Source organism: Streptomyces sp. NPDC096046, assembly GCF_040303285.1.
Taxonomy (GTDB): Bacteria; Actinomycetota; Actinomycetes; order Streptomycetales; family Streptomycetaceae; genus Streptomyces.
On the sequence record NZ_JBEOSZ010000003.1, the window covers coordinates 113,877 to 170,708 of the forward strand.

Annotated in this window: 51 protein-coding genes, 5 tRNA genes and 1 pseudogene (1 of these 57 cut by a window edge); 20 read left to right on the top strand and 37 right to left on the bottom strand. The window is 71.2% G+C overall.

Features of this window, described 5'->3' with window-relative positions; genetic code table 11:
• From smc to ABTX62_RS04325, 3 genes are all read right to left on the bottom strand, one after another.
• On the bottom strand, positions 1–2,570 hold the 5' portion of the coding sequence (gene smc / locus ABTX62_RS04315; RefSeq protein ID WP_352114755.1) for a chromosome segregation protein SMC. The gene continues 997 nt to the left of window position 1, outside the view; 2,570 of the gene's 3,567 nt are visible here — the first part of the coding sequence; the start codon lies at positions 2,568–2,570; the stop codon falls past the left edge of the window.
• A gap of 212 nt (positions 2,571–2,782) precedes the next feature.
• Positions 2,783–2,986 carry a hypothetical protein gene (locus tag ABTX62_RS04320; RefSeq protein ID WP_030852030.1) on the bottom strand — a complete coding sequence of 68 codons (204 nt, stop codon included), beginning with the start codon at positions 2,984–2,986 and terminating at the stop codon, positions 2,783–2,785.
• Positions 2,987–3,363: 377 nt separating this feature from the next.
• A complete protein-coding gene (locus tag ABTX62_RS04325; protein ID WP_283970225.1) occupies positions 3,364–3,645 on the bottom strand; it encodes an acylphosphatase in 282 nt (93 codons plus the stop codon).
• Positions 3,646–3,806: 161 nt separating this feature from the next.
• On the opposite strand from ABTX62_RS04325, the gene ABTX62_RS04330 reads away from it, so the two are divergent.
• Positions 3,807–4,934 carry a CAP domain-containing protein gene (locus ABTX62_RS04330; protein WP_352114756.1) on the top strand — a complete coding sequence of 376 codons (1,128 nt, stop codon included), beginning with the start codon at positions 3,807–3,809 and terminating at the stop codon, positions 4,932–4,934.
• Positions 4,935–4,949: 15 nt separating this feature from the next.
• Here the strand turns inward: ABTX62_RS04330 and ABTX62_RS04335 are convergent, their stop codons facing one another.
• Positions 4,950–5,534, bottom strand: coding sequence for a flavodoxin family protein (locus tag ABTX62_RS04335; RefSeq protein WP_352114757.1), 585 nt, complete (start codon positions 5,532–5,534; stop codon positions 4,950–4,952).
• 107 nt (positions 5,535–5,641) lie between these two features.
• Here ABTX62_RS04335 and ABTX62_RS04340 point away from each other — a divergent pair, with 107 nt between their 5' ends.
• On the top strand, positions 5,642–6,040 hold the full coding sequence (locus tag ABTX62_RS04340) for a winged helix-turn-helix transcriptional regulator (protein WP_283970222.1): 399 nt from the start codon (positions 5,642–5,644) through the stop codon (positions 6,038–6,040).
• Here ABTX62_RS04340 and mutM read toward each other — a convergent pair.
• From mutM to ABTX62_RS04380, 8 genes are all read right to left on the bottom strand, one after another.
• Positions 6,030–6,890, bottom strand: a complete 861-nt coding sequence (gene mutM / locus ABTX62_RS04345; protein ID WP_352114758.1) for a bifunctional DNA-formamidopyrimidine glycosylase/DNA-(apurinic or apyrimidinic site) lyase — start codon at positions 6,888–6,890, stop codon at positions 6,030–6,032. The two genes, ABTX62_RS04340 and mutM, sit on opposite strands and share 11 nt — an antisense overlap.
• 102 nt (positions 6,891–6,992) lie before the next feature.
• Entirely contained in the window at positions 6,993–7,844 is an 852-nt protein-coding gene (gene rnc / locus ABTX62_RS04350; protein WP_502997900.1) for a ribonuclease III, read from the bottom strand.
• A gap of 7 nt (positions 7,845–7,851) precedes the next feature.
• Complete coding sequence (gene rpmF, locus ABTX62_RS04355) at positions 7,852–8,025, bottom strand: 50S ribosomal protein L32 (RefSeq protein WP_007493396.1); 174 nt, start codon at positions 8,023–8,025, stop codon at positions 7,852–7,854.
• 2 nt (positions 8,026–8,027) lie between these two features.
• On the bottom strand, positions 8,028–8,672 hold the full coding sequence (locus ABTX62_RS04360; protein ID WP_352114760.1) for a YceD family protein: 645 nt from the start codon (positions 8,670–8,672) through the stop codon (positions 8,028–8,030).
• 128 nt (positions 8,673–8,800) lie between these two features.
• The gene (locus ABTX62_RS04365) at positions 8,801–9,874 is read right to left on the bottom strand and encodes a F0F1 ATP synthase subunit B (protein ID WP_352114761.1); all 1,074 of its coding nucleotides are present in this window, start codon (positions 9,872–9,874) and stop codon (positions 8,801–8,803) included.
• A gap of 121 nt (positions 9,875–9,995) precedes the next feature.
• Complete coding sequence (gene coaD, locus ABTX62_RS04370) at positions 9,996–10,475, bottom strand: pantetheine-phosphate adenylyltransferase (protein ID WP_283970217.1); 480 nt, start codon at positions 10,473–10,475, stop codon at positions 9,996–9,998.
• 26 nt (positions 10,476–10,501) lie between these two features.
• Positions 10,502–11,089 carry a 16S rRNA (guanine(966)-N(2))-methyltransferase RsmD gene (gene rsmD, locus ABTX62_RS04375; RefSeq protein WP_283970216.1) on the bottom strand — a complete coding sequence of 196 codons (588 nt, stop codon included), beginning with the start codon at positions 11,087–11,089 and terminating at the stop codon, positions 10,502–10,504.
• An 85-nt stretch (positions 11,090–11,174) separates the two neighbouring features.
• Positions 11,175–14,417 carry a helicase-related protein gene (locus tag ABTX62_RS04380; RefSeq protein ID WP_352114762.1) on the bottom strand — a complete coding sequence of 1,081 codons (3,243 nt, stop codon included), beginning with the start codon at positions 14,415–14,417 and terminating at the stop codon, positions 11,175–11,177.
• Positions 14,418–14,604: 187 nt separating this feature from the next.
• On the opposite strand from ABTX62_RS04380, the gene ABTX62_RS04385 reads away from it, so the two are divergent.
• Positions 14,605–16,443 carry an HSP90 family protein gene (locus ABTX62_RS04385; RefSeq protein WP_352114858.1) on the top strand — a complete coding sequence of 613 codons (1,839 nt, stop codon included), beginning with the start codon at positions 14,605–14,607 and terminating at the stop codon, positions 16,441–16,443.
• Complete coding sequence (locus ABTX62_RS04390; protein ID WP_352114763.1) at positions 16,440–19,358, top strand: tetratricopeptide repeat protein; 2,919 nt, start codon at positions 16,440–16,442, stop codon at positions 19,356–19,358. Before ABTX62_RS04385 ends, ABTX62_RS04390 begins: the two co-directional genes overlap by 4 nt.
• 39 nt (positions 19,359–19,397) lie before the next feature.
• Here the strand turns inward: ABTX62_RS04390 and ABTX62_RS04395 are convergent, their stop codons facing one another.
• Positions 19,398–21,119, bottom strand: coding sequence for a DAK2 domain-containing protein (locus ABTX62_RS04395; protein ID WP_352114764.1), 1,722 nt, complete (start codon positions 21,117–21,119; stop codon positions 19,398–19,400).
• Between the two features lie 266 nt (positions 21,120–21,385).
• On the opposite strand from ABTX62_RS04395, the gene rpmB reads away from it, so the two are divergent.
• The gene (gene rpmB / locus ABTX62_RS04400; protein ID WP_003993230.1) at positions 21,386–21,571 is read left to right on the top strand and encodes a 50S ribosomal protein L28; all 186 of its coding nucleotides are present in this window, start codon (positions 21,386–21,388) and stop codon (positions 21,569–21,571) included.
• A 254-nt stretch (positions 21,572–21,825) separates the two neighbouring features.
• Here rpmB and thiD read toward each other — a convergent pair whose 3' ends face one another.
• Both thiD and ABTX62_RS04410 read right to left on the bottom strand, forming a co-directional pair.
• Entirely contained in the window at positions 21,826–22,617 is a 792-nt protein-coding gene (gene thiD, locus ABTX62_RS04405; protein ID WP_352114765.1) for a bifunctional hydroxymethylpyrimidine kinase/phosphomethylpyrimidine kinase, read from the bottom strand.
• Entirely contained in the window at positions 22,614–23,579 is a 966-nt protein-coding gene (locus ABTX62_RS04410; protein WP_031106940.1) for a thiamine-phosphate kinase, read from the bottom strand. The genes thiD and ABTX62_RS04410 overlap by 4 nt, the downstream gene beginning before the upstream one ends.
• A 206-nt stretch (positions 23,580–23,785) precedes the next feature.
• On the opposite strand from ABTX62_RS04410, the gene ABTX62_RS04415 reads away from it, so the two are divergent.
• Both ABTX62_RS04415 and ABTX62_RS04420 read left to right on the top strand, forming a co-directional pair.
• Entirely contained in the window at positions 23,786–24,019 is a 234-nt protein-coding gene (locus ABTX62_RS04415) for an Lrp/AsnC family transcriptional regulator (RefSeq protein WP_003997603.1), read from the top strand.
• Between the two features lie 20 nt (positions 24,020–24,039).
• Complete coding sequence (locus tag ABTX62_RS04420; RefSeq protein ID WP_352114766.1) at positions 24,040–24,558, top strand: DUF3515 domain-containing protein; 519 nt, start codon at positions 24,040–24,042, stop codon at positions 24,556–24,558.
• Positions 24,559–24,640: 82 nt separating this feature from the next.
• On the opposite strand, the gene ABTX62_RS04425 is transcribed toward ABTX62_RS04420, so the two are convergent.
• Genes ABTX62_RS04425 through ABTX62_RS04435 form a run of 3 tightly spaced genes read right to left on the bottom strand, consistent with a single transcriptional unit; the run spans position 24,641 to position 27,656 of the window.
• The gene (locus ABTX62_RS04425; protein ID WP_352114767.1) at positions 24,641–25,798 is read right to left on the bottom strand and encodes a D-alanine--D-alanine ligase family protein; all 1,158 of its coding nucleotides are present in this window, start codon (positions 25,796–25,798) and stop codon (positions 24,641–24,643) included.
• A gap of 59 nt (positions 25,799–25,857) precedes the next feature.
• The gene (locus tag ABTX62_RS04430) at positions 25,858–26,868 is read right to left on the bottom strand and encodes an NAD(P)H-dependent glycerol-3-phosphate dehydrogenase (protein ID WP_352114768.1); all 1,011 of its coding nucleotides are present in this window, start codon (positions 26,866–26,868) and stop codon (positions 25,858–25,860) included.
• Positions 26,865–27,656, bottom strand: a complete 792-nt coding sequence (locus ABTX62_RS04435) for a lysophospholipid acyltransferase family protein (RefSeq protein ID WP_352114769.1) — start codon at positions 27,654–27,656, stop codon at positions 26,865–26,867. The genes ABTX62_RS04430 and ABTX62_RS04435 overlap by 4 nt, the downstream gene beginning before the upstream one ends.
• A gap of 157 nt (positions 27,657–27,813) precedes the next feature.
• On the opposite strand from ABTX62_RS04435, the gene cofC reads away from it, so the two are divergent.
• Complete coding sequence (gene cofC, locus ABTX62_RS04440) at positions 27,814–28,452, top strand: 2-phospho-L-lactate guanylyltransferase (protein WP_352114770.1); 639 nt, start codon at positions 27,814–27,816, stop codon at positions 28,450–28,452.
• Positions 28,453–28,461: 9 nt separating this feature from the next.
• Positions 28,462–28,665, top strand: coding sequence for a hypothetical protein (locus ABTX62_RS04445; RefSeq protein WP_352114771.1), 204 nt, complete (start codon positions 28,462–28,464; stop codon positions 28,663–28,665).
• 71 nt (positions 28,666–28,736) lie between these two features.
• On the opposite strand, the gene ABTX62_RS04450 is transcribed toward ABTX62_RS04445, so the two are convergent.
• From ABTX62_RS04450 to leuC, 4 genes are all read right to left on the bottom strand, one after another.
• Positions 28,737–29,378 carry an HU family DNA-binding protein gene (locus ABTX62_RS04450; protein ID WP_352114772.1) on the bottom strand — a complete coding sequence of 214 codons (642 nt, stop codon included), beginning with the start codon at positions 29,376–29,378 and terminating at the stop codon, positions 28,737–28,739.
• 136 nt (positions 29,379–29,514) lie between these two features.
• Positions 29,515–29,745 carry an SCO5555 family protein gene (locus tag ABTX62_RS04455; RefSeq protein ID WP_030851947.1) on the bottom strand — a complete coding sequence of 77 codons (231 nt, stop codon included), beginning with the start codon at positions 29,743–29,745 and terminating at the stop codon, positions 29,515–29,517.
• Between the two features lie 276 nt (positions 29,746–30,021).
• Positions 30,022–30,615: a 3-isopropylmalate dehydratase small subunit gene (gene leuD / locus ABTX62_RS04460; RefSeq protein ID WP_352114773.1), complete on the bottom strand. Its 594-nt coding sequence runs from the start codon at positions 30,613–30,615 to the stop codon at positions 30,022–30,024.
• A 6-nt stretch (positions 30,616–30,621) separates the two neighbouring features.
• The gene (gene leuC, locus ABTX62_RS04465) at positions 30,622–32,052 is read right to left on the bottom strand and encodes a 3-isopropylmalate dehydratase large subunit (protein ID WP_352114774.1); all 1,431 of its coding nucleotides are present in this window, start codon (positions 32,050–32,052) and stop codon (positions 30,622–30,624) included.
• A gap of 195 nt (positions 32,053–32,247) precedes the next feature.
• On the opposite strand from leuC, the gene ndgR reads away from it, so the two are divergent.
• The gene (gene ndgR / locus ABTX62_RS04470) at positions 32,248–32,964 is read left to right on the top strand and encodes an IclR family transcriptional regulator NdgR (protein ID WP_184988622.1); all 717 of its coding nucleotides are present in this window, start codon (positions 32,248–32,250) and stop codon (positions 32,962–32,964) included.
• A gap of 192 nt (positions 32,965–33,156) precedes the next feature.
• Here ndgR and ABTX62_RS04475 read toward each other — a convergent pair.
• From ABTX62_RS04475 to ABTX62_RS04520, 10 genes are all read right to left on the bottom strand, one after another.
• Positions 33,157–33,229: transfer RNA gene (locus ABTX62_RS04475), tRNA-Glu, on the bottom strand.
• Positions 33,230–33,257: 28 nt separating this feature from the next.
• Positions 33,258–33,329: transfer RNA gene (locus ABTX62_RS04480), tRNA-Gln, on the bottom strand.
• A 20-nt stretch (positions 33,330–33,349) separates the two neighbouring features.
• Positions 33,350–33,422, bottom strand: a tRNA-Glu gene (locus ABTX62_RS04485).
• Positions 33,423–33,462: 40 nt separating this feature from the next.
• Positions 33,463–33,535: transfer RNA gene (locus ABTX62_RS04490), tRNA-Glu, on the bottom strand.
• 21 nt (positions 33,536–33,556) lie between these two features.
• Positions 33,557–33,628 (bottom strand) — tRNA-Gln (locus ABTX62_RS04495).
• Between the two features lie 88 nt (positions 33,629–33,716).
• Positions 33,717–34,448, bottom strand: a complete 732-nt coding sequence (locus tag ABTX62_RS04500) for an HAD family hydrolase (protein ID WP_352114775.1) — start codon at positions 34,446–34,448, stop codon at positions 33,717–33,719.
• A 29-nt stretch (positions 34,449–34,477) separates the two neighbouring features.
• Complete coding sequence (locus ABTX62_RS04505) at positions 34,478–34,714, bottom strand: hypothetical protein (RefSeq protein ID WP_352114776.1); 237 nt, start codon at positions 34,712–34,714, stop codon at positions 34,478–34,480.
• 474 nt (positions 34,715–35,188) lie between these two features.
• Entirely contained in the window at positions 35,189–36,712 is a 1,524-nt protein-coding gene (gene gltX, locus ABTX62_RS04510) for a glutamate--tRNA ligase (protein WP_352114777.1), read from the bottom strand.
• Positions 36,705–37,481 carry a fumarylacetoacetate hydrolase family protein gene (locus tag ABTX62_RS04515; protein WP_283970200.1) on the bottom strand — a complete coding sequence of 259 codons (777 nt, stop codon included), beginning with the start codon at positions 37,479–37,481 and terminating at the stop codon, positions 36,705–36,707. Before ABTX62_RS04515 ends, gltX begins: the two co-directional genes overlap by 8 nt.
• A gap of 171 nt (positions 37,482–37,652) precedes the next feature.
• Positions 37,653–37,844: a hypothetical protein gene (locus tag ABTX62_RS04520; RefSeq protein WP_283970199.1), complete on the bottom strand. Its 192-nt coding sequence runs from the start codon at positions 37,842–37,844 to the stop codon at positions 37,653–37,655.
• A gap of 601 nt (positions 37,845–38,445) precedes the next feature.
• On the opposite strand from ABTX62_RS04520, the gene ABTX62_RS04525 reads away from it, so the two are divergent.
• The 8 genes from ABTX62_RS04525 to ABTX62_RS04560 all read left to right on the top strand — a co-directional run bounded on the left by ABTX62_RS04525 (position 38,446) and on the right by ABTX62_RS04560 (position 49,185).
• Complete coding sequence (locus ABTX62_RS04525; protein WP_352114778.1) at positions 38,446–42,321, top strand: sensor histidine kinase; 3,876 nt, start codon at positions 38,446–38,448, stop codon at positions 42,319–42,321.
• Between the two features lie 9 nt (positions 42,322–42,330).
• Positions 42,331–42,744 carry a roadblock/LC7 domain-containing protein gene (locus ABTX62_RS04530; RefSeq protein WP_030851929.1) on the top strand — a complete coding sequence of 138 codons (414 nt, stop codon included), beginning with the start codon at positions 42,331–42,333 and terminating at the stop codon, positions 42,742–42,744.
• 110 nt (positions 42,745–42,854) lie between these two features.
• Positions 42,855–43,250 (top strand): DUF742 domain-containing protein, encoded by a 396-nt coding sequence (locus tag ABTX62_RS04535; protein WP_030851927.1) that lies wholly within the window; start codon positions 42,855–42,857, stop codon positions 43,248–43,250.
• Positions 43,231–43,806 carry a GTP-binding protein gene (locus ABTX62_RS04540; RefSeq protein WP_097220936.1) on the top strand — a complete coding sequence of 192 codons (576 nt, stop codon included), beginning with the start codon at positions 43,231–43,233 and terminating at the stop codon, positions 43,804–43,806. Before ABTX62_RS04535 ends, ABTX62_RS04540 begins: the two co-directional genes overlap by 20 nt.
• A 375-nt stretch (positions 43,807–44,181) precedes the next feature.
• A complete protein-coding gene (locus tag ABTX62_RS04545; RefSeq protein ID WP_352114779.1) occupies positions 44,182–47,520 on the top strand; it encodes a sensor histidine kinase in 3,339 nt (1,112 codons plus the stop codon).
• A gap of 10 nt (positions 47,521–47,530) precedes the next feature.
• A complete protein-coding gene (locus tag ABTX62_RS04550; protein WP_033321188.1) occupies positions 47,531–47,944 on the top strand; it encodes a roadblock/LC7 domain-containing protein in 414 nt (137 codons plus the stop codon).
• Positions 47,945–48,038: 94 nt separating this feature from the next.
• A complete protein-coding gene (locus ABTX62_RS04555; protein ID WP_352114780.1) occupies positions 48,039–48,623 on the top strand; it encodes a DUF742 domain-containing protein in 585 nt (194 codons plus the stop codon).
• A complete protein-coding gene (locus ABTX62_RS04560; RefSeq protein ID WP_014675207.1) occupies positions 48,604–49,185 on the top strand; it encodes a GTP-binding protein in 582 nt (193 codons plus the stop codon). Before ABTX62_RS04555 ends, ABTX62_RS04560 begins: the two co-directional genes overlap by 20 nt.
• 177 nt (positions 49,186–49,362) lie before the next feature.
• Here ABTX62_RS04560 and ABTX62_RS04565 read toward each other — a convergent pair whose 3' ends face one another.
• From ABTX62_RS04565 to ABTX62_RS04580, 4 genes and pseudogenes are all read right to left on the bottom strand, one after another.
• The gene (locus ABTX62_RS04565; RefSeq protein ID WP_033313207.1) at positions 49,363–49,557 is read right to left on the bottom strand and encodes an acyl-CoA carboxylase subunit epsilon; all 195 of its coding nucleotides are present in this window, start codon (positions 49,555–49,557) and stop codon (positions 49,363–49,365) included.
• A 35-nt stretch (positions 49,558–49,592) separates the two neighbouring features.
• Entirely contained in the window at positions 49,593–51,176 is a 1,584-nt protein-coding gene (locus ABTX62_RS04570) for an acyl-CoA carboxylase subunit beta (protein WP_352114781.1), read from the bottom strand.
• A gap of 154 nt (positions 51,177–51,330) precedes the next feature.
• Positions 51,331–51,944, bottom strand: a pseudogene (locus ABTX62_RS04575) (polysaccharide lyase beta-sandwich domain-containing protein); the annotation flags it as partial.
• A gap of 221 nt (positions 51,945–52,165) precedes the next feature.
• Positions 52,166–53,023: an SDR family NAD(P)-dependent oxidoreductase gene (locus ABTX62_RS04580; protein ID WP_352114782.1), complete on the bottom strand. Its 858-nt coding sequence runs from the start codon at positions 53,021–53,023 to the stop codon at positions 52,166–52,168.
• A gap of 257 nt (positions 53,024–53,280) precedes the next feature.
• On the opposite strand from ABTX62_RS04580, the gene ABTX62_RS04585 reads away from it, so the two are divergent.
• Positions 53,281–53,886, top strand: a complete 606-nt coding sequence (locus ABTX62_RS04585) for a YceI family protein (RefSeq protein ID WP_352114783.1) — start codon at positions 53,281–53,283, stop codon at positions 53,884–53,886.
• 220 nt (positions 53,887–54,106) lie between these two features.
• Entirely contained in the window at positions 54,107–54,892 is a 786-nt protein-coding gene (locus tag ABTX62_RS04590; RefSeq protein WP_352114784.1) for a S1 family peptidase, read from the top strand.
• Positions 54,893–55,390: 498 nt separating this feature from the next.
• Here ABTX62_RS04590 and ABTX62_RS04600 read toward each other — a convergent pair whose 3' ends face one another.
• Entirely contained in the window at positions 55,391–56,749 is a 1,359-nt protein-coding gene (locus ABTX62_RS04600; RefSeq protein WP_352114785.1) for a hypothetical protein, read from the bottom strand.
• Between the last annotated feature and the right edge of the window lie 83 nt (positions 56,750–56,832).

Here is a 56,832-nt window from a genome sequence, read left to right on the forward strand (position 1 = left end):
AGCAGTTGCCGGGCGCCCGAGCCGACGGCCCCGGCGACGGCCGCCTCGTGCCGCAGCCGGGCCCGCCGCTGCTCGGCACGCGCGCGTGCCTCGCGCTCCGCACGGGCGGCCCGATCCAGGGAGTCGGCCCGGCCCGCCAGGCCCTTGACCCGTTCCTCGTGCGTACGGACCTGGAGGCGTGCCTCCATCTCGGTCTGGCGGGCGTTGGCACCGTCGGCCGCGAGCCGGTCCCGTGCGGAGGTGTCGGGCTCCTCCTCGATCGGCATCTCCTCGGCGACGGCGAGCCGCTCGGCGAGTTCCTCCACCTCCTGGAGCGCCCTGTCGAGGGCCTCCTGCGCCCGGGCCGCGGCGGCGGCGGACCGCTCGGCCTCTCCCGCCGCTCCTCGCGCCTGTCCGGCGAGCCGGCCGAGCTGCTGGGCGACGGACGACTTCTCCCGGTCGGCGGCCCGGCGCCGCTCCCCCAGTTCCTCGACCCGCGCGGCACACTCCGTGCGCCGCTCGGCGGCCGTGTGCTGGGCCTCGGTGAGCTCCTCGCAGCGGACCGCCAGCTCTTCGAGCTCGGCGGCGGCCTCGTCGACGGAGGCCTGGACCTCCAGCAGGCTGGGGGCGCCGGCCGAGCCGCCGTGGGCGAAGTGCGCGCCCAGCAGGTCGCCCTCGGCGGTGACGGCGGTGAGGCCGGGATGGGCGTAGACGAGGTCTTCGGCGTCTTCGAGGGTGTTGACGACGACGATGCCGTGCAGGAGGCGGCGGACGGCCGGCATGAGGCCGGAAGGGCCGCGGACCAGTTCCGCGGCGAAGGGGTGACCGGCGTCCGTGGGCCCGTCGGGGACCGCCGCCCCTCCGGGGTGAGCGTCTCCCGCCAGGAGCAGTGCCGCCCGGCCTCCGTCCTGTTTGCGCAGGAGTCTGATCGCGTCCGCCGCCGATGCCGGGCTCGTCACCGCGATGGCGTCCGCCGCAGCCCCGAACGCCGCGGCCAGGGCGACCTCGTGCCCCGGGGTCACCGTGAGCAGTTCCGCCGCCGGGCCGAGCAGGCCGGAGAGGCGGTCCTTCGCCGCGAGCAGTATCCCGGTGCCGTCCTTGCGGCGCAGACCGAGTGCCAGGGTCTCGTGACGGGCCTGGGTGGCGGCCCGCTTGCGTTCGGCCGCCGTGGCGTCCTCGCGCGCTGCCGTGAGGGCGGCCTCCGCCTCGGCCAGCCGCTGTTTCGCCGCCGCGTGCAGCTCGGCGAGCTCCGCGTCGCCGGTTTCGAGGCCGTCGACCTCGGCCTTGAGTGCCTCGTACTCCTCCTGGGCGGCGACGGCACGTTCCTGCGCCTCGTCGCGTGTGGCGGCCAGGCGTTCGATCTCGGCCTGGGCGGAGGCCGCGCGCGAGCGGGCGGCGTTGACCTGGCCGCCGAGCCGGGCCAGCCCCTCGCGCCGGTCGGCGATGGCGCGGGCGGCGTCCTTCAGACGCCGTTCCTCCTGGGTGAGCGCGCGTTCCAGCTCGGCGCGGTGGGCGACGGTGTCCTCCAGGGCGCGTTCGGCCGCCTCCAGGGCCGCTTCCAGCTCGGCCTCCTGCTCACGGATGCGGACGGCCTCACGCTCCATGTCCTCGGGGTCGCGTCCGCGCCGCTCCTCGGGGGGCGCGGAGGTGGCACTCTTCACCCGGGCGTCGGCCAGCGAGATCGTGCCGCGCACCCGTTCGGCGAGCTGGGAGAGCTCGTACCAGGTCTGCTGGGCCCGCTGGAGGCGCGGTGTGAGTTGCCGGACCTCGTCCTCCAGCAGGGTCTCGCGCTGGAGCGCCTTGCGCAGCTCCTGTTCCGCGGACTCCTTGCGCTCCTTCAGCGCGGCCTCGTCGGCGACCTCGGCGTCCAGGGCTTCCCGGAGCCGTACGAGGTCGTCGGCGAGGAGGCGCAGGCGGGCGTCGCGCAGGTCGGCCTGGATGACGGCGGCCCTGCGGGCGACGGCGGCCTGGCGGCCGAGCGGCTTGAGCTGGCGCCGGAGTTCGTCGGTGAGGTCCTGCACGCGGGCGAGGTTGGCCTGCATCGCGTCCAGCTTCCGCAGCGCCTTCTCCTTGCGCTTGCGGTGCTTGAGGACCCCGGCGGCCTCCTCGATGAAGGCGCGGCGGCCCATGGGGTCGGCGTGCAGCACGGAGTCGAGCTGGCCCTGCCCGACGATCACGTGCATCTCGCGGCCGATGCCGGAGTCGGAGAGGAGTTCCTGGATGTCGAGGAGACGGCAGGTGTCGCCGTTGATCTGGTACTCGCTGCCGCCGTTGCGGAACATGATCCGCGTGATGGTGACCTCGGCGTACTCGATGGGCAGGGCCCCGTCGGAGTTGTCGATGGTCAGGGACACCTCGGCGCGGCCCAGCGGGGGGCGGCCGGTGGTGCCGGCGAAGATGACGTCCTCCATCTTGCCGCCGCGCAGCGACTTGGCGCCCTGCTCGCCCATGACCCAGCTGAGCGCATCGACGACGTTGGACTTGCCCGAGCCGTTCGGTCCGACGACGCACGTGATCCCCGGCTCGAACCGGAGGGTGGTCGCAGAGGCGAACGACTTGAACCCGCGGAGGGTCAGGGCCTTGAGGTGCACGCCGCCGGACTCTACCGCCCGGGTCGGTCTCACTCCATGAACCCGCGGTTTCGCCGTTGAACACGCAGGGCACATCAGACGTTGAAGACGGTAAAAGGATGCGGGGGCAAGAAAGAAGGGACGCCGACAGGGCGTCCCTTGCACTTCTGACAACTAGGCGGTTGTGACGGGCGGCCCAACCACTGCTGTGCTGTTGTGGAGCGATGCAGTGATCAGGTGAGCGCAGGCTCCGCCTGGTGTGCGTCAACGCTCTCCATGATCCTGTCGTGAGAAGCGGCAGCCGTCAGCGCTTCGTTCTCGGCCTGGATTCGTCCGAGCTCGGATTCCAGGTCCTGGACGCGCTGCTGGAGCCGTCGCATCTCGGCGAGGAGTCGCGGGTCGGAGCCGCCGACGTAACCGAGAAGCGCCTTTGCCATGATGGATGGTCCTCCACAATGCGTGACCGACCGCTGCGGTGTGGGTCGTGAGGGATTCGCACCCGCGGTCTTGGCAGGGCCTGGAGTTGTACTGCCGTTCAGCCATGCCAAACAGCTAAGGTGCGCGGGGCTTTCAGCGTCTCACCAAAAAGTTTGACGGTCAACACGATCACGCCCCGTATTGGGGGTGACCCGGGCGCGTGCGGCCTGGAACGGCCGTACTGCGGCTTCTGCGGGGCCCTCGGGGCGTGGCGATCATCCTTGCGTGTGGAGCGGGCCAAGGCAAGCGGTTCCGGCAATCACCAGGGAGTTTCCCTCCGGGGCGGTCGTCTGCGAGCCGTTCGCGGGCGGTCTCGGCAACCGTCCGGCGCGGGTGATCATCGGATGGCGAAGCCGTCATAACCGCCGCGAGGTGTGTCCCAGATCTCGGTGACGCCGTCCACGCGGCCGGGCGTGTCGTCACTCCGGAGCCACTCCAGCAGCCCTTCACAGCCCTCGCGCCCACCCTCGGCGACCACCTGGACCCGCCCGTCGCCCAAATTGAGAGCAAAACCACTCAGGCCGCCGATCTCCAGCGCCTTGGCCCGCGTGAACCAGCGGAAACCCACACCTTGGACGCGTCCGCGCACCCAGGCGACCAATCGCACATCCTCGCTCATGACTGCAACCTAACCGCCCATTCTCCCTCCGGGCACTTCCTCCACTTGCGCCATGCGGTACCGTCCCCCCTCAACGAATCTCATATGAAACTCACACGATCGAGTGAGTTTGGTGTTGATCTCGAGGACGAGTCGACCGCCAGGACGAGGAAGGCCAGGACATGGGACGCCACCGACGCTCCGACGCCGGCCGCGCCGCCACGGGCCGCGCCACGGGAACCACCCACGCCGACGGTTTCGCGGAGGGCCACGATCCGCTGCACTCCGGCACGGACGACGCCCCGGCGATGGGCATCGCGCCCTATCTGAACCCGGAGGCGTACGCCCACGGCTACGCGAGGAGCGAGGCCTACCTGTTCGGGGCGGAGGCGGCCGCCGCGGGGAACCGCCACGAGGACACGGCCGTGTTCGCCAGCGACGGCTTCGCGCCCGACGGCGGCGCCCGGCGCGCGGGTTCGCACCGCCGCCCCAAGAAGACCGCCCGGCCCGTGCGCACCGGACTGCTCGGTGTCTCCGCCGCCGTCGCCCTCGGCACGGTCGCGGTCGCCACGGGCGCCGTGCCCGGCCTCGAGAACTACCAGCTCGGCGGCAACGGCGGGGCCGACAAGGTGCAGGCCGGGGACACGCCGACGAACACCCCGATCGAGCAGGGCGGCACCTCCGGCAGCGCGGAAAGCCGCGACGAGGCGTCGACCAGCCGGAACGCCGAGCGGGCCGGCTCGCCGTCGCCGTCCGCCTCCAAGTCGTCGGCCGCGCCGACGAAGACGCCGGAGAAGCCGGAAAAGGCGCGGGAGAAGACGCCGGAGAAGAAGAAGCCGGCGGCCACCCCGAGCGAGAAGCCGGACGACACCCCCTCGCGCACGGCAACGAAGGCGCCGAGGAAGCCCAGCGCTTCCGCCGCCCTGTCCGGCGAGTCCGCCGCCGCGGCCCAGGTCCTCAGCCTGGTGAACGAGGAGCGGGCCAAGGTCGGCTGCAGCCCGGTCGCCGCCAACAGCGCCCTGACCGACCTGGCCCAGGGCTACAGCGAGGACATGGCCGCGCGGGGCTTCTTCGACCACACCGACCCGGACGGGCGCACGCCCTGGGACCGGGCCGAGAAGGCCGGGATATCCAGTCTGGGCGGTGAGAACATCGCCCGCGGCCAGGCCGACGCCGCTGCCGTGATGGACGCCTGGATGAACAGCCCCGGCCACCGCGCGAACATACTGAACTGCGACTTCAAGACGCTGGGCGTCGGAGTCGAGCTCGGCTCGGGCGGCCCCTGGTGGACCCAGAACTTCGGCTACTAGGCCCCGCGACGACGCTCAGGCGGCGGCCAGGCCCTTGAGGAAGACCCTGGCCGTCTCCGCCACACGGCGGCCCAGGTGCTCGGCGGTGGCGATGTCGGCCTTGTGGACGGCCTCCGGGCCCTCGTCGGCGTTGGTCTGAGCGGCTGCGCCCAGGAAGACGCCGAGACGGTTCAGGTCGTGCTCGGAGCCGGTGCTGCTGTTCCAGCCCGGGAGCAGCCCGAGGCTGACCCAGTGCATGCCGAGCTGCGCGGCGAGGATCTGGAAGTACTGCAGGGTGTGCAGCTTGTCGCCGCTCTTGGACGCGGAGTTGGTGAAGCCCGCGGCCAGCTTGTCCTTCCAGGCCTGGATGGTCCAGCGCTTTGAGGTGGCCTCCGCGAAGGTGTGGAAGGCACCGGACGCGGTGCCCATGTAGGTCGGCGATCCGAACACGATGGCGTCCGAGCGGTCGAGGATCGCCCACTGCTCCTCGGTGATCTCGTCGACCTTGATCAGATGGACCTCGGCACCGGCTTCGACGGCACCGGCGCGGACGGCCTCGGCGATCACGGCGGTGTGGCCGTAGCCGGAGTGGTAAGCGAGGGAGACAACAGGGGTGGTCACGTGAGAACTCCTGAAAGAGGCAGGTCGCTGACAATGACCAAAGGAAAGCACTAACCTCTAGTTAGTGCAACCTGTTGGTTAGCGCTGCGCTGACGTAGGCTGGGCATATGACCACCACCCAGGAGCTCGCCGAAGGTCTCGACGACCTCCCGTACAACGTGTTCGCCAAGGCCTGCCCGTCGCGCGGCACGCTGGAGCACATCACGGGCCGCTGGGGCGGCCTCACGCTCGGCGCCCTGTACGAGGGCTCGCTGCGCTTCAACGAGCTGCGCCGCCGCGTCGACGGGGTGAGCGAGAAGATGCTGTCCCAGACCCTGCACGCCCTGGAGCGCGACGGACTGGTCCACCGCGAGGCCCAGCCCACCAACCCGCCCCGCGTGGACTACGAACTGACCCCGCTGGGACGCGCCGTGGCCGAACGCCTGCTCGCCCTCATCCACTTCGTGGAGGGCAACATGGACGACGTCCTGGCCGCGCGCGAACGGTACGACTCCGCTAGGGCGTGACCCGCGGCGGCCGCTGGCACTTCGGGCAGAAGTAGCTCGACCGGTTCATCCAGGGCCGCCGCCGCATGGGCGTGCCGCAGCGCCGGCAGGGCAGGCCCTCCCGGCCGTACGCGTCGAGCGACCGGTCGAAGTAGCCGGACTCGCCGTTGACGTTGACGTACAGGCTGTCGAAGCTGGTGCCGCCCACCGCGAGGGCGGCGTTCATCACGTCCCGCACATGGCCCAGGAGCAGCAGGGTGCGCGGGCGGGTGAAGGTCGCGGTCGGGCGCTCGTAGTGGATGCGGGCGCGCCACAGCGCCTCGTCCGCGTAGATGTTGCCGACGCCGCTGATCAGCGACTGGTCGAGCAGGGCGCGCTTGATCGTGGTCCGCTTGCGGCGCAGCGCCTGGTGGAAGGCCTCGTCGTCGAAGAGCTCGTCGAGCGGGTCGCGGGCGATGTGCGCGATGACGTCGGGCAGGCCCTCGGGGGTGTTCTCGTGCAGCGACAGACCGCCGAAGGTCCGCTGGTCGACGAAGCGGAGTTCGGTGCCCAGGGCGTCGGTGAAACGGACCCGGATGCGCAGGTGCTTCTCGTCCGGGGCCGTGTGCGGCTGGACCAGGAGCTGGCCGCTCATGCCGAGGTGGGCGAGGATCGACTGGTCCGTGTCCTCCAGGGGCAGCCACAGGTACTTGCCGCGACGGCTGGGAACGCCGATGCGGTGGCCCTTCAGGCGGTGCGCGAAGTCTTCGGCGCCCGCGAGGTGGCGGCGCACCGCGCGCGGGTGCAGCACCTCGGCCTCGGCGACGGTCCGGTGGGCGACCCACCGCTCGAGACCGCGCCGTACGACCTCGACCTCGGGCAACTCGGGCATGGGGTCCCCCGTCACAAACCTGCGGATGACCCGAGCGCCCGCCCCGGGCAGGGGCGGGCGCTCGGGTGCGCTGTACACCTGCCGCCCGGTGCGGGGCGGCGGTCAGCCGTCGACGGCGGCGTCGACGGCTTCGTGGGCGGCCTGAGCGGCTGCCGTCTGCGTCGCCTCCGCGGCTTTCGCCGCCTTGGCGCGCTCGTCCGCCGCGGCCCGGATGGACCGCCATGCGGACTCGGCGGCTTGCTGCTCCGCCTCCTTCTTGCTGCGGCCGGTGCCGGTGCCGTACGAGACGCCTCCGACGCGGGCGGCAGCAGTGAAGGTCTTCTCGTGGTCGGGTCCGGTCTCCGTGACCAGGTACTCGGGAACGCCGAGCCCCTCGGTCGCGGTGAGCTCCTGGAGACTGGTCTTCCAGTCCAGGCCGGCTCCGAGATTCGAGGACTTCTCGATCAGGGGATCGAACAGGCGGTGCACGAGCTCCGCCGCCGAGTCCAGGCCCTGGTCGAGGTAGACCGCGCCGATCACCGCTTCGAGGGTGTCGGCGAGGATGGACGCCTTGTCCCGGCCGCCCGTGCCCTCTTCACCCCGGCCGAGCCGGATGAAGGAGCCCAGGTCGAGCCCGCGGCCCACTTCGGCGAGTGCACGCGAGTTGACCACCGCGGCCCGCAGTTTGGCCAGTTGGCCTTCCGGCAGGTCGGGGTGGATGCGGTACAGCGTGTCCGTGACCACGAGGCCGAGGACGGAGTCCCCGAGGAACTCCAGGCGCTCGTTGGTCGGCAGACCGCCGTTCTCGTATGCGTACGACCGGTGGGTCAGTGCGCGCACCAGAAGGGCGGACTCGAGCTTGTAGCCGAGCCGCCCTTCCAGAAGCGTGTGGGACGAGGCCTGGTTGTTGTCCGCCGGAGCACTCCCGCTCACACGGGAAGACTTGTTCTTGGGCGTGGACACAGTGCCTCTCACCAGCCGCTCAGACCTCGAGGACCTGGCGCTTGTTGTAGGTGCCGCACGACGGGCACGCGATGTGCTGCAGCTTGGGCTCGTGGCAGCGCTCACACGCAACCAGGGTGGGGACCGCAGCCTTCCACTGCGACCGGCGGTGGCGCGTGTTGCTGCGCGACATCTTCCGCTTCGGAACAGCCACGGCTACTTCTCCTGCTTCTCGTCGACGCCCGCTTCGGCGCCGCTCATCTCGTCCTTCTCGCCGTCCTTCATGGTGCCGGCGAGTCCCTGCAATGCCGCCCAACGAATGTCGACGGCGTCGTGGTGGTGGTCCGGGTCGTCCGCCAGCCGCGCGCCGCATTCGGCGCACAGACCGGGGCAGTCTTCCCGGCACACCGGCTGCATCGGCAGTGCGAGCACCACCGCATCACGCAGCACGGGCTCGAGGTCGAACAAGCCGTCCTCGAGGAAGAGCATGTCCTCGTCGTCCTCGGCGTCGTCGCCCGGTTCCGCGATCACGCGGCCCCGGTCGTCGGCGTCAGGGTACGAGAACATCTCCTGGAAATCCGCTTCGAGCTGCTGCTCGAGCGGCTCCAGACACCTTACGCACTCCCCTTCGGCCACGGCACGGGCGGTGCCTGTGACGAGCACCCCTTCCATGACAGACTCCAGGCGGAGTTCGAGCTCCACCGGGGCGCCTTCCGGCACTCCGATGACTCCCTTGAGACCGAGGTCGCTGGGGGCGTCGACCGTGCGGGTCAGGCGCTGCAGCGCACCAGGCCGCCGGCCCAGCTCGTGCGTGTCGAACACGAGGGGGTTGCGGTGGTCGAGGCGGGCGTTCAGAGCCATTCCTGCTTTCGATCCGTGAAACTCGGGGAACCGCCGCCCTTCGGTGTTCCGGGCAGCTTTGATCGCGGACGTACGCGCGACCGAAGAGCCAGGATACTGGACCATTCGCTGTCGGCCCAATCCGGTGCTCAGCCCTGGCCGCGGCCCTGCTCGTAGGCGCGCAGCTGCTCGGCGCTGATCATGCTGGTGTCGAAGAGGCTGGTCTCGTCGAGGGCGTACCCCTGCTGGGCCTGCTGCGCCTGGTGCACCTGCTGCTGCGCCTGCTGCTGCGCCTGGTGCGGGTCGTAGACGGCCTGCTGGGGGTCGTAGCCCTGGTAGGCGTAGGGATCGGCCTGCGGGTAGCCGTACTGGTCCTGCTGCGCGGCGTAGGCCTGCTGCGGGTAGCCCGCGTACGGGTCGGGCTGCTCCTGCTGCTGGTCCTGGTAACCGTACGCCGGCTGCGGCTGCGCGTAGTCCTCCTGCGGCGCGGGCCGCTCGGCCGGGGGCTTCTCCGCGAGTCCGGCCAGGTCGGCGAGGTAGTCGGCGTCGCTGGAGTGCTGGACGGTGCTCGTGTCGAGGGCGCCGAGGTCGTCGGTGGCGATCCGGCCGTGCAGCTTCTGCCGGCCGCGGCCGACCGCCTCCAGGGTCTTGGCGAGGACCGCCTCGAAGGCGCCGAGCTTGACGTCGACGTACTCGTCGGCGCTGCGGCGCTGGGTCTCCGGGTCGTGGCTGCGCTCGGGGGCGTCCTCGTCCTCGTAGCCCTGCTCGTCGGTGCCGGGGCCGGTGCCCAGGAGCTTCTCGCGGCCGCGGCCGACGGAGCCCAGGGTCTTGGTGAGGACGACCTCGAAGTTGGCGAGCTTGGAATCGACGTACTCGTCGGCCTCGGCGCGGATCTCCTCGGCCTCCTGGCGGGCCTCGGCGAGGATCCGGTCGGCCTCGGCCTGGGAGCGGCGGGCGATCTCGGTGCCGGAGATCAGCGAACCGCGCTCGGCGTGCGCGCTCTCGATGATCCGCTGGGCCTCCTGGCGTGCCTGCTCGACCATCTGCTCACGGCCGCCGATCAGCTCCTGCGCCTGGGCGAGGGAGTCGGGCAGCGCCGCGCGCACCTCTTCCAGCATCGCGAGCAGGTCGGCGCGGTTGACCACGCACGAGGCCGACATGGGCATGGACCGGGCGCCGGAGACCGCGGAGACGATCTCGTCGAGCTTCTTCTGCACGTCCACCGTGTGCTCGCCACTCTCTACAGATGCCTTGGAGACGGACGGGACGACTGTACGGCCCTGAGGCCGCCTCGGGACACCGGGTGACGGGCAGTCAGGACCCCGCGGGAGGGCCGGGGCGCCCTCAGTCCTTCCGCAGGCGCTCGGTGAGCTCCTGGAGGACCTCCGCCGGGACCAGGTGGGAGACGTCGCCGCCCCAGGTCGCGACCTCCTTGACCAGGGAGGACGACAGGAAGCTGTAGGTGGGGTTGGTGGGGATGAAGAGGGTCTCCACGCCCGAGAGGCCGTTGTTCATCTGGGCCATCTGCAGCTCGTAGTCGAAGTCGCTGACCGCGCGCAGGCCCTTGACGATGGCGGGGATGTCGCGCTGCTTGCAGAAGTCGACGAGCAGGCCGTGGAAGGCCTCGACCCGGACGTTGCCGTACTCGGTGGTGACCCGGCGGATCAGGTCGATCCGCTCCTCGATCTCGAACAGGCCCTTCTTGGCCTGGTTGATCATCACCGCGACGTAGACCTCGTCGTACAACCTGGAGGCGCGGGAGATGATGTCGAGGTGTCCGTTGGTGATCGGGTCGAACGACCCGGGACAGACGGCGCGGCGCACTTGTGATCCCTCGCTCTCCGGTCCGGTCATCGTGCGTCTTCGCACGTAGAGGCGGCGCGACCGTACCAAAACGTTCCCTCGCCGTAGCGACGGGCCCGGAGGGGTTCGAAACCCTCGGGCCACCGGAACGCACCGCCTCTGGTGCTGCGCTCCACGGTGACGAGGGCTTCCCCGGTGAGCCAGCCCTCCATGCGGAGTGTGAGGAGGATCTCCCGGAGATCGTCGTCGGGGACGGCGTACGGCGGGTCGAGGAAGACCAGGTCGTACGGGTCACCGGGGGGTGGTGTGCGGATGATCTGTTCGGCTTTGCCTGGTCTGACCTCCGCGCCGGGCAGCCCGAGGCTCTTCACGTTCTCGCGGAGCGTGCGGACGGCTTTGGCGTCGGTCTCCACGAGGAGGGCGTGGCCGGCGCCCCGGGACAGGGCCTCCAGGCCCACGGCTCCCGAGCCGGCGTAGAGGTCGAGGACGCGTTCGCCTTCCAGGGGACCGCCGAGGAGTGACTGCCAGGTGGAGAAGAGACCTTCGCGTGCGCGGTCGGAGGTGGGACGGGTGCCGGTGCCCGGGGGCACGGCGAGTCGACGTCCGCCGGCTGTGCCGGCGATCACGCGGGTCATTTTCGGTCCTTGATCGTGGGCGGCTTTCGTATCAGTGTGGCTGGTCGCGCGGTTCCCCGCGCCCCTGAAGGCGAATGAGTCACCCTCACCCCTTGTCCAGGTACTGCTCCCTCTCCTCGTCCAGCAGGGCGTCGAGAGCCGTGCGCAGGCCGGGCAGGCCGGTCAGCTCCGGGTCGGCCGCCACCACCGCGGTCGCCTCCTGTCTCGCCTCGGCGATGATCTCCTCGTCCTCGATGACCGCGAGCATCCTCAGGGAGGTGCGAGTGCCCGACTGGGCCTGGCCGAGGACGTCGCCCTCGCGGCGTTGTTCGAGGTCGATGCGGGACAGTTCGAAGCCGTCGAGGGTGGCGGCGACCGCGCCCAGGCGCTGGCGGGCCGGGCTCGCCTCGGGCATCTCGGTGACCAGGAGGCACAGGCCGGGGGCCGAGCCACGGCCCACACGACCGCGGAGCTGGTGGAGCTGGGAGACGCCGAAGCGGTCGGCGTCCATGATCACCATGGCGGTGGCGTTGGGGACGTTGACGCCGACCTCGATGACCGTCGTGGCGACCAGGACGTGGGTCTCGCCGGCGGCGAAGCGGCGCATGACGGCGTCCTTGTCGTCGGGGTGCATCCTGCCGTGCAGGACCTCCACCCGGAGGCCCTGGAGGGGGCCCTTGGACAGCTGGTCGGCCACCTCGAGGACGGCGAGCGGCGGGCGCTTGTCCGCGGCGTCCGCCGGGGGCTGAGGGGCCTTCTTCCTGGCGGCCTTCTTCGGGTCGTCCTCCTCGTCGCCGATGCGGGGGCAGACGACGTACGCCTGATGGCCGTTCTCCACCTCCTCGCGGACCCTCTCCCACGCGCGGGACAGGAAGTGGGGCTTGTCGGCGGCCGGGACGACATGGCTGGCGATCGGCGAGCGGCCGGCCGGGAGCTGGTCCAGGACGGAGGTCTCCAGGTCGCCGAAGACGGTCATGGCGACCGTGCGCGGGATGGGCGTGGCCGTCATGACCAGGAGGTGCGGGGGCTGTTTGCCCTTGCCGCGCAGGGCGTCGCGCTGCTCGACGCCGAAGCGGTGCTGTTCGTCGACCACGACCAGGCCCAGGTCGTGGAACTGCACCTTGTCCTCGATCAGCGCGTGCGTGCCGATGACGATGCCGGCCTCGCCGGTGGTGAGGTCGAGCAGGGCGTGCCGCCGGGCGGCCGTCCCCATGGAACCGGTGAGCAGCACCACCTTGGTGGCCTGTTCGGACCCGCCCAGCATGCCGCCCTCGGCCAGCTCGCCCATCATCTCGACGATGGACCGGTGATGCTGCTGAGCGAGCACTTCGGTGGGCGCGAGCATGGCGGCCTGGCCGCCCGCGTCGACCACGGCGAGCATGGCGCGCAGCGCGACCATGGTGTTGTGGGTGACGGTGAAGTTGTCGGTGACGTAGGCATGGCTGGGGTGGGCGACGCTGATGCACTGGACGGGCTTCCGCCCCACGTACTCGACCGCCCGGATGCCGCGCCGGAACGTGTCGTACTTCGGCCTCGGACGCACACGACCGGCCTTCCGCGCGAGCCGGAACGGGGCGTACTCGTCGGGCAGGGCGACCGAGACGTCGTAGGCCGACTTCTTCCGGAGCACCCGTGCCCGGCCGCCGAGAGAACGGACGAGCCAGGCGACGTCCTCCGCCAGCCGGCGTGAAGCGGAGCAGAGGGAGATGCTCATGCCGTCGGCATCGACGGTGCCGTCGGTGTCCATGAGCCCTTGCAACAGTGCGAGACGGTCCTTGATCGACGCGTTCTTGAAATCGTCCGGGACGAACTTGCCGTGGGACGTCGCTCCCCACAGGCCCAGTTCACGCAGGGCCTGGATCACGGGGTTCCGCAGTCCTCCGGCCCGCTGCATGAGCTGAATCGTGTAGTCGCAGCGGGCTCCCCTCAGCGCTACCAGCCGACATGCAGGCGCCACCGCCGCGGCCACCGCGTCATGAATCTCCGCGTCCATGGTGGAGAGCCGGAGATGGTGCCTGAACGAACCGTCCCCCAGCAGTACACCGAGCAGGTACGGGTCGAGGGGCAGACCCGCGTCCCCGCCCAGATCGACCGGCTTGGCCGCTGGGATGTACCACTTCGATGAACCGTTGGCCTTGAAGGTGTCGAGACGGATCTCCCGAGTCGTCATGACCTCGGGTGCCTGGCGACGATGCCATGCGCAACCGGTGCCGACGATCCAGAGGTGCTCGTCATCGCACTCGACGGCACTCCCGTCGGACAGAACGATGCGCCACACGTCACGTTCTCCCTGAGGGAAGACACCGTCGATCAGCGCGATCTCCCCGTCCGGCACCACCACCTCCTCACCCACACGCAGGTCGCCCATGCGACGGAAGCCCGAGGGGGTGAGTACCAGCGAGTCGAGCGGCTGGGCCTTGCCCGAGCCGACCTCCCCCTGCAGCAGCCGGTGCATCGGGTGGTCGGTGGCCAGGTCGTCGAAGATCTCCCGGGAGACGCGCTGCTGGCCGTCGGTGAGGGTGAAGGGGAGACGGGCGTCGAAGGCGGTGAGGAGGCCGTCGGGGGCGGGCTTGCGGGGGACGGCGGGGAGCAGGGCGTCCGCGTGGCGGCGGCGGGCCAGGGCGACCTGGAGGACGAAGGCCTCGTCCCACTTGAGGCGGGAGCGGGCGTCCTCGATGTCCGCCTTGGTGTGCGGGCGGTGGATCTTGAGGAGGGCCTCGGGGAGGGGCACCAGGCCGCGGCCCTGACGCAGGGTTTCGGGGAGCGGGTCGACGGCCTCCTGGGCGGTGGGCAGGACCGTCTGGATCGCCTTGCCGATCTTCCAGGACTCCAGCTTGGCGGTGGCGGGGTAGATCGGGATCAGGGCGCCCGCCCAGGTCTCGACGGACTCCTCCGGGTCACCGCGCAGCAACTCGTAGGCCGGGTGGGCGAGTTGGAGGCGGCGGTTGAAGACGGAGACCTTGCCGGCGAACATCGCGCGGGTGCCCGGCAGGAGTTCCTTGTGGGGCTTGTGGACTCCGGCGCCGAAGAAGACCAGTTGGAGCCGGCCGCTGCCGTCCGTGATCGTGACCTCCAGACGCTGGCCCTTGCCGCGCGGGGCCTTGGCGGAGGCGAAGGTGTGCAGGCGGGCGTCGGCGACCTGCGCGACCACCGTGACGTGCTCGTCCATCGGAAGGTCGGCGAGGTGGGTGAGCTGGCCACGCTCCTCGTACCTGCGCGGGTAGTGGTGGAGGAGGTCGCCGACGGTGAGCAGGCCGAGGTGCTCGGCCATCACCTTCGCGGTGGCGGGGCCGAGCACCGACTTCAGCGGTTGGCGCAGGGGTTCTTCCAGTGCGGGCACGAGATCCATTGCACACCACGGCACTGACAATGGCTTCCAGGCCGCGGCCGGATCGCCGTAAAGATCCCGGAAACCCCTGGTCAGACGGCTCGTTCGGGCCCTAGGATGACGCGCTCCCGGCCCTTCTTCGCGGTCACCGCCCCACCGGGACCGCCCGACCCCGCGCCGTCGCGAGTCCCCCACCGGCGCCGTGATGATGGACTCCCAGAGCTCACAGGCATCCCAGCCCTCCCCGCCGCCCCCTCCACCTCATACGTTCCAGGTCGACCTGCGTGGTCTGGTGGACCTGCTCTCCCAGCGCCTCTACTCCAGTCCGAAGGTATATCTGCGCGAGCTGCTGCAGAACGCCGTGGACGCCATCACGGCCAGACGCGCGGACGAGCCCGGCGCCCCTGCCCGGGTCCGGCTGTACGCGGAGGGCGGCGCCCTGCGCGTCGAGGACACCGGCGTGGGGCTCACCGAGGCGGACGTGCACAGCCTGCTGGCCACCATCGGACGCAGTTCGAAGCGCGCCGAGGGGCTTCAGGAGGTCCGGTCCGGCTTCCTCGGGCAGTTCGGGATCGGGCTGCTGGCCTGTTTCGTCGTCGCCGAGCGGATCCGGGTCGTCAGCCGCAGCGCCCGTACGCCCGGGGCGCCGCCGGTGGAGTGGACGGCGTCCGAGGACGGATCGTACACCGTGCGGACGCTGCCGGACGCCGAGCGGCCCGAACCGGGCACCACCGTGCAGCTGGTGGCCCGGGCGGGCGCCGCGGAGTGGTTCGCGCCCGGGCGGGTCGAGACGCTGGCCCAGGACTTCGGCTCGCTGCTGCCGTACGACGTGCGGGTGGGAGACGAGGCGGTCACCGATCTTCCGGCCCCGTGGGACCGTCCGTACCCGGGTCCGGCCGCCCGCCGCGTCGCCCTCGCCCGGCACTGCCACGAGCTGTTCGGCTTCACCCCGCTGGACACGATCGACCTGTCCGTGCCGCTGGCCGGCATCCGCGGGGTGGCCTTCGTGCTGCCCTCGGCGGTGAACCCGGCCCAGCGCGCGGGTCACCGCGTGCATCTGAAGGGCATGCTGCTGACCGAGCGAGCCGAACAGCTGCTGCCCGACTGGGCGTTCTTCGTACGCTGCGTGCTCGACACGGACAGCCTGCGGCCCACGGCGTCACGCGAGGCGCTGTACGAGGACGAGACGCTGGCCGGTGTGCGGGAGTCGCTGGGCGAGCGGATCCGGGCCTGGCTGACGGGGCTGGCGGCCGGCGACCCGGAGCGGTTGGCCGCGTTTCTGTCGGTGCACCACCTGGGTGTGAAGTCGCTGGCCCGGCACGACCGGGAGATGCTGCGCACGATGCTGCCGTGGCTTCCGTTCGAGACGACCGGCGGGCGGCTGTCCCTGGAGGAGTTCGCGCAGCGGTACGCGGTGGTGCACTTCACGCGGACCGTCGAGGAGTACCGGCAGGTCGCGCCGATCGCGTCCGCGCAGGGCATCGGCATGATCAACGGCGGTTACACGTACGACTGCGAGCTGATCCAGGCGCTGCCGTCGGTGCGGCCGGGCACGGTGGTCGCCGAACTGGACGCGGAGGCGGTGACCGCGCAGCTGGACGCGGTCGACCCGGCCGAGGAACTGCGCCTGTCCGGCTTCCTGGCGGCGGCCCGGGCCCGGCTCGACCCGCTCGGCTGTGACGTCGTCCTGCGGGCCTTCCACCCGCTGTCCCTTCCCGCGCTGCACGTCGACGACCGGGACGCCCGGCACGAGCACGCCAGGGCGGACGCCGAGGCGCAGGCCGACGACCTGTGGGCGGGCATCCTCGGCTCCCTGCGCGGCAGCGCCCCCCGCGCGCGTCTGGTGCTGAACCATCTCAACCCGCTCGTGCGGCGGATCGCCGCGCTGCCCGATCCGGAGCTGATCGGCACCGCCGCGGAGTCGCTGTACGGGCAGGCGCTGCTGATGGCGCAGCGGCCGCTGAGACCGGCCGACTCGGCGCTGCTCAACCGCGCGTTCATCGGCCTCCTGGAGTGGGCCACACACAGCGAGGACGGCCGGGCATGAGCGAGATCCCGGACTTCGACGCGTTGCGCGAGGCGATGGCGGAGAACGCCGGGCGGCCGGAGGGGCCGGCCCGCAACGCGCGCGCGGAGCAGCTGCTGACGGTGGCCGAGAAGCTGAACATCCCGCTCGCCGTGATCGAGGCGCTCGGCCATCAGCTGAAGGTCTACAACTACAGCTCCGAGAAGGGGAAGATGTTCGTCCCCTTCGCCCGGCTGCTGCGCATGTGGGACGAACGGCCCGAGGACTTCGACGCGTACGAGACCCACTCGCTGCACTGGGTCTTCAAATGGGTCTCGGCCGGCATGCTGGACCAGCCGCACATCCCGCTCGCGTCGATCGAGAAGTGGCTCGGCGAGATGGAGCACCGCTACCGGCTGGCCGGGCACTCCGAGCGGGCGGTGCGCAGCGCCGAGCACAGTGTGGCCGCGCATGTCGGGGACGTGGCGCGGGCCGAGCGGGCGTACGCGGCGTGGCTGGCCGCCGACCGGGACGGCATGACCGACTGCCACGCCTGCGAGCTGCACGGTCAGGGCTGGTGGCAGGCGGAGCGGGGGCGGGACGCGCAGGCCCTGGAGCTGTGGCGGCCGGTGCTGGAGGGCGAGTACGCCTGCGCCCACGAACCGCACTCGGCCCTCGCGTCGTCCCTGGTGCCGCTGCTGCGGCTGGGCCGCTTCGACGAGGCCCGCGCCCACCATCTGCGGGGCTTCCGGATCGTCCGGGCGATGGAGAGCATGCGCGGCGCGTACGCGGAGCAGGTGGAGTTCTGCGCGCTGACCGGCAACGAGGCGCGGGGCCTCGAACTGCTCGCGGAGCGGCCGGAGTACTTCACCGGTGACGGGCATCCGCAGAGCAGGCTGGACTTCATGAGCGTGGTGGCCCTGCTCATGGACCGCCTCACCGGGCTCGGGCTGGGCGAGCGGCAGGTGCCGGGCCCGGCCGGCCGGGAGTGGACCGCCCGCGAACTCGCCGCGCACGCGCGCGGGGAGGCCCTCGCCCTGGCGGCACGCTTCGACGAGCGCAACGGCACCCCGCACGTGAGCGAACGGGCACGCGCGCGGATGGCGCGGCGACCGCTGGTGGAACGACTGCCGCTGGGGCTGCGGTCGGTGCGGCGGTCACCCCTGCCCCCTCCCCCCGCGGCTCCGGCCGCCGTCACCGGGCAGCCGGATCTGCCCGCCCTCCTGGCCGAGGCGCGGCGGCTGTCGGACACCCTGCGGCCGGGAGCCGTGGAGGCCTGGGCGGCGGTCGCCGAGACCGCTCGGGACCTCGAACTGGACCCGCGCGACCGTGCGGAGATGGCCGACCACGAGGCGATGTCCCTCGGCCCCGAGGGCATCGCCCTCTTCGAACGGGCCGCGGGTCTCTACTCGGAGGCGGGCGATCCGGGTGAGTCCCTCGCGGCACGCGCGCGTGGGGCGTACGTCCGCGCGCTCGCGGGCGACGTGGACGGGGCCGTCGAGGCGGTGGCGGGCCCGTACGACGAGGTCCTCGCGCTGTACGCCGCCGACGGCACGGGGATACGGCAGACCGCGGCCGTCGTGATGAGCCGGGCGCGGATCCTGACGCGGCGGGCGCACGCCGGCGAGGGCGACAGCGCGGTGCGGGCCGCGGCCGAGGCGGCCGTCCTGGAGGTCCTCGCGCTGGTCGACGGCAGGACCGGGGAGGACGTGCGGCTGGCCGCGCGGGCCGCCGAGGCCCGGGCGATGCTCGGGGAGCTGGCGGGGCTCGCGGGGGACCTGGAGAGGGCCGCGGAGCTGTTCGCCCGGGGCGCGGCGGCGTTCGTCGCGGCGGGGCTGCCGTGGTTCGCGGTGGAGTACGAGGCCCGGCTGGCCTCCCTGGCCCACCATCTCGGCGACACGGCGGAGGCGGAGCGGGCGCTGCGGGCGGCCCTGGAGCACGGCGGAGCGGAGCTGGAGGCGCCGGGACGGGCCCAGCTGCACCTCCAGCTCGCCGAGGTCGTCGGTGGCCGGGGCGATGCCGTGGAGGCCGCCCGGCACGCCCTGGAGGCGGCGCACTGGGCCGACGAGGCGGGCGAGACGGCGACGCTGGGCGCCTGGGCGCGACAGCAGCTCGGCGGCCATCTGCTGCGGCAGGGGCGGTGGGCCGAGGCCGCGGAGGTGCTGGAGTCGGCGCTGCCGGACCTGACCGCGGAGACTCACGGCGACGGGGCCGTCGTGCAGACGCAGTGGTGGCTCGGAGACTGCCTGAGCGAGCTCGGCGAGCACCGCGCGGCCGCCGAACAGCGCCTTCGAGCCGCCGAGATCGCCCGCCACTGGCCCGAGCAGCACGACCACGCGACCCTCGCCCACCTGGCCGGGGAGTCCCTCGGGCAGGCCGGGCTGCCCGCGGAGGCGGACCGGGCCTACGCGCGCGCGGGCGGCCTGTGGCGCGACCTCGGCGACACGACCGGCCTGGTCCGCTCCCTGCGGGCCCGCGCCTGGCTGGCGCTGGACGCGGAGGACGGGCCGGGAGTGGCACGGAACCTGATGGCGGAGGCGGTACGGGAGTGCGAGGCGGCCCGGGACGCGGCGTCCGACGGGGAGTCCCGGCAGCAGCTCGTCGCCGAACTGGGTCATACCCACGGACAGTTCGGCGATCTGCTGGTCCGCTCCGTCTCCGGGGACGTGGAAGGCCCCGCGGATCGAGCCGTGTTCGAGGAGGCGCTGGCTCAGGTGGCGCGATCGGCCGAGGTGTTCGCCTCTCTCGGGGACGACGCCCTGCACAGCCGCACCGGAGCGGAACTCGCGGCGGGCCGGCTGGAGGCCGACCTGGGCCGCACGGCCGACGCGAGGGCACGCGCGCGTGCGGTGCTGGCCGCCTACGAGGGGCGCGGTGCCGGTGAGGACGATGTGGTGCGGGCCCGGCGGCTGGAGGCGGAAGAGCTGCTCCGTCTGCCGACGCGGCGGCCGGACTGAGGGGGCCGGACTGAGGGGGCCGGACTGAGGGGGTCGGGCCTACTCCACGCCGATGAGGAGCAGGGCCCCCTGCCGTCCGCCCCGGTACACAACGGTGTCGACGGCGAGGTGCCTCTCGCGGACCCGGCCCTCCAGATGCTCGGCGACGCTGTCGGGGGCCTCGTCGCCGAGGACCAGGGTGACCATCTCGCCGCCGGCCGAGAGCATCCGGTCCAGGACGGTCTCGGCGGTCTCGGCGACGTCCGCGCCGATCACGGCCACGTCCCCGTCGATGAGCCCCAGGACATCGCCGGCCTGGCAGATGCCGGCCATCGTCCAGGACTGGTGCTCGGCGACGGTGACCTCGGCGTAGCGGGTGGCCCCGGCGGCCGACGTCATCGAGACGACGTCCTCGTCGAAGCGGCGGTCCGGCTCGTGCACGGCCAGCGCCGCGATGCCCTGGACCGCCGAGCGGGTGGGGATCAGCGCCACGCGGATGCCCTCCGTGCGGACCTGCTCGGCGGCCGCCGCGGCCGTGTGACGCAGGTCGGCGTCGTTCGGCAGCAGCACGACCTCGCGCGCGTGGGCCCGCCGCAGCGCCTGGACGAGCTCGCCGCTCGCGGGCGGCTCCCCGGGGCGGGCGAGCACGGTCGTCGCGCCGGCCTCGGTGTACAGACCGGCCAGGCCCTCGCCGGGCACGACGGCCACGACGGCCCGCTGGGCGCGTTCCCGGGGTGGCCGCTCGGCGCCGGTGGTGTGCACGTCGCCCGCGCCGAAGTGCGTGATGCGGATCCGGTGGGGCCGCCCGGCCTCGATGCCCGCCTCGACGGCGGCACCCGCGTCGTCCACATGCACGTGGACGTTCCACAGTCCGTCGCCGCCGACCACGACGAGGGAGTCGCCGAGGGCGTCGAGCCGCTCGCGCAGCCGCTCCACGGCCCGGTCCTCGGCCTCCAGGAGGTAGATCACCTCGAACGCCGGTCCGTCCCGGCCCGGTGCGGCGGCGCTGTCGGCGAACTCATCCCGGACTCCCTCGACGGGCACGGCGGAGCACGCTCCCGGTCCCACGCGCGCGTGGGGAACCGAGAAGGGGCCGGTGCGCGCACTCCCACCGAGCACCCCCGGCTTCTCCCTCGTGAGCGTCTCCACCAGCGCCCCGAGCACCGCCACCAGTCCCCGTCCCCCGGCGTCGACCACTCCGGCGCGTTCCAGGACGGGCAGCTGGGCCGGGGTCGCGGCGAGGGCCGCCCTGGCCCCGTCGTAGGCCGCCCGGGCCACCGCCCCGCAGTCGCCCTCCGTGCTGTCCGCGGCGTCGGCGGCGGCCGAGGCGACGGTGAGGACGGTGCCCTCGACGGGGTGGGCCACGGCCCGGCGGGCTGAGTCGGCCGCGTGCCGCAGGGCGTGCCGCAGGCCCTGCCCGTCGGCTCGGGCGGCGCCCTCGCCGGCCAGCACCTGGGCCATGCCGCGCAGCAACTGGGCGAGGATCGTCCCGGAGTTCCCGCGGGCACCGATGAGGGCGCCGTGCGCCATCGCCCGGGTCGCGTCGGCGAGCGACGGGCCGTCCGGGCCGGACGCCGCCGCGTGCCCGGTGAAGACCGCCTCGACGGCCGCGACGGCCGACTCCACGGTCAGATACAGGTTCGTGCCGGTGTCCCCGTCCGCGACCGGATAGACGTTGATCGCGTCGATCTCCTCACGCGCCCGGCCCAGGGTCTCCAGCGCGAGACCGCACCAGGTGCGCACCGCGACAGCATCGAAGAATGTCTGCGGCACCTGCGCCACCGCGCCTCCCTGAGCTGCTGGACGTGGCACGCAGCGTAGACCCCGGGGCGGTCTGCACCCGAAGAGGGAGGGGACCGGGCCCCTGAGCTGCCGTGGTAGTTTCGTTCCACGGGTGCAGCCGTTGTATGCTGCTCCGGTTGCCCGATCCGATCGGGCCTTCCCCCTGGCAACGCCACTCAGATCTCACGGGCTCCTGCAGCCCGAGAATCTCGATCCCGGCCTGCCGGGATCAACCGTAAGTGCATCTGAAGTCTTTGGAGTGACCCGTGGCTGCCAACTGCGACGTCTGCGGCAAGGGGCCGGGCTTCGGCAACAACATCTCGCACTCGCACCGCCGTACGTCCCGCCGCTGGAACCCGAACATCCAGCGTGTGCGTACCGTGGTGGGCGGGACGCCGAAGCGCGTGAACGCTTGCACCTCGTGCATCAAGGCCGGCAAGGTCTCGCGCTGACGCTCAGCTAGCGCGCGGCCACTGCTGGTTCGCTGCAAAGCCGGTCCACCTCTGGTGGGCCGGCTCTTTGCCGTTACCTGAGACGTTCCCCGAGACGTTGCCCGGGCGAGCCACGTCCCCCGCGGGCCCACCCACCGGCGGTTCCCCGTGAGCCCACGCACCGCCCGATTCCCCGCGGGCCCAAGGAGCGGCGGGCCCGGGCGGCGCGGCGCCCTGACGCCGGAGCGACGCAGTCCGGCACCGCGTCTCGGCGGCTACGCGCCCCCGCGGAAGCGCCAGCCGTGATCCACGGGCCCGATTCCCCCACCGAGCGCGAACCCGGCCGCGACCGCCCCGGTGACGTACCGCTTCGCCGCCGCCACCGCCTCCGGCACGGACCGCCCCTTGGCGATCTCGGAGGCGATCGCGGACGCGAGCGTGCATCCGGTGCCGTGGGTGTGGCGGTTGTCATGCCTCGGCGCCCGCAGCCAGTGCTCCTCGGAGCCGTCGGTGAGCAGGTCGACGGCGTCACCGGGCAGGTGCCCGCCCTTGATCAGCACCCAGCGCGGCCCGTACCCGAGGACGGCCGAGGCGGCCTGCCGCATCTCCGCCTCCGACTCGACCCGTACGCCCGTGATCTGGGCCACCTCGTCGAGGTTCGGTGTGGCGACCGTCGCCACCGGCAGCAGCTTCGTACGGACGGAGTCCAGCGCCGAGGCGGCGAGCAGGGCGTCGCCGTGCTTGGAGACGCCCACCGGGTCGACGACGGCCGGGGCGTCCGTCCCTGCGATCAACTCCGCCACCGCCTCCACCAGTTCCGCGGAGGCCAGCATGCCGGTCTTGACCGCGTGGACGCCGATGTCGTCGACGACACTGCGGTACTGGGCCCGCACGGCCTCCACGGGCAGTTCCCAAGCCCCCTGCACACCGAGGGAGTTCTGCGCGGTCACCGCCGTGACCACGCTCATGCCGTGCACGCCGAGCGCGAGCATCGTCTTGAGGTCGGCCTGGATGCCCGCGCCGCCGCCCGAGTCGGAGCCCGCCACCGTCAGGACGTTGGGGATCATGACTCTATGTCCCCGAAGTGGTCCCAGCCGCCCTTGCTGGTCCACGGTGCCCCGTCGACCGTCACCTGCGGCAGCGCCGAGGGGTTGAGGACCTCGCCGATGACCTTCCAGCGGGCGGGCAGCTTCACGTCCGGCGGGAAGGTCGCCACGATCGCGTGGTCCTCTCCCCCGGTCAGCACCCACTGCATGGGGTCGACCCCGACGGCCTGCCCGATGTCGTTCATCTGGGACGGGATGTCGATCGCCCCGGAGCGGATGTCGATGCGGACCTTGCTGGCCTCCGCGATGTGCCCGAGGTCGGCGATCAGCCCGTCGCTCACGTCGCACATCGCGGTCGCCCCGAGGCCGGCGGCGGCGGGACCCGCGTGGTACGGCGGCTCGGGCCGTCGGTGGGCCTCCACGAACGCCCGCGGCGAGCGGAACCCCCGGGACAGCACCGCGTACCCGGCCGCGGACCAGCCCAGCCAGCCCGTCACGGCGACGAGATCGCCGGGCTGGGCGCCCGCCCGCGTCACCGGCTCCTGGTTGCGCAGATCACCGAGCGCGGTGATCGACACCATGATCGAGTCGCCGCGTACGACGTCTCCTCCGACCACGGCGGCGCCCGCCACCTGGCATTCGTCGCGCAGGCCGTCCATCAGTTCGCTCGGCCAGGTCACCGGCAGCTCGGCCGGGACGACCAGGCCGAGCAGCAGCGCGGTCGGTACGGCGCCCATGGCGGCGATGTCGGCGAGGTTCTGCGCGGCCGCCTTGCGGCCCACGTCGTAGGCCGTCGACCAGTCGCGGCGGAAGTGCCGGCCCTCCACCAGGATGTCGGTGCTCGCCACGACCCTGCGGTCGGGCGCGGCCACCACGGCGGCGTCGTCGCCGGGGCCGACCCGGACCGCCGGGGTGGTGGTCAGACGGGAGGTGAGCTCCCTGATGAGCCCGAACTCACCGAGCTCACCAACAGTGCCCTTCATTGCCCTTTCGCCCCTTCTGTCCCTGTCCGTGCCCGGTCGCGAGGCATCTCAGTCCTCGCTACGGTCGAGGTGACCGTCAAGTTCTGCCGGACCTGCACCCCGGCGCGCAAGACCCGGTCCCCGCAGGTCTCCCCGCGGCGAGCGGCGACGCGATACCGTGGCGTTCCTTTTCCCCACATGATCCTCGTGGCCGCCCTGGAGGTTCCGTGGTACAGGCGTACATCCTGATCCAGACGGAGGTCGGTAAGGCGTCGACCGTCGCCGAGACGATCAGCAAGATCCCTGGGGTCATCCAGGCCGAGGACGTGACGGGACCGTATGACGTGATCGTGCGGGCGCAGGCCGACACCGTCGACGATCTCGGCCGCATGGTGGTCGCCAAGGTCCAGCAGGTGGACGGCATCACCCGCACCCTGACCTGTCCGGTCGTCCATCTGTAGCCCCCGTCTACCCTGAGCCGGTGAACTCTTCCCGTCACCGGCACCGTTGTGTCCTGCGCGTGTTCCGCCTGCCCGCTGTCGCGCTGTTGATCACTGTTGCGGGCTGCTCCTCAGCAGACGACAGCGCGTCGGCGGCGGTTCCCAGTCCGGACCCGAAGGTCGCGGAACTGTGCCGGAACCTGGACAAGGTACTGCCCGCGACGGTGGACGGTGAGCGCCGTGAGGATCCCGAGCCCGCGTCGGTGCTGACGGCGGGCTGGGGCAGCCCGGCGATCATACTTCGCTGCGGTGTGCCGCAGCCGCCGAAGATGATCGACCCGAAGGTGGCGGACGGACGGGATCCGGACGCGGTCCCCGGGGGTGTGAACGGCGTCGACTGGCTGATGGAGAGCCGGGACGGCGGGGGGCACGTCTTCACGACCGCCAACCGGGAGGCCTACGTGGAGGTGCGGGTGCCCGAGGGCCCGGACGGCTCCGGCGTGCTGATCGACCTGGCCCCGGCCGTGAAGAAGGCGATCCCCGAGGGGATCGCCTCCTGAGCGCCGCGCCGGTGCTCCCGCCCTGAGTCCGCGGGCCGTTCGTGGCTGATCGCGCAGCTCCCCGCGCCCCTTGCGGGTCGAGTCAGCGCAGGCCCGTCGAGCGCCGCAGGGCCGCCTGCACCAGCCGGTCGATCAGCTCGGGGTAGCTCACCCCGCTCGCCTGCCACATCTGCGGATACATCGAGATGGGCGTGAAGCCGGGCATCGTGTTGATCTCGTTGATCACGAACTCGCCGTCCTCGGTGAGGAAGAAGTCCGCGCGGACCAGGCCCTCACAGGACGCCGCCTCGAACGCGTCGACCGCCAGGCGCTGGACCTCGGCCGTCTCCTCGGGCGTCAGGGGCGCCGGGACGAGACCGGGGGTGGAGTCGATGTACTTGGCCTCGAAGTCGTAGTACGCGTGCGTCTCGGGCGAGGGGATCTCCGCGGGAAGGGAGGCCCGGGGACCGTCCTCGAACTCCAGGACGCCGCACTCGATCTCGCGGCCGCGCAGCGCGGCCTCCACGAGGATCTTCGGGTCGTGCCGCCGGGCCTCGGCGATGGCCTCGTCGAGCCCGGCGAGGTCGTCGACCTTGGTGATGCCGATGGAGGAACCGGCCCGCGAGGGCTTCACGAACAGCGGCCAGCCGTGCTCGCCGGCGAAGTCGACGATGTTCTTGCGGGCGGCGGCCTGATCCCGCTCCCACTCGCGCGGGCGCACCACCAGGTACGGGCCGACCTTCAGCCCGAAGGAGGTGAACACCCGCTTCATGTACTCCTTGTCCTGGCCCACGGCCGAGGCGAGCACACCCGAACCCACGTACGGGACGCCGGAGAGCTCCAGCAGGCCCTGGAGGGTGCCGTCCTCGCCGTACGGGCCGTGCAGCACCGGGAAGACCACGTCGACCTCGCCGAGGGCCTTGGGCACCGAACCCGGCTCGCTGTAGACGACTTCGCGGCTGGCGGGGTCGACGGGGAGGATCACCGCACCCTCGGTGGACTCGGCGAGCAGATCGACGCTGGGCGGACGCCGGTCGACGATCGCCATCCGCTCCGGTTCGTCCGCCGTGAGCGCCCAACGCCCGTCCTGGGTGATGCCGATCGGCAGGACGTCGTACCGCGTCCGGTCGATGGCTTTCAGGACGGCGCCGGCGGTGACCACGGAGATCCCGTGTTCGGAGCTGCGCCCGCCGAACACGACGGCCACACGCGGCTTGCGAGGCGGCTGCTCGGGGCTCTGGGGGAGGTTCTCGGTGCTCATATCGCGTTGAGAGTACCCGTTGGTAGGGCCGCGAGTCAGCGCGTGCGGCCTCGCGTCGCTCAGCGTCGTTCGGGCTTCGCGCTGCGCGACATCAGCTCCTTGAGAGCCACCACCGGTGGCTTGCCCTCGTGCACGATGCCGACGACCGTATCCGTGATGGGCATGTCGACGCCGTGCCGCCGGGCCAGATCCAGCACCGACTCGCAGGACTTGACGCCCTCGGCGGTCTGCTTGGTGACGGCGATGGTCTCCTGCAGGGTCATGCCCTTGCCGAGGTTGGTGCCGAAGGTGTGGTTGCGCGACAGCGGCGAGGAGCAGGTGGCCACCAGGTCCCCCAGGCCCGCGAGTCCGGAGAAGGTCAGCGGGTCGGCGCCGAGCGCCATGCCGAGCCGGGTGGTCTCCGCGAGGCCGCGGGTGATGAGGGAGCCCTTGGCGTTGTCCCCGAGGCCCATGCCGTCCGCGATGCCGACGGCGAGGCCGATGACGTTCTTCACGGCTCCGCCCAGTTCGCACCCCACCACGTCGGTGTTGGTGTAGGGGCGGAAGTAGGGCGTGTGGCAGGCGGCCTGGAGTCGCCGGGCGACGGCCTCGTCGGTGCAGGCGACCACGGCCGCGGCCGGCATCCGCGCGGCGATCTCCCGGGCCAGGTTGGGTCCGGTGACCACGGCGATGCGGTCCGGGCCGACCTTGGCGACGTCGTCGACGACCTCGCTCATCCGCATCGCGGAGCCGAGTTCGACGCCCTTCATCAGCGACACGAGGACCGTGTCGGGGGCCAGCAGCGGGCTCCACTCGGCGAGGTTGTCGCGCAGGGTCTGCGAGGGGACCGACAGGACCGTGAAGTCGGCGCCCGCGGCGGCCTCGGCGGGATCGGTGGTGGCTCGTACGTTCTCCGGGAGCTCGACACCCGGGAAGTAGTCGGGATTGGTCCGCGTGGAGTTGATCGCCTCCACGACCTCCGGGCGGCGCGCCCACAGGGTGACCTCGCACCCCGCGTCGGCGAGCACCATGCCGAAGGCCGTACCCCACGAACCGGCGCTCAGGACCGCCGCCTTGACCGGTTTGCTCACTTGCCCAGCCCCTCTTCCTGCACGGTCTGCCCGGACTTCCGGTGCGTCTTCGTCTGCGCCTGGGTGCGGCGCCGCTGCTCGATCCGCTCCCGGCGCGGGTCGTACGGCGTCTCCGGCGCCTTCTCACCGCGGATCAGCTCCAGCTGGGCGGTGACGGCGGCCATGATGACATCCGTGGCCTCCTTCAGCAGGTCGGCGGTCATCTCGCGGTCGTAGAACCGGGCGAGGTCGACCGGCGGCCCGGCGAGCACGCGGTGCGTCTTGCGCGGCAGCAGATGCGGCTTCTTCGCGTACGGCGGCAGCAGTTCGTTGCAGCCCCACTGTGCCACCGGGATCACCGGGCATCTGGTCTGCAGGGCCACGCGCGCGGCGCCGGTCTTGCCGGTCATGGGCCAGCCGTCCGGGTCGCGGGTGAGGGTGCCCTCGGGATAGAAGGCGACACATTCCCCGCGGTGCACGGCCTCGATCGCGGCCCGGAAGGCGCTCAGCGCGTCCGTGCTCTCGCGGTAGACGGGGATCTGCCCGGTGCCGCGCATCGCGGCTCCGACGAATCCCTTTTTGAAAAGAGCGCTCTTCGCGAGGAATCGCGGGACGCGCCCGGTGTTGTACTGAAAATGCGCGTAAGCGAAGGGGTCGATGTGCGAATTGTGGTTCACCGCGGTGATAAATCCACCCTCAGCCGGAATGTGCTCCATTCCGCGCCAGTCCCGCTTGAGCAGAACCACCAGCGGCGGTTTACAGATCACCGCGGCGAAGCGGTACCAGAAGCCGATTCTGCGGCGGGGCACGCGGACACCTTCCTCTAGGGCCTGAAGCCGGGGCCACGGGGGGCCGCACAAGTGTCGCCCCAGGCCGCCGGTCTGTCGAGAACACCGTACGCCCGGCACGCCGCCCGCCCGATGCCCCGGGTGACAATGACCGCGACAAGAAGAGGACGGAACATCCGTGCAGTGGACCCTGGTCGTACCCCTGAAGCCCCTGGCCCAGGCCAAGAGCAGGCTCGCGGACACCGCGGACGACGGGCTGCGGCCGGACCTGGCGCTGGCCTTCGCCCAGGACACGGTGGCGGCCGCGCTGGCCTGTCCCGCGGTGCGGGATGTGGCAGTCGTCACGGACGACTCCCGGGCGGGCCGTGAGCTGGCCGCACTGGGCGCCGCGATCATTCCCGACGAGCCGGGCGGTGGCCTCAACGCCGCTCTCGCACACGCGGCGCGGTCCGTACGGTCCGTCCGCCCGTCCGGCGCGGTGGCCGCGCTGAACGCCGACCTGCCGGCGCTGCGTCCCGCGGAATTGTCCCGGGTTCTCGGGACCGCCGCCGAATTCCCGCGCGCATTTCTTCCGGACGCGGCCGGAATCGGCACGACGTTGCTGACCGCCGCCCCGGACTGTGCGTTGCGCCCGGCCTTCGGTGCGGATTCCCGGGCCCGGCACCGCGCCTCCGGGGCCGTGGAACTGCCCCTCACCGCGGTGGACTCCGTACGCCAGGACGTGGACACCGGCGCCGACCTGCGCAGCGCGCTGGCCCTGGGGGTCGGCCCCCATACGGCCGCGGCCGCCGCGCGGTTGCTGATACCCGGGCAGTAGGCTGCCGCCATGCAGGCGACCGCGTACACGTACGACTCCGAAAGCCGCAGCGGGCAGGTGCTCCTGGACGACGGCACCCCGGTGCCCTTCGACGCGGCCGCGTTCGACGCGGGGGGCCTGCGGCTGCTGCGCCCGGGCCAGCGGGTCCGTATCGAGGTGGAGGGCGCGAAAGACGCCCCGCGGATCACACTGGTGACCCTGCAGACCCTCTGACCACTTCCTGAACACGCCGCGGGCCGGACTCCATGCGGAGTCCGGCCCGGCGCGTGAGTACCCCAGCGCCCTTACTTCTTGCGGGCGGTGGTCTTCTTGGCGGTGGTCTTGCGCGCCGTCGACTTCTTGGCGGGCGCCTTGGTGGCCGTGGCCTTCTTCGCCGGGGCCTTCTTCGCGGTGGTCTTCTTCGCGGCGGTGGTCTTGGACGCCGCCGTGGTCTTCTTGGCGGGCGCCTGCTTCGCGGTGCTCTTCTTCGCGGCCGCCGACTTCGTAGCGGTGGTCTTCTTGGCCGTCGTCTTCTTGGCGGTGGTCTTCTTCGCGGCGGCCGACTTCGTGGCCTTCTTCGCGGCGGCCTTCTTGACCGTCGCGCCGGCACCGCCGGTCAGGCTGCCCTTGGGCGCCTTCTTGACGGAGACCTCGCCACCGCGCGGCAGCTTCTTCGACCCGCTGACCAGGTCCTTGAAGCCCTGACCGGCACGGAAGCGCGGAACGGAGGTCTTCTTGACCCGAACCCGCTCGCCCGTCTGGGGATTACGGGCGTACCGCGCCGGACGGTCGACTTTCTCGAACGAACCGAAGCCGGTGACCGAAACCCGCTCACCCGAGACGACCGCGCGGACGATGGCGTCCAGGACATGGTCGACAGCGTCGGCAGCCTGCTGACGGCCGCCCATCTTGTCGGCAATCGCTTCTACGAGCTGCGCCTTGTTCACGTCTTCCCCTTCGGAGACATCGCCAGAACGAAAGTGTTCAAGCTTTTTCGCACGTTAGGCAGATATATACCGCAAATCAAACACGAAACGGGCTTATCACCCTTGTGCCGCAACGAACTCGACGGTGTCGGCGGGTTCAGCGTTCCTCGTCGGGGAGACGTCCCTCGTCGAGGTCCGCGGTGAACCGCTCCAGCCGCCTTGCCGCGTCGGCGAGATCGTGCTTGGCCGCGGCCGTAATGACCAGCAGCTTCCGGGTCAGCGCCATCCGTACGCCCTCCGGGACTTGCAGTGCGCGCACCCTTGTGTGCGCTTCCTTGAGTTGGTCCGCGACCGCCGCATAGAGCTCGAGTTGGCCGTCGTGTTCCATGCACAGATTGTGCCATCTGGGGCGAGTTGTCGCCTGCGCAGGGGACAACTGCCGCCTCGGACGGCCTTTCCGGCACACGTGGAAGTCACGGCTGTACCACTCACGTACCCCGGCAACCACCGGCTTAACGTGGGAAGTTGGCAGCCGAACAGGGGGTGGACAGGGCCGTTCGGGTGCAGACGCGGCTGTACCCCCGATCGGGCTGATCGGGGGTACAGAGGAGATGTCGCGGTGGCCGAAAGTCGCCTTGTTCTCGGCGGCGAAGCGTGCCTGGGGTCAGACCGGGAGCGTCCGCGGCTTGAACGCCGGGCGCTTCGCCTCGTACGCCGAGATGTCCGCCTCGTTCCGCAGGGTGATCGAGATGTCGTCGAGGCCGTTCAGCAGCCGCCAGCGGGAGTTCTCGTCGAGCTCGAAGGAGGCGGTGATGCCTTCGGCGCGCACCTCGCAGCTCTCCAGGTCGACGGTGATCTCGGTCTGCGGGTCCTGCTCGGTGAGCTCCCACAACGAGTCCACGATCTTCTGCTCCAGAACCACCGTGAGCAGGCCGTTCTTGAGCGAGTTGCCGCGGAAGATGTCGGCGAAGCGGGAGGAGATCACGGCCTTGAAGCCGTAGTTCTGCAGCGCCCAGACGGCGTGCTCACGGGAGGAGCCGGTGCCGAAGTCGGGGCCTGCGACCAGCACCGTCGCGCCCTGCCGCTCGGGCTGGTTGAGCACGAACGACGTGTCCTTGCGCCAGGCCTCGAACAGCCCGTCCTCGAACCCGTCGCGCGTGACCTTCTTGAGCCAGTGGGCGGGGATGATCTGGTCGGTGTCGACGTTGCTGCGGCGCAGCGGGACGGCCCGGCCGGTGTGGGTGGTGAAGGCTTCCATGACTGATCAGACTCCAGCGGGCGTACGGGTCTCGGCGTCGGACAGGTCGGCCGGGGAGGCCAGGTGGCCGAGGACGGCCGTGGCGGCCGCGACCTGCGGCGACACCAGGTGCGTCCGGCCGCCCTTGCCCTGCCGGCCCTCGAAGTTGCGGTTGGAGGTGGACGCGGAGCGCTCGCCCGGGGCCAGCTGGTCGGGGTTCATGCCCAGGCACATCGAGCAGCCCGCGTGCCGCCACTCGGCGCCGGCCTCCTTGAAGACGACGTCCAGCCCCTCGGAGACGGCCTGCAGACCGACCCGCGCGGAGCCCGGGACGACCAGCATCCGTACGCCGTCGGCGACTTTGCGGTCCTTCAGCAGCTCGGCGGCGGCGCGCAGGTCCTCGATGCGGCCGTTGGTGCACGAGCCTACGAAGACGGTGTCCACCTTGATGGAGCGCAGCGGCTGCCCGGCCTCCAACCCCATGTACTCCAGGGCCTTTTCGGCGGCGTAGCGCTCCGATGCGTCTTCGTACGAAGCAGGATCGGGGACGGACGCCGAAAGCGGTGCGCCCTGCCCGGGGTTGGTGCCCCAGGTGACGAACGGCGACAGCGCGGCGGCGTCGATGACGACCTCGGCGTCGAACTCGGCGTCGTCGTCCGTCCTGAGCGTCTTCCAGTACGCGACGGCCGCGTCCCAGTCCTCGCCCTCGGGGGCGTGCGGGCGGCCCTTGAGGTACGCGAACGTGGTCTCGTCCGGGGCGATCATGCCCGCGCGGGCGCCGGCCTCGATCGACATGTTGCAGATGGTCATGCGGGCTTCCATCGAGAGCTTCTCGATGGCCTCGCCGCGGTACTCCAGGACGTAGCCCTGGCCGCCGCCGGTGCCGATCTTCGCGATGATCGCCAGGATCAGGTCCTTGGCGGTGACGCCGTCGGGCAGTTCGCCGTCGACCGTGATCGCCATGGTCTTGGGACGGGACATCGGCAGCGTCTGGGTGGCCAGCACGTGCTCCACCTGGGAGGTGCCGATGCCGAACGCCAGCGCGCCGAAGGCGCCGTGCGTGGAGGTGTGCGAGTCGCCGCAGACGACGGTGGTGCCGGGCTGGGTCAGGCCCAGCTGCGGACCCACGACGTGCACGACGCCCTGCTCGACGTCGCCCAGCGGGTGCAGGCGCACACCGAAGTCGGCGGCGTTCTTGCGCAGCGTCTCCAGCTGGATCCGGGAGACCGGGTCCGCGATCGGCTTGTCGATGTCGAGGGTGGGGGTGTTGTGGTCCTCGGTCGCGATGGTGAGGTCGAGGCGCCGGACCGTGCGGCCGCTCTTGCGCAGGCCGTCGAAGGCCTGCGGGCTGGTCACCTCGTGCAGCAGGTGCAGATCGATGAAGAGAAGGTCGGGCTCGCCCTCCGCGCGCCGGACGACATGGTCGTCCCAGACTTTCTCCGCGAGTGTCCTACCCATCGCTTTTCCCTCCGGACGGCGACGATCCGCCGACCCAACTAGAGATCTTGAGGAGGCGGTGCCCGTACCCCTGACTCCGGGCACACACCACCAGGCCCTTACGTCACGGGCCGTTGTGACTTCGTGATTCCAGGGTGGCGCGTTCCACGGAAATTTGAACTTGCGTTTCACAGAGTGAGACGCAAGTATCGTTTCATGGACAACAGTAGCGGCGTCGGCGTTCTGGACAAGGCGGCCCTCGTCCTGAGCGCTCTGGAGTCCGGTCCGGCCACCCTCGCGGGTCTGGTCGGTGCCACCGGACTGGCTCGACCCACGGCCCACCGCCTGGCCGTGGCCCTGGAACACCACCGCATGGTGGCGCGCGACATGCAGGGCCGTTTCATTCTCGGCCCTCGGCTGGCAGAGCTGGCCGCGGCCGCGGGTGAGGACCGTCTCCTCGCCACCGCCGGCCCGGTGCTCACGCATCTTCGTGACATCACGGGCGAGAGCGCACAGCTCTATCGCCGCCAGGGCGACATGCGCATCTGCGTCGCCGCGGCGGAGCGCCTGTCCGGACTGCGGGACACGGTCCCGGTCGGTTCGACGCTCACGATGAAGGCCGGTTCCTCGGCGCAGATCCTGCTGGCCTGGGAGGAGCCGGAGCGGCTGCACCGCGGCCTGCAGGGGGCGCGCTTCACGGCGACGGCGCTGTCGGGTGTGCGGCGGCGGGGCTGGGCCCAGTCGATCGGTGAGCGGGAGCCGGGCGTCGCGTCCGTCTCGGCGCCGGTGCGGGGGCCGTCGAACCGTGTGGTGGCGGCGGTGTCGGTGTCCGGGCCGATCGAGCGGCTGACGCGGCATCCCGGCCGGATGCACGCGCAGGCCGTGATCGATGCGGCGGGGCGCCTCTCCGAGGCACTTCGGCGCACCGGCTGAACCGATGGAGCGTATCGGGGGAGGCCGGCCTCAACGCCGCGGCAGGCCTTTCCCGACCACCCGCCATGGCACGGACGGTTTGATCGTCGCGTGCGGGCCGGTAGTGGTTGCTCGCGCAGTTCCCCGCGCCCCCGAAAAGGGGGCAAGCACACATGAGGCCCCTCACCGAAGTGAGGGGCCTCATGTGATGTGTACCCCCGACCGGATTCGAACCGGCGCTACCGCCTTGAGAGGGCGGCGTGCTAGGCCGCTACACAACGGGGGCCTGGACACTGCGTTTCCGCAGGTCCGAGCTGGTCTACCTGGACTCGAACCAAGACTAACTGAACCAGAATCAGTCGTGCTGCCAATTACACCATAGACCAATGTGGTATAGACCAGTCAGTACCCCCGACCGGATTCGAACCGGCGCTACCGCCTTGAGAGGGCGGCGTGCTAGGCCGCTACACAACGGGGGCCCTAGCGGTCCCGAGATGATCGTCGATCACTTGGAACCAGTACCCCCGACCGGATTCGAACCGGCGCTACTGCCTTGAGAGGGCAGCGTGCTAGGCCGCTACACAACGGGGGCGATGCAGATGAGCTCTGCGAGCTGGCCTACCTGGACTCGAACCAAGACTAACTGAACCAGAATCAGTCGTGCTGCCAATTACACCATAGGCCACTGGAACGCAAGCCCCGGGGGGTTGTGTTCTAGCTGTGCGCCTCGGACTCCGGCCTTCCGGCCCGCTTCCCGCGGCGCAGGAAGAACATTACCCGAAGGTGGACGGGGCTCCAAAACGAGTATCCGAGCCGAGCAGGGACGGCAGTTCGGCCAGCGTGGCGATGCGGTGCGGCCCGACGGGCGGGTCGATCGTGGCGTACAGGCCGCCGCGGTCGATCCACACCGACAGCAGTCCGGCGTCGGCGGCACCCCTCCCGTCGATCTCCGGGTGGTCGCCGACGTAGGCGACCTGGTGCGGCGGCAGACCGAGGAATTCACAGGCCGCGAGGAACGCCCCGGCCTCGGGCTTGGAGATGCCGAGCTCGGCCGCGCACAAGATGGTCTCGAAACGGTCGTGGACGCCGAGGGCGCGCAGCTTGCGGTCCTGGACGTGGAGGCTGGAGTTGGACAGCACGGCGTGCCGGTGGGTGGCGGAGAGGGCGTCGAGGACGGGCAGGACGTCCGGGAAGAGGGCCCAGACCGCCTCGTAGTGGGTGATGTACCGCTGGAACCACGCGTCGGCCTCGGCGTCGGTGAGGTCCCGGTCCAGGAAGACCCGTACCCGTTCGCGCCGCTGGTCCTCGAAGGTGGCCTCGCCGGCCGAGAAGCGGGCCCACTGGAGGTGGGTGGCCTCCCGCCAGCGGTCGATGGCCTGCTCGACGCTGTCGTAGCGGTGGAGCAGGCCCTCGGCGGTGAGGTGGGCGCGCATGCCGAGGCGGTCGGCGGTGGTGTAGTCGAAGAGGGTGTCGTCGACGTCCCAGACCACGGCATGGATGCTCATACTCCGACCGTACCCACCGCGACGTTCTCTCAGCCCGGGGTCATGCCGCCGAAGAGGGCGAGATCGGGGTCCCGGCCGTCGCGGGGGTGGGCACTGAACGTCCGGGTACAGGGGCCGCCCGTGGCGCCTCGTCCGCTGTCGGTGGGGCCGTCCCGGGCGGCACGTACGGCGGCGCCCGTGGAAGTCCCGGTCAGTGTGCGGACGACTTCGCCGGAGGCGTTGGAGAGGGGCAGGGTCCAGGTGACGGGCTTGTCGAGCTGCCACACCGGTGGCCCGGGGGGGCGCCTCGCCGATCACGGACGGCGAGGGGATCCGGGCCTCCGTCTGCGCCGGGGGCGCGGTGGGGGACGCCGCTGGGGACGATCGACACCTCGCCGTACTGCGGAAACCGGACGCGCCGGCCCACGGGCAGTCGACGGTCATGCGTCGCTCGGTGACGAGCCGCACCGTGCCGGCCGGCCCGTCGGCCCGGGGCGCCGCCCGCGCGGGCGCGGGCTCGGGCGGCAGGGCGCGGGACAGGACCACCGCCCCGCCGACGGCCGCGGGGACGAGTCTTCGGGAACGGATCACACCCTCCCCTCTGTGCCAGGGCGCACACGGGCACCGTGCGCGCCCTGGCGGCCAACGCCCCCCGTGGGCAAGGGAGTTGACCGTAAGGGTGACTCCCGGTGACGGCTGTGCGGACCCGGTGAGGGCGGCGCCCCAACCGGACGCCGCCCTCACCGTGCGGGTGTGTCGCGTTACGCGGCCAGCTTGGCCAGCGCCGCGTCGATCCGGGCCAGGGTGGTGTCCTTGCCCAGGACCTCCAGGGACTCGAACAGCGGCAGACCGACCGTGCGGCCGGTGACGGCGACGCGGACGGGGGCCTGGGCCTTGCCGAGCTTGAGGCCGTGGGCCTCGCCGGCGGCCAGGACGGCCTCCTTGAGCGACTCGGCGGAGGTCCAGTCGGCGGCCTCCAGCTTCTCGCGGGCCGTGCTCAGCAGGGCGTCCGAGCCCTCCTTCATCGCCTTCGTCCAGCTGGCCTCGTCCTCCACCGGCTCCGGAAGGAACAGGAAGTCGACGTTGTCGGTGATCTCGGAGAGCACCTTGAGGCGGGTCTGCGCGTGCGGGGCGATGGCCTGCCACTTCGCCTCGTCGAAGGCCTCCGGCGCCCAGGGGGCGAAGGGCGCCCGGAGCCAGGGACGGCAGCGCTCCGTGAAGTCCTTCACGTCCAGCAGGCGGATGTGGTCGCCGTTGATGGCCTCGCACTTCTTCAGGTCGAAGCGGGCCGGGTTGGGGTTCACGTCGGAGATCTCGAACGCCGCGATCATCTCGTCGATCGAGAAGACGTCCCGGTCGGCCGAGAGGGACCAGCCGAGCAGCGAGAGGTAGTTGAGCAGGCCCTCGGGGAGGAAGCCGCGCTCCCGGTAGAGGTTGAGGGAGGACTGCGGGTCGCGCTTGGAGAGCTTCTTGTTGCCTTCGCCCATCACGTACGGCAGGTGGCCGAACGAGGGGATCTCCTTGGCGATGCCCAGCTCGATCAGCGCCTTGTACAGGGCGATCTGGCGCGGGGTGGAGGAGAGCAGGTCCTCGCCGCGCAGGACGTGGGTGATCTCCATCAGGGCGTCGTCGACCGGGTTGACCAGCGTGTACAGCGGGGCGCCGTTGGCGCGGACGATGCCGTAGTCCGGGACGTTCTCCGGGGTGAAGGTCAGCTCGCCGCGGACCAGGTCGGTGAAGGTGATCGTCTCGTCGGGCATCCGGAAGCGGACGATCGGCTCGCGGCCCTGGGCCTGGTACTCGTCGACCTGCGCGGCGGTCAGCTCACGGCAGTGGCCGTCGTAGCCGGAGGGCTTGCCGGCGGCGCGGGCGGCCTCGCGGCGGGTGTCCAGCTCCTCCTGGGAGCAGTAGCAGCGGTAGGCGTGGCCGGCGTCGAGCAGCTTGGCCGCGACGTCCTTGTAGAGGTCCATGCGCTGCGACTGGCGGTACGGCGCGTGCGGGCCGCCGACCTCGGGGCCCTCGTCCCAGTCGAAGCCCAGCCAGCGCATCGAGTCGAGCAGCTGGGTGTACGACTCCTCGGAGTCGCGGGCCGCGTCGGTGTCCTCGATGCGGAAGACCAGGGTGCCCTGGTGGTGCTTGGCGAACGCCCAGTTGAACAGGGCGGTGCGGACCAGGCCCACATGGGGGTTGCCGGTGGGCGACGGGCAGAAGCGGACGCGTGGGGGTACCCCCTGTCCGAGCGGAGTCGAGGACTTGGGGGAGGGAGAGCCGGGTGCGCTAGCCACGCTTGACAACCTTGTTGGTGAGAGTGCCGATGCCTTCGATGGTGACGGCGACCTCGTCGCCGACGTTCAGGGGGCCGACCCCAGCGGGGGTGCCCGTGAGGATCACGTCGCCGGGGAGCAGCGTCATGGCCTCGGTAATGTTGACGATCAGATCCTCGATCGAGTGGATCATCTCGCTGGTGCGGCCCAGCTGACGCTGCTGGCCGTTGACCGTGAGCTGGATGGTGAGGTCGCTCGCGTCCAGGTCCGTCTCCACCCAGGGGCCGAGCGGGCAGGAGCTGTCGAAGCCCTTGGCCCGGGCCCACTGCTTCTCGCGCCTCTGCACGTCGCGGGCGGTGATGTCGTTGGCGCAGGTGTACCCGAAGATCACATCCTTGACGCGCTCGCGCGGGACCTCGCGGCACATCCGGCCGATGACGACGGCCAGCTCGGCCTCGTGGTGCACCTCCTCGGAGAAGGAGGGGTACTGGATCTCGTCGCCGGGGCCGATCACCGAGGTGGACGGCTTGAAGAAGGCGAAGGGGGCGTCGGGGACCTCGTGGCCCAGCTCGCGCGCGTGCTCGCCGTAGTTGCGGCCGAAGGCCACGACCTTGTTGGGGAGCACCGGCGGCAGCAGCCTGACCTTGCTCACCGGCACCTTCGTGCCGGAGAGCTCGAAGTCCGCGAACGGGATGCCCTTGATGATGTCCAGGACGAGTTCGTCCTGCTTGTCGCCCTCGATGGCACCGAAGGCGACGTTCCCGTCGATGGAGAATCTGGCGATGCGCACGGGATGCTTGGCCCCTTGACTGAAGCGGCTGGAGTCTGACGGTCCAGGCTAACGCGGGGAGGTCCCCCGCCCCGCGCATGGTGAAGGGGCGCCCCGTCGCGGGGGCGCCCCTTCGAAATCCGTGTCCCGCCACCGTGAGCATCCGGCGGCCGGCCCGCGTACTACCTGGTGTCATTCCGCGGCAGCGGCGGCCGCGACGGGGATCTCCATGAGGACGGTGCGCTTGGGGTTGGCGGTCTGGGCCGGGAGGTCGACGGGGTGCTCCGGCTGCTCCGGCGTCCGCAGTTCGTCGGCGTCCTGCAGGTGCGCCAGCGTCGTGCGCCGCGGGTTGGCGATCTTGTGGAACATCGTCGTCGTCTTCACTGTTTACTTGACCCTGTCCTGTGACGGGCGCCAGAGGGGTGTGAGCCCCCGGTGCGGGCGCGGGTTGTCGGTTGTGCCATCGCTGTAAAGCGTCAGGCTAAACATGCGATTCCCCGGCCCAGTCGCCCGGAGGCCACGATCGGCATGTGAGTTTCCTCACGAATGACAGGGCGAATCGGTCAATCCGGACTCGGGCTCCACCCCAACGAAACGGACATTGACTCACTGAAGCCCTCATTCCGCTCCTGATCATGGCGACTGGGACACCTGACCGGACTCGGCGACTCGCGGGTTTACGCCCGAAATGGGTGAACTCGCTTTCTACGTCAGGTGATCCGGCACTCACGTGGTGTCACCTAAGTCACGGCTCGGTCTACGGGCCTTGTTGGAGATCCTGTGCTGTGCTGGAATCTCACGGACCGCCGCTGGATCGAACCGGCGCACAGGGGGCGCACAGACGCGCCGAGCGGCGGTGAGAAGGGGGAACCAGCGCCGGTCACTCACGACCACCACGGGGGCGTTTTCAGGGCGTCCCCAGAACGCCGACACCGTGCCCCGCCGTTCAGGCGACGGGGCGCCTGGTCCAGAGGTTGCGACGCTAGTGCAGGGACGTTTCAAGAGGGATGGCAGCGCTTCGGCGGGGCCGGAGCCGCACGGCGGGACTGGCCCCATGAATGGCGGCCCCTCGCCCCAGCACGCCCAGAACCAGGGCCCGGCCGGCGACGGCGGTGAGCGCTCCGGTCCGGCTTCGCCCGCGACCGCGAGCCCGGCCAAGGGCCTGAAGCCGCCGGCGGGCCCGGTGGGCCCCGGCCCGCGAATAGCCCTGCGGAACTGGCGCATCTCCACCCGCCTGGTTTCGCTGCTCGCACTCCCCGTGGTCGCCGCCACGTCGTTGGGCGCCCTGCGTATCAACGACTCCATGGACAACATCCAGCAGCTGGACAACATGAAGCTGCTGACGGATCTGACCAAGCAGGCCACCGAGCTGTCGGCGGCGCTCCAGGAGGAGCGCGACCAGTCGGCCGGCCCGCTGGCCCACGGCGGCAAGGCGACCGACTTCACGGTCAAGGGACTGCGCGAGAAGACCGACCGGGCGAGGAAGAACTTCCTCGACAGCTCCGAAGAGATCGACAACACCAGCAAGGACGGCAACCTCAAGGGCGTCCGCGAGTACCTCGTCCAGCTCGCCGGCGAGCTCGGCGACCTGGAGCAGATCCGCAAGAGCGCCTACGCCTCCGAGGGCAACTCCACCCAGACGATCGAGGCCTACCACCGTCTGATCGAGAACCTGATCGACCTCTCCCAGGACATGGCCGAGGCGACCAGCAACCCGGACATGATCCAGCGCACGCGTGCGCTCGCGGCGTTCTCCTCCGCCAAGGAGTACTCCTCGATCCAGCGCGCGGCCCTGGCGGCGGCGCTCCCCGCGAGCAACACCACCACCGGCAAGCTCTCCCCGAACGACCGGCTCTACGCCCAGTCGGCCCTGGAGAGCCAGAACTCCGAGATCCGCAGCTTCAAGAGCATCTACGGCGAGGACGCCGCCGCCGAGCTGCTCAAGCCGATCGAGGACGGCGGCAACTCCACGATCAAGGCCACCGACACCTACGCGGGCCGCGCCCTGGTCTCCGCGAGCGGTCTCGCCCAGCAGGACAAGCGGTCCTACCGCGACTGGCTGGACGACAGCTCCACCAAGATCCAGCAGATGAAGAACATCGAGCACACGCTGCTCGAGGAGATGGAGCAGAAGGCCCGCGAGTTGCGCAGTGCCACCGAGCGCGACGCGATCATCTCCGGTGCCCTGATCCTGATCGTGCTCGGTGTGTCGCTGGTCGGCGCCTTCGTCGTGGCGCGGTCCATGATCCGCTCGCTGCGCCGCCTGGAGGAGACCGCGACCAAGGTCGCCTCCGATCGTCTGCCCGAGCTGGTCAAGCAGCTGTCCGAGTCCGACCCGCAGGACGTCGACACCTCCGTGGAGTCGGTCGGTGTGCACTCCCGGGACGAGATCGGCCGAGTGGCCTCGGCCTTCGACGACGTGCACCGCGAGGCGGTCCGCCTCGCCGCCGAGCAGGCCCTCCTGCGGGGCAACGTCAACGCGATGTTCACCAACCTCTCGCGTCGCTCCCAGGGCCTGATCCAGCGCCAGCTGTCGCTGATCTCCGAGCTGGAGTCGCGCGAGGCCGATCCGGACCAGCTGTCCTCGCTCTTCAAGCTCGACCACCTCGCGACCCGCATGCGCCGTAACGGCGAGAACCTCCTCGTCCTCGCGGGCGAGGAGCCCGGCCGCCGCTGGACCCGTCCGGTGCCGCTGGTCGACGTGCTCCGCGCCGCCGCGTCCGAGGTGGAGCAGTACGAGCGCATCGAGCTGGCCTCCGTGCCGACCACCGAAGTGGCCGGCCGTGTGGTCAACGACCTCGTGCACCTGCTCGCCGAGCTGCTGGAGAACGCGACCTCGTTCTCCTCGCCGCAGACCAAGGTCAAGGTCACCGGTCACGCGCTGCCCGACGGCCGTGTGCTGATCGAGATCCACGACACCGGCATCGGCCTCTCCCCCGAGGACCTCGCCGCGATCAACGAGCGGCTCGCCTCTCCCCCGACGGTGGATGTCTCCGTCTCCCGCCGCATGGGTCTGTTCGTGGTCGGCCGGCTGTCCCAGCGGCACGGCATCCGCATCCAGCTGCGCCCGTCCGACTCCGGTGGTACGACCGCGCTGGTCATGCTGCCCGTCGATGTCGCCCAGGGTGGCAGGAAGCCCCAGCCCAAGCAGCCCGGTCAGCCGCCGGTCGGTGGCGGACCCGCCGCCGCGCAGGCCGCCGCCGGTGCGGCCGCGGCCCGGCGTGCCGCCGGTGCCGGCCAGAACGCCGGTGCCCTCGGGGCCGGTGCGTCCGGCGGTGGCTTCGGCGGCGGTGCGTCCGGCGGTGGCCGCCTCGCTCCCGGCCAGAGTCCGCGGGCCGCGCTGCCCGGGCGGGACGCGGACGGTGGCCGTCCGGGCGGAGCGCGCGGACCGCAGGGTCCCGGCACCTCTCCGTTCGAGCAGGGTGGCGCCCCGCAGGGCCGTCAGGCTCCGGCCGGTGCCGGGGCCGGATTCGGCCAGCAGGCGCCGGGTGCCCCGCAGGGTCTGCAGGCCGCGGGCACCAACGGGCCGCAGGGCCAGGACGCCTTCGGCGGTGGCCGCAGCCGGAAGAAGCAGGGCAACAACTCCGAGCAGGGCAAGGGCCGCCGCCCGCAGCTGCCGCCGCGTGGCGGTCCGCGGGCCGAGCTGCCCGGGGGTGACGCGCAGCAGCGGGTGCCGAGCTGGAGCGACGAGAACGCCCAGCCGCCGGTGCCGCGTGCCTCGCTGGACGCCCCGCGCGGCCACGAGGAGCCGGACGTCACCCGCACGGCGTCCATGCCCCGTGTCGACGACCGTCAGGGCCCCGGCTCGACGTCGGAGATGCCGGCCGTCCCGCGTGACAACGACCGGCAGGGTCCCGGCTCGCCGGCCGACTTCGGCGCTCCGCAGCACGCGGACCCGTTCGGCCCGGGCGCGAACGCGTCGCAGGGCCCGGGCCAGTTCGTCCGCCCGGACGTCTTCGGCACCACGGGCGGCCGCCCCGACCCGTCGTCCACGTCGGGCCAGTTCCCGGCTCAGCAGTCCTACGACAACGGCTCGACCGGCCAGTACCCGGCGCCGCAGTCCTACGACAACGGCTCCACGGGCCAGTACCCGGCGCCGCAGTCCTACGACAACGGCTCCACCGGTCAGTACCCGGCTCAGCGGCAGGACAACGGCTCGACCGGCCACTACCCGGCACCCCGCCAGGACAACGGCTCGACCGGCCACTACCCCGCGCCGCGCCAGGACGACGGCTCCGGCCGGCCCACCCTGCCCGGTCCGGCCACAGCGGCCGACCCGGCGGGCACGGGCCAGTTCGAGCGGCCGCAGGTCAACGGCGGGCGGGGCGGTGCCGACTTCGGTGCCCCGCGTCCGCCCGCCCCGCAGGCCCGGCCCGTCCGGCAGGAGCCCGAGGCCCTGCCGCCGGCGTCCGGTCCGGGCGACGGTCGTACCCCGCTGTACGACACGCTGGAGACCAACTGGTTCCACGGCCAGCAGGAGCAGCAGCAGCCGCAGAACAACGGCTCCGCTCCGGCCGCCCCGCAGCAACCGCAGGGACCGACCGGTCCGCAGCGGTCCGCCGCCCCCGCCGGCTGGCGCGCCTCGCCGAACGACGACCTCGTCCGCCAGGCCGAACGCGTCCGCCAGCCCGCCGCGGGTGGTGTCACCACCTCCGGCCTGCCGCGCCGGGTGCCCCGGGCGAACCTCGTCCCGGGCACGGCTCAGCAGCAAACCCACCAGAGCGGTCCGCAGGTCTCGCGTGCGCCCGATGACGTACGCGGCCGGCTGACCAATCTCCGTCGGGGAATCGCACAGGGTCGTCAGGCCGGGTCCACCCAGACCGGCAGCCACCCACGGCCCACTCACCAGCAGGAGCGTTAGTTGAGTCCGATGAGCCAGGCGGCACAGAATCTCAACTGGTTGATCACCAACTTCGTGGACAACACCCCCGGGGTGTCCCACACCGTCGTCGTGTCCGCCGACGGTCTCCTCCTGGCGATGTCGGAGGGCTTCCCGCGCGACCGCGCGGACCAGCTCGCGGCCGTCGCCTCGGGCCTGACGTCCCTGACGGCGGGCGCCTCCCGGATCTTCGAGGGCGGTGAGGTGGCGCAGACGGTCGTGGAGATGGAGCGAGGGTTCCTGTTCCTCATGTCCGTCTCGGACGGCTCGTCCCTGGCCGTTCTCGCCCACCCCGAGTGCGACATCGGCCTCGTCGGCTACGAGATGGCGCTCCTGGTCGACCGCGCGGGCGCGGTCCTCACCCCCGACCTGCGAGCCGAGCTCCAAGGCAGTCTGCTCCACTGATCGGCCCCGGCACCACCCGTCTCACCACATCACCGTCCGGCCGCCGCACACCCCACACAGGCCCCGTCAGACGGCTTGCTGACCGACTTGCTGTCCCGCCCGGAGGACTCATGACCCCGCCCACCGCCTCTCATGATCCGTACGCGGAGCCGTACGAGGACGAGGGCGACCAGCCGCTGGTACGGCCTTATGCCATGACCGGCGGCCGGACGCGGCCGCGCTATCAGTTGGCCATCGAGGCACTGATCAGTACGACCGCGGACCCCGCCGCGCTCATGGGACTGCTCCCGGAGCACCAGCGGATCTGCCACCTCTGCCGTGAGGTGAAGTCGGTGGCCGAGGTCTCGGCGCTGCTCAACATGCCGCTCGGTGTGGCCCGAATCCTGGTCGCGGACCTCGCCGAGGCCGGTCTCGTCGCGATCCACCAGCCGGGCGGCGACGACGCCACCGGTGCACCGGACGTGACACTGCTCGAAAGGGTGCTCAGTGGACTTCGCAAGCTCTGACGCGGGTCGATCCACCACCTCCGCGAAGATCGTGGTGGCTGGCGGCTTCGGCGTGGGCAAGACCACGTTCGTGGGTGCCGTCTCGGAGATCAACCCGCTGCGCACCGAGGCCGTGATGACCTCCGCCAGCGCGGGCATCGACGACCTCACCCACACCGGGGACAAGACCACCACCACGGTGGCCATGGACTTCGGCCGTATCACCCTGGACCAGGACCTGATCCTGTACCTCTTCGGTACACCGGGCCAGGACCGCTTCTGGTTCATGTGGGACGACCTGGTGCGCGGCGCCATCGGCGCGGTGGTGCTCGTGGACACCCGGCGCCTGGCCGACTGCTTCCCGGCCGTCGACTACTTCGAGAACTCGGGTCTGCCCTTCGTCGTGGCACTGAACGGCTTCGACGGACAGCAGCCCTACCAGCCCGAAGAGGTGCGTGAGGCGCTGCAGATCGGACCGGACACCCCGATCATCACCACCGACGCCCGGCACCGGTCGGATGCGAAGAGTGCCCTGATCACACTGGTCGAGCACGCTTTGATGGCACGGCTGAGGTAGCACCCAATTCAGATACGTCATACGGCAGTTGTCGTAGATACACCGGAGCCGACTGTGTCCTTTGACACGGTCGGCCACGGTGTTCATAACGTTTCGGCAGAGGAATGGGGTGGTACGGCCACGCGTCGCGCACATGCGGTGTCGCTGCGCTCACAATCGCCCCGCCTTTTGGCGGGGCTCGTTCTTTATGACCGTTTTATCTGGGGCTTACATCACGTCGAATCCCCTCCCCGGACTGTTTGGAAGAGCGCAGGTCGTCGTGCTGGAATGCCTGAACTGCCCAATAGTCAATGACGTACTCGTCCATCGAGTCGTGTTGGGCTCTGAACACTGCGGCACAACGTTGGTGCCGACCGCCGAGAGGTTGTTGGTCGAGTGAGGCGAAGCAAGAACAGTCCCGAGCCGTCGGCCCGGGGCAACTTCACCCCGCCGCCGCGCACAGCGGCGCCCGCCCCCGTGCCCGGTTCGGAGCCGACGGCCGCGCCCGCCGAGAGCGGCGGCCGTCTCTCCCCGCGCAACTGGCGCGTGGCGACCAGGCTCAACGCGATCCTGCTCATACCCGTGGTGGTCGGCCTCGTCATGGGCGGCTTCCAGGTGAAGAGCTCGATCGACACCTGGCAGGAGGCCGAGGACGCGGAGAACACCGCGCGTCTGGTGCGTGCCTCGCTGCTCTACGCCAACGCCCTCTACAACGAACGTGACGCCTCGGCGGCGCCCCTGCTGAAGGGCAGCGCCCAGACCGCGCAGGACAAGGCGACCGTCACCCAGGTCCGCAAGGCCACCGACGAGGCGGCCGACGCCTTCGACGCCGCGGCCCAGAACATGCCGGCGAAGCCCGGCCTGGAGCGCCGGCTGGACCTGTTCCGCAAGGCGGAGCCGAAGCTCGCCACGCTGCGCCAGGTCGCGTACACCTCCAAGCTCAGGGGCGTGCAGACCGAGGAGGGCTACGTCGAGGTCGCCCACCCGCTGACGGAGTTCGCCAACGAACTGGGCCTCGGCACCGGCAACATCACCAGCTACGGCCGGACCGTGTACGCCATCGAGCTCACCAAGGCGGCCCTGTCGCTGCAGCGCTCCATCGGCATGCACATCCTGGTCAAACCGGGCCCGGACGCCGGCAACCTGGCCAGCCAGCGCATCGCCCTGTCCTCGTACGCCTACCTCGAGCGCATCGCCGTGCAGGAGTACATCGGCGGCGGCACCGAGCAGGACGCGGCCAAGCTCGACGCGGCCGAGACCAAGATCAAGGCCGACGCCGCCGTGATGGCCCGGGAGGCCAAGGCCAAGAACCCGGACTACGTCCCGCCGCCGTCCAACCCGACGACGATGATCTCCGCCGTCGCGACGCTCCAGAGCACGGACCCGAGCGCCCGCGCCGCCCTCGCGGAGAAGGGCATCACCGCCGAGAACTGGTGGGCGGTCAACACCCTCAAGTTCAACGCGTACGAGAAGATCGAGAACGACATGGCCGACAAGGCCGTGAGCGAGGCCTCGGACATCGCCGACGACGCCCAGCGGGACGCCTACATCACCGGTGCCGCCGTCGTGGTCGCCCTGCTGCTGGCCTTCATCCTGGCCGGTGCGGTCGCCCGTCAGATGAGCCGCTCGATGCGTCAGCTGCGCAACGCCGCCTTCGGCATCGCCGAGCAGCGCCTGCCGATGCTGGTCGACCAGCTCTCCCGCACCGACCCGGGCCGGGTCGACACCCGCGTACAGGCCATCCCGATCACCACCACGGACGAGATCGGCGAAGTCGCCCGCGCCTTCGACCAGGTCCACCGCGAGGCCGTCCGGCTCGCCGCCGAGCAGGCCCTGCTGCGGGGCAACATCAACGCGATCTTCACCAACCTGTCGCGCCGCAACCAGTCCCTGATCGAGGGCCAGCTGACCCTGATCACCGACCTGGAGAACAACGAGGCCGACCCGGACCAGCTGGAGAACCTCTTCCGCCTGGACCACCTGGCCACGCGTATGCGCCGCAACGGCGAGAACCTCCTCGTCCTCGCCGGCGAGGAGCCCGGCCGCCGCTGGGACCAGCCGGTCCCGCTGGTCGACGTGCTGCGCGCCGCCTCCTCCGAGGTGGAGCAGTACGAGCGCATCGAGCTGTCCGGTGTCCCGGAGGCCGAGATCCACGGCCGGGCCGTGACCGACCTCGTGCACCTGCTCGCCGAGCTGCTGGAGAACGCGACGACGTTCTCCTCCCCGCAGACCAAGGTCCGCGTGACCGCCACCCGTCTGCCCGACGGCCGCGTGATGATCGAGATCCACGACAAGGGCATCGGCCTGACCGCCGAGGACTTCGCGGACATCAACCACAAGCTGGCCAACCCGCCGACCGTGGACGCCGCGATCTCCCAGCGCATGGGCCTGTTCGTGGTCGGCCGCCTGTCCGACCGGCACGGCATCCGCGTCCAGCTGCGCCCCTCGGGCGAGCAGGCCGGGACGACCTCGCTGGTCATGCTGCCGGACGCGATCACCCACGGTGGCGGCGGCGAGCACCACGTGGACCGCGACGAGTTCACCGTCTCGCAGATCATCCCGGAGCAGAACTTCGGCGGCGAGAACTTCGGCCAGCCCATGCGCACGGCCGCGGAGCTCGGCTTCGACGACAGCCGCTACACCGAAGTCCCCGACGACATACGTGAGCTGGACCCCGTGGGCCGCTCCCTGATGCGCGAGGAGCGCCGGGCGGCCCTGGAGGCCCAGTCGCCCGGGCAGCCCGCGCTGCCCGGGCAGAGCGACCAGCAGCAGTCCAGCGAGGCGACCGGGTACCGCGACGAGTACGCGGACGGGCAGCAGGGCTACGACGCCGGGCAGGCCTACGACACCGGCCGGAGCGGCTATCCGGAGCAGCAGCCGTCCGCGTACGACCGTCAGGCGCCGTACGAGGAGCAGCCGGCGCCGTACGAGGAGCAGCGGCACGCGGCGTACGAGGAGCCGCAGCGGGCTGCGTACGACGAGCCGCAGCGGGCTGCGTACGACGAGCAGTACTACGCGCCGGGCGGCGGTCTGCCGCAGAACGACACCTTCTCGCCGAACGGCGGCTACCCGGAGCCCTCCTATGCGGAGCCCGCCCAGGAGGAGCCGCCGGCGCAGGGCACCGGTGGGCAGGGCGGATTCGCCGCGTTCGAGCAGCGTCGTCACCAGGATGACTGGCCGCAGCAGGACGGCTACCAGAACGGCTACCCGAGCCAGTACCCTTCTCAGGCCCCGGAAACGGAATCTGCGCAGGCCGCTGACGCGAGTGAGCAGGACCGCGTAGGCTTCGACCGTCCGGGATCGAGCCCCTCCGCCGCTCACACGATGACCGACGCCGGGCTTCCCCGCCGTGGACCCACCGCGAGCGGTGCGAACGGTACGGGTGGTGGCGCACGCCAGGTGAGCCAGGAACCGTCGGCCTCCGCTCCGGGGAACAACGGGGACGACTGGCGCTCGGCGAATGACGAGCGGTGGCAGCAGGCCTCGCAGCTCCGGAAGCCCAAGGCGGGCGGGGTCACCTCCTCCGGCCTGCCGAGGCGGGTGCCCAAGGCCAACCTGATCGAGGGCGCCGCCGAAAGCACCCACCAGGGAGGCCCACAGGTCTCCCGCGCCCCGGAGGACGTCCGGGGCAGGCTGAGCAACCTGCGTCGAGGCGTCCAACGCGGACGCAGCGCAGGCAGTGAAACGAACGGCCAGGGCCTCGGTCCTGACAGCACCTACAACCAGGAGCGTTAGTGTGAGCCCGATGAGCCAGGCGGCACAGAACCTGAACTGGTTGATCACCAACTTCGTGGACAACACCCCGGGGGTGTCCCACACGGTGGTGGTCTCCGCCGACGGACTCCTTCTGGCGATGTCCGAAGGCTTCCCCCGTGACCGCGCCGACCAGCTCGCGGCCGTCGCCTCCGGTTTGACGTCTCTGACGGCAGGCGCCTCCCGGATCTTCGAGGGTGGCAGCGTGAACCAGACGGTCGTGGAGATGGAGCGGGGATTCCTGTTCATCATGTCCATCTCCGACGGATCGTCGCTCGCGGTCCTCGCACATCCGGAGGCGGACATCGGCCTCGTCGGGTACGAGATGGCGCTGCTGGTCGACCGAGCCGGTACGGTCCTGACACCGGACCTTCGTGCGGAGCTCCAGGGGAGCCTGCTCAACTAACAGACGGACGGTGCGTTTTGGCGTCCCGGGGCCGTAAGGTCTTGGGACGCGGCTCCACAGCGATGGGTGCCAGGCACAGTCGGAGGAGGAGAAAGTGGCAACACCCCCAGGCGGTCCGTCTTCGGGCAACTGGTCGTACGGCCCTGCCCAGGGTCAGGGCGACGGTGGTCAGAACCCGAACCGTTACAACTTCCCCTCCGCGCCCAGCCACCGGCAGCCGTACGCGCCGCAGGGCCCCGGCCCTTCGCCGTACGACCAGCCGCACGCGCCGCGCATCCAGCCCGTGCAGCCGCAGCGCCGCAGCCCCGAGCCGACGCCCGGCGGGGCGTCGAACAACCACAATCCGTTGGTGCGTCCGTACGCCATGACCGGCGGCCGGACCCGCCCGCGCTACCAGCTCGCCATCGAGGCGCTGGTGCACACCACTGCGCAGCCGCACCAGATGCAGGGCCAGTTGCCCGAGCATCAGCGGATCTGCAACCTCTGCCGGGAAATCAAGTCGGTCGCCGAGATCTCGGCGCTCCTCACGATCCCTCTCGGCGTGGCCAGGATCCTCGTCGCCGACTTGGCGGAGGCGGGACTGGTCGCCATCCATCAGCCCGGCGGCGACGAGAGCGCCGGCGGCCAGCCAGACGTGACACTGCTCGAAAGGGTGCTCAGTGGACTTCGCAAGCTCTAGCGGAGGGCCTTCCCGCTCCACCACGTCCGCGAAGATCGTGGTGGCTGGCGGCTTCGGCGTGGGCAAGACCACGTTCGTGGGTGCCGTCTCGGAGATCAACCCGCTGCGCACCGAGGCCGTCATGACGTCCGCTTCGGCCGGCATCGACGACCTCACCCACACCGGGGACAAGACGACCACGACGGTCGCCATGGACTTCGGCCGTATCACCCTGGACCAGGACCTGATCCTGTACCTCTTCGGTACACCGGGCCAGGACCGCTTCTGGTTCATGTGGGACGACCTGGTGCGCGGCGCCATCGGCGCGATCGTGCTGGTCGACACGAGGAGGCTCGCCGACTGCTTCCCCGCCGTCGACTACTTCGAGAACAGCGGCCTGCCGTTCGTCATCGCCCTGAACGGCTTTGACGGCCAGCAGCCGTACACGCCGGACGAGGTGCGGGAAGCGCTCCAGATCGGGCCGGACACCCCGATCATCACGACGGACGCGCGGCATCGGGCCGATGCGAAGTCGGCGCTGATCACGCTGGTCGAGCATGCGCTGATGGCTCGTCTGCGGTAGTTCTCCTGACTGTGGGACAGCCCCTGGCGGCCTCTGGGCTGCCGGGGGCTGTCGCGTTGCCGGGTGCAGGTGGGTCGTGGCTTGTCGCGCAGTTCCCCGCGCCCCTTACGGCGCGCACCCCCTGGGCATCGCACAAAGGGCCCCTCCGGGTGGAGGGGCCCTTGTGCGAAGGGTGGGTCAGCGCCAGCTGTGCGGGGCGCGGAAGCCGGGCTCGCGCTCCAGGCGGCGCCAGCCGGCCTTGATGCGGCCGCGGTGGGCCGGGGCCGGGTCGGTGGGGCGGGCGGCGGCGCGGGCCAGGAGGATGGCCGTGATGGCGGCGACTTCCTCGGGCTCGGCGTGGCCCTTCTCGACGCGGATATCAGCAGATTCCATGGGTGTCAGTCTCCGTGAGGAAGATGTCCGCCGGGTTACTGCGGCGGGTTGCCGTGCTTGCGGGACGGCAGGTCCGCGTGCTTGGTCTGGAGCATGGCGAGGGACTTGATGAGCACCTCGCGGGTCTCCGCGGGGTCGATGACGTCGTCGACCAGGCCGCGCTCGGCCGCGTAGTAGGGGTGCATCAGCTCGGACTTGTACTCCTTGACCATGCGGGCCCGCATGGCCTCGGGGTCCTCGGCCTCGGCGATCTGGCGGCGGAAGATGACGTTGGCCGCGCCCTCCGCGCCCATGACGGCGATCTCGTTGGTCGGCCAGGCGTAGGTGAGGTCGGCGCCGATCGACTGGCTGTCCATGACGATGTACGCACCTCCGTAGGCCTTCCGCAGGATCAGGGAGATCCTCGGCACGGTCGCGTTGCAGTAGGCGTAGAGGAGCTTCGCGCCGTGGCGGATGATGCCACCGTGCTCCTGGTCGACGCCCGGGAGGAAGCCGGGGACGTCCAGAAGAGTGATGATCGGGATGTTGAAGGCGTCGCACATCTGCACGAAGCGGGCCGCCTTCTCGGACGCCTCGATGTCCAGCACGCCCGCCAGGGACTGGGGCTGGTTGGCGACGATGCCGACGACCTGGCCGCCCATCCGGCCCAGCGCGCAGATGATGTTCCGGGCCCAGCGCTCGTGGACCTCCAGGTACTCGCCGTCGTCGACGATCTCCTCGATGACCTTGGCCATGTCGTAGGGCCGGTTGCCGTCCGCCGGAACCAGGTCCAGCAGGACGTCCGAGCGGCGGTCGGCCGCGTCGGAGGACTCGGTGCGGGGCGGGTTCTCGCGGTTGTTCTGCGGGAGCAGGGAGAGGAGGTAGCGGACCTCGGCGATGCAGGTCTCCTCGTCGTCGTAGGCGAAGTGCGCCACGCCCGAGGTCTCGGCGTGGACGTCGGCGCCGCCCAGGCCGTTCTGCGTGATCTCCTCGCCGGTGACCGCCTTGACGACGTCGGGACCGGTGATGAACATCTGCGAGGTCTCGCGAACCATGAAGACGAAGTCGGTCAGGGCGGGGCTGTAGGCCGCGCCGCCCGCGCACGGACCGAGCATCACCGAGATCTGCGGGATCACGCCCGAGGCCCTGGTGTTGCGCTGGAAGATGCCGCCGTACCCGGCGAGCGCGGAGACGCCCTCCTGGATCCGGGCGCCCGCGCCGTCGTTGAGGGAGACCAGCGGGGCACCGGCCGCGATGGCCATGTCCATGATCTTGTGGATCTTCGTGGCGTGAGCCTCGCCCAGCGCGCCGCCGAAGACGCGGAAGTCGTGCGCGTAGACGAAGACCGTGCGGCCCTCCACCGTGCCCCAGCCGGTGATCACACCGTCCGTGTACGGCTTCTTGGCCTCCAGCCCGAAGCCCGTGGCCCGGTGCCGGCGCAGCTGCTCGACCTCCCGGAAGGAGTCCGGGTCGAGGAGGAGCTCGATGCGCTCGCGCGCGGTCAGCTTGCCCTTGGCGTGCTGCGCCGCCGTCGCCTTCTCGCTCGGTCCGGCCATCGCCTGCGCACGGATCTCGTGCAGTTCGGCCACGCGTCCGCGCGCGTCGGTCGGCTCACCCGGCGCCTCATCCAAAACGGTCATGTAGTGACCTTACGAAGCCAACCGGGGAATGCGGGCCGTCGACTCCTCACAGTGTCCGGCGTGTTTTCCTGGTACCACTGAACAGAACCATGGCGCCGTTGACCCTTTCCGACTGCTCAGCTGGCGTGTCGCTTGTAGGGGTCACACAACGCGGTCAGGCGAGAGCCACCTCACAGATGTGTGTGGCGCATGCCTCCCCAGGGGTGACGCGCAGGCGCAATCGGCGGGCTGTGGAGAGCACTTCGACCGTCTCGTCCGCACGGACCACCCCACCGACCGGGCCGTCCCAGGTGATCTCCAGGGGCTCGCCCGTACGGGACGGTTCGCTCACGCAGAGGGTAGCGGTACGTCCCCGGCGGACCATCAGCACGCTCGCGCCTGCGGAGGCGGTGAGCGGGCCCGCCGTGCCGGCCCGCCAGAAGTTGGCGGCCGTGCAGCCCAGGGAGGGCACGGTGACCGCCTGGCGGACGGCGTCGTTGGCGAGCACCGACATCCGGTGGCGGTCGGCGGGTTCTCGCCGTTGCCGCACTCGTAGTGGGCGATGCGGTCGCTGGCCATGGCGATGCCCACGGTGAAGCCGGGGCCGCGGTGGACGGCCCGGTCCATGGCGGCGAAGAGGTGGTGCCCGGCGGGTTCGGGGGCGGCCGGGACGGGCGAGGCGGCGATGGTGCCGAGCCGGGACAGGTCCGCGACCCCGAACTGGGGAGCCGTCAGGATCGGGCTCACGGTGTCCCGTTCGGCCCAGCCCTTGATAGGGGCGTGCCAGCGAACGGCCGGGGGACCGGACGGGATCACAGCCCCGGTAGATCCGGCAGGTCCGGCAGGTCCGGCAGGTCCGGCACGGGTGAACGGCCCGGGCCACCGGAATCGCTGACGGCCCTGGGACCAGAACGGCGGACCGACACCACGGCCGGCACCGCTGACCGCCGGAGTGACCGGAACGGCGAACGGCCCGGGGTGGTGGCCGCACCGCGAAAAGCCGCCCGGGGTCAGCCGAAGCGGTTCAGCAGGCGGCGGTACAGGCCCGGTGCGAGGCCACGGACCCGGCCAGGGACGGTGAGCCACCTGGGGACGTACGCCTCGTCGCGGTTGTGCCGCACGGCTTCCCAGATGATGCCGGCGACGCAGCCGGGCGAGAGCAGGCCGGTGCGGGTGCCGTCGTAGGGCCTGCCGCGGCGGGGGTGGAAGGCCGTGTCGACGGCTCCGGGGACGACGAAGGTGACGCCGACGCCCGTGCCGCGCAGTTCCTGGCGCAGCGCCTCGGCGAAGGCGGCCAGGCCGGCCTTGGCTGCGGAGTACACCGCTTCCTCCCGCAGTCCCACGCAGCCCGCGACCGAGCCGAGCAGCACCACGCGGCCCCGTCCGGCCGCGATCATGGAGGGCAGTACCTCGCGCACGAGGTGGAGCGTGGCGTTGAGGTCCAGGGTCAGCACCCGGTCGATGTCGGTGTGCGGCATGGCGGCGAACGGGCCCGTCCACCCGAGGCCGGCTCCGGCGACCAGGACGTCGATCCGGCCGGTGGTGTGCAGGGCGGACTGGGCCAGCAGACGGGGGCCGCCCGGGGCGGCGAGGTCGGCGGGCAGCACGACGGCCGACGTGCCGGACGCCGTCTGCTCCAGGCGGTACCGGTCGCGTCCGTTGAGGATCAGCTGCCAGCCGTCCATGGCGAACCGCCGCGCCGTCGCCGCGCCGATGCCCGAGGAGGCTCCGGTGACCAGGGCGACGCGCCGGTCCAGGCGCCGCGGCGGCCCGTACTGGTTCACCCGGGCGGGGAAGGGCGTCGTGGCGCGGGGCGGGACGGGGTCCGCCGGTGGGTCGTAGGCCGAGCCGGAGCCGGTGAGTGTCACGAGTCACTCTCCCCTGCGCTGTGCGTCCGCCGTGGTCTCGTCTGTCTCCATACGCTCCCTAGAAACGGAACCCCTTCTCGCCGGACGCCGCCACCGCAGGGCGCGCGGTTCCGCCAACCGGGGGTACGGGAGGGGCGCCGCGGAAGGCGTCGCGGACCCACCCGGCGAAGATGTTGAACATTGAACGGAATAGGTCTACGGTGAGCCTCGTTGGAGTAGTTAAAGATTCAACATCCCGCACAGGAGGCGTACACCCCATGAGCATCTTCAGCCGCAACGACGCCCGGACCACCGCTCCCACCGGTGCCGCCGTGAACCCCGAGCAGGCCGCCCTGACCGGCGATTACACGATCGACCCCGCGCACTCGACGATCGGCTTCGTCGCCCGGCACGCCATGGTCACCAACGTCAAGGGCGGCTTCCAGGACTTCACCGGCACACTGCACCTGGACGGCACCGACCCGTCGCGGTCGACGGCCTCCCTCGACGTCGTGATGGACAGCATCAGCACGGGCAACGCCGACCGTGACGGCCACCTGAAGAGCGCGGACTTCTTCAAGACGGACGAGTTCCCGGCCATGACGTTCCGCTCCACCCAGGCGGAGGCCCTCGGCGGTGACGAGTACCGGATCACCGGCGACCTGACGATCCTGGGCACCACCCACCCCCTCACCGTCGACCTCGAGTTCAACGGCGCCGCGAAGGACCCCTTCGGCAACGAGCGCGTCGGCTTCGAGGGCAAGGCGGAGATCCTGCGCTCCGAGTGGGGCCTGACCTGGAACGCCGCGCTGGAGACCGGCGGAGTCCTGGTCTCCGACAAGATCAAGCTGAACTTCGACATCTCGGCCATCAGGAACGCGTGAGCCCCGCGGGGCCGGCCCGGTGACACCCCACCGGGCCGGCCTGGCCGGTTCCGGGCCCTTGTGCAAAGACTGTCGGCGTTCTCATAATCCAGCAGCAGTATTTTGACCAGTCCATGCCAGCACATGGACGTTCTTTTTTGCCATGCTGCTGTCATGTGCTCGTCAATCTGATGCTTCGGTTGCACATCTCCCCGGTCAACCCCCCACGGAAGGCATCACGTTGAAGAGACTCCTCACGGCCCTCAAGAGATGCGCGGTCCTCGGCGCCGCCGCGCTCGCGATCGCCAGCCTTCAGCCCGTCTCCGCCGCACAGGCCGCCCCCTCGCCCGTCGTCGGCGGGACCCGGGCCGCACAGGGCGAGTTCCCGTTCATGGTCCGGCTCTCCATGGGCTGTGGCGGTGCGCTCTACACCCAGCAGATCGTGCTCACGGCCGCGCACTGCGTGGGCCGGTCCGGCAACAACACCGGCATCACCGCCACCGCGGGGGTCGTCGACCTCCAGTCCACCAGCGGCCGCGTCCAGGTCCGCTCCACCAAGGTGCTGCGCGCCCCCGGCTACAACGGCACCGGCAAGGACTGGGCGCTCATCAAGCTCGCCCGGCCGATCAACCTGCCGACCCTGAAGATCGCCACCACCGCCCAGTACAACACCGGCGACTTCACCGTCGCGGGCTGGGGCGCGAACCGTGAGGGCGGCTCCCAGCAGCGCTACCTCCTGAAGGCGACCGTCCCGTTCGTCAGCGACGCCGCCTGCAAGGCCTACGGCGGCCTCTACAGCGGCCTCGTCGCCAACGAGGAGATCTGCGCGGGCTTCGACGCGGGCGGCGTCGACACCTGCCAGGGCGACTCCGGCGGCCCGATGTTCCGCAAGGACAACGCCGGCGATTGGATCCAGGTCGGCATCGTCAGCTGGGGCGAGGGCTGCGCCCGTCCCGAGGCGCCCGGCGTCTACACGGAGGTCTCCGCCTTCGCCTCCGCCATCGCTTCGGCGGCTTCGACCCTCTGATCAACGGCTTCGCGGGCCCGGCGCCGATGGGGCGCCGGGCCCGTTCCGTTCCGCCCGAGCCCCGGTCACCGCGGTCTGGGGCGCGCTGATGTTCGGGGAGCCGTTCGGGGTGCAGACCGCCGTCGGACTGGCCTTCTGCCTCGCGGCGGTCGTCATCGTCCGCCGCGGTGGCGACCGCGGCGACAGGGCCCTGACCGCCGCCCGCGCCGAGCCGGAGGAGAAGCGCCGGACCCGCTCCCCCGACCCCCGCCCAGCAGGGGCGCCCCGTCATTCGGCGTCGGCTCCATGCCGAACGCCCGGGCGCTGTGCGCGGCGCGGCCGCGTTTCCACGTCCGGGGCCCGGTGGAAAAACCGTTCGAGGTGGCGCGCCGACCCCGGCCGGTGGTTTCGTGACGGCGGTGAACGACGTGGGTGCGACGCCGGGCCCTCGGGCCGGGGTGGCGATCGTCGCGGGGCCCGGGTACCGGTATGGGCACGCACCGCCGGGCCCGGCCCTGCTCAGAACCCGCCGCCGAAGTCGCCACCCCCGCCACCGAAGCCGCCGCCCCCGCCGAAGTCCCCTCCCCCGAAGCCGCCTCCGAAATCGCCGGTGTCGAAGTCGGCGCCGGAGACGTCGCCGCCCTCGTAGCCGCCGAAGTCGCCGTAGCCGGAGCCGTAGTCGGCCGCGTAGGCGGGGCCGGCCATCATGCTGCCGAGCATGGTGCCGACGAGGAGGCCGGGCAGGAGGCCGCCGCCGAAGTAGCCACCGGCCCAGGGGCCGTACGCCGGACCGGCCTCCCAGTAGGGGCGGCGGCCGTAGTCGGTGTCGACCTCCCGGATCACCGGGTCGCGGCCCTCGGCCAGACGCCGTTCGTCGGCCGCGCAGACCGGGACGTCGCGGGCGCTGCCGGACGGGGGCGTCCAGGTGACGTCGGCGACCGAGGGGCCGTGGCGCGGGTCGAAGAAGCAGGGCGGTCGGCGCTCCGGCAGGGCTCCGCCCTCACGGCGGGCCGCCAGACGGGCGAGGGAGAACCGGCCGTCCTCCACGGCCTGGGTGACGGCCCGGACGTCCTCCGGTTTCGTCGCGGCCGCCATCAGCGACTTCGCCTGCTCGTAGGAGTCCAGGGCCCGCTCGTAGTCGGTGCGCATCGCGTCGTCGGCACCGGGTTCCCCGGGGTGGAAGTCGAGCCGGTCGAGTTCCTCGCCGAACGCGGTGATGTCCTCGTCGACGACCACCCGCAGCTTCTCCAGCGCGGCCCGCTGCTCCTCCTCGTGCCGGCGCCGGTTGCGGCGGGCCACGGCGTAGGCGCCCGCGCCACCGGCCGCGGCCAGGGCACCGACCGTGATCAGGCCGCCGACCGGCACGTCGGTGCCCGAGCCGCCGCTCCAGCCGCTCGGCGCCGAGCCGCCCACGTTGCGCAGGGCGCCGTCGACGAAGTCGTTCAGCTGTGCCTTGGTGTCGCCCGCGTCCTGCACCGCCGTGACCAGGTTGGCCACCCCCTGGCGGCTCATCACGGAGCTGTCCGCGCGGGCGTCGAACCGGTCGCCGAGGCGGACGCCGTACAGGCCGGTGATGCCGGTCTCGGTGCGGAGGTTCCGGAAGAGGTCCTGCGTGGGGTAGCCGGCCGGGAGGACCGCCACGAAGACGGGCTTGTCCGCATCCTTGATCTTGTCGGCCAGGGCCTCCGCGTCCGACGCCGCCAGCTGCCCGGAGGCGGCCGGATCGACGTAGACGGGACTCTCGCGCAGGTGCCGGGCGACATCGGACAGGTCGGTGGCCGCGTGCGCCCCGGACGCACCGGCCAGCAGCACCGCCAGGAGGGCGGCGAACGGCACGATCAGCAGACGTACGACGGTACGCACCAGCGGGGCCTTCATATGTTCGAAGCTACCCGAAACGGCACAAGAAGGGTTATCCGTCGAGACAGAGATTTGTCGACGCGGCTGCGCCTAGGATGCCC

What these genes read in the sequence shown, in the direction of transcription:
- ABTX62_RS04380 (WP_352114762.1), bottom strand. Translation starts at nt 14,417, where the DNA reads ATGGATCTCGTGCCCGCACTGGAAGAACCCCTGCGCCAACCGCTGAAG.
- ABTX62_RS04535 (WP_030851927.1), top strand. Translation starts at nt 42,855, where the DNA reads ATGACCCCGCCCACCGCCTCTCATGATCCGTACGCGGAGCCGTACGAG.
- ABTX62_RS04600 (WP_352114785.1), bottom strand. Translation starts at nt 56,749, where the DNA reads ATGAAGGCCCCGCTGGTGCGTACCGTCGTACGTCTGCTGATCGTGCCG.
- mutM (WP_352114758.1), bottom strand. Translation starts at nt 6,890, where the DNA reads ATGCCCGAGTTGCCCGAGGTCGAGGTCGTACGGCGCGGTCTCGAGCGG.
- ABTX62_RS04530 (WP_030851929.1), top strand. Translation starts at nt 42,331, where the DNA reads ATGAGCCAGGCGGCACAGAATCTCAACTGGTTGATCACCAACTTCGTG.
- ABTX62_RS04500 (WP_352114775.1), bottom strand. Translation starts at nt 34,448, where the DNA reads ATGAGCATCCATGCCGTGGTCTGGGACGTCGACGACACCCTCTTCGAC.
- thiD (WP_352114765.1), bottom strand. Translation starts at nt 22,617, where the DNA reads ATGATCCCCAACGTCCTGACGGTGGCGGGCTCCGACTCGGGCGGCGGC.
- leuC (WP_352114774.1), bottom strand. Translation starts at nt 32,052, where the DNA reads ATGGGTAGGACACTCGCGGAGAAAGTCTGGGACGACCATGTCGTCCGG.
- ABTX62_RS04565 (WP_033313207.1), bottom strand. Translation starts at nt 49,557, where the DNA reads ATGGAATCTGCTGATATCCGCGTCGAGAAGGGCCACGCCGAGCCCGAG.
- ABTX62_RS04330 (WP_352114756.1), top strand. Translation starts at nt 3,807, where the DNA reads ATGGGACGCCACCGACGCTCCGACGCCGGCCGCGCCGCCACGGGCCGC.
- ABTX62_RS04325 (WP_283970225.1), bottom strand. Translation starts at nt 3,645, where the DNA reads ATGAGCGAGGATGTGCGATTGGTCGCCTGGGTGCGCGGACGCGTCCAA.
- leuD (WP_352114773.1), bottom strand. Translation starts at nt 30,615, where the DNA reads ATGGAAGCCTTCACCACCCACACCGGCCGGGCCGTCCCGCTGCGCCGC.
- ABTX62_RS04360 (WP_352114760.1), bottom strand. Translation starts at nt 8,672, where the DNA reads ATGGCTCTGAACGCCCGCCTCGACCACCGCAACCCCCTCGTGTTCGAC.
- ABTX62_RS04455 (WP_030851947.1), bottom strand. Translation starts at nt 29,745, where the DNA reads ATGGAACACGACGGCCAACTCGAGCTCTATGCGGCGGTCGCGGACCAA.
- ABTX62_RS04550 (WP_033321188.1), top strand. Translation starts at nt 47,531, where the DNA reads ATGAGCCAGGCGGCACAGAACCTGAACTGGTTGATCACCAACTTCGTG.
- ndgR (WP_184988622.1), top strand. Translation starts at nt 32,248, where the DNA reads ATGGACAACAGTAGCGGCGTCGGCGTTCTGGACAAGGCGGCCCTCGTC.
- ABTX62_RS04570 (WP_352114781.1), bottom strand. Translation starts at nt 51,176, where the DNA reads ATGACCGTTTTGGATGAGGCGCCGGGTGAGCCGACCGACGCGCGCGGA.
- ABTX62_RS04425 (WP_352114767.1), bottom strand. Translation starts at nt 25,798, where the DNA reads ATGAGCACCGAGAACCTCCCCCAGAGCCCCGAGCAGCCGCCTCGCAAG.
- ABTX62_RS04385 (WP_352114858.1), top strand. Translation starts at nt 14,605, where the DNA reads ATGGACTCCCAGAGCTCACAGGCATCCCAGCCCTCCCCGCCGCCCCCT.
- ABTX62_RS04410 (WP_031106940.1), bottom strand. Translation starts at nt 23,579, where the DNA reads ATGAAGGGCACTGTTGGTGAGCTCGGTGAGTTCGGGCTCATCAGGGAG.
- ABTX62_RS04585 (WP_352114783.1), top strand. Translation starts at nt 53,281, where the DNA reads ATGAGCATCTTCAGCCGCAACGACGCCCGGACCACCGCTCCCACCGGT.
- ABTX62_RS04445 (WP_352114771.1), top strand. Translation starts at nt 28,462, where the DNA reads ATGCAGGCGACCGCGTACACGTACGACTCCGAAAGCCGCAGCGGGCAG.
- ABTX62_RS04320 (WP_030852030.1), bottom strand. Translation starts at nt 2,986, where the DNA reads ATGGCAAAGGCGCTTCTCGGTTACGTCGGCGGCTCCGACCCGCGACTC.
- ABTX62_RS04390 (WP_352114763.1), top strand. Translation starts at nt 16,440, where the DNA reads ATGAGCGAGATCCCGGACTTCGACGCGTTGCGCGAGGCGATGGCGGAG.
- ABTX62_RS04340 (WP_283970222.1), top strand. Translation starts at nt 5,642, where the DNA reads ATGACCACCACCCAGGAGCTCGCCGAAGGTCTCGACGACCTCCCGTAC.
- rsmD (WP_283970216.1), bottom strand. Translation starts at nt 11,089, where the DNA reads ATGACCCGCGTGATCGCCGGCACAGCCGGCGGACGTCGACTCGCCGTG.